At 62.5% G+C, this 57,671-nt stretch carries 50 protein-coding genes and 3 pseudogenes (1 of these 53 running past the window's edge); 27 read left to right on the top strand and 26 right to left on the bottom strand.

Annotation, left to right across the window (positions count from 1 at the left end):
* From HV823_RS16695 to HV823_RS16660, 8 genes are all read left to right on the top strand, one after another.
* Positions 1–209 carry the end of a hypothetical protein gene (locus HV823_RS16695; protein ID WP_176950862.1) on the top strand. It extends 676 nt beyond the left edge of the window, so the window shows 209 of its 885 coding nt (coding positions 677–885); the start codon falls outside the window, past its left edge; the stop codon is at positions 207–209.
* 20 nt (positions 210–229) lie between these two features.
* Positions 230–712 carry a PPC domain-containing DNA-binding protein gene (locus HV823_RS16690; protein ID WP_176950861.1) on the top strand — a complete coding sequence of 161 codons (483 nt, stop codon included), beginning with the start codon at positions 230–232 and terminating at the stop codon, positions 710–712.
* 10 nt (positions 713–722) lie between these two features.
* The gene (locus HV823_RS16685) at positions 723–1,700 is read left to right on the top strand and encodes a 2-hydroxyacid dehydrogenase (RefSeq protein WP_176950860.1); all 978 of its coding nucleotides are present in this window, start codon (positions 723–725) and stop codon (positions 1,698–1,700) included.
* Positions 1,701–2,059: 359 nt separating this feature from the next.
* Complete coding sequence (locus tag HV823_RS16680; protein ID WP_176950859.1) at positions 2,060–2,617, top strand: biliverdin-producing heme oxygenase; 558 nt, start codon at positions 2,060–2,062, stop codon at positions 2,615–2,617.
* Positions 2,604–5,156 carry an HWE histidine kinase domain-containing protein gene (locus HV823_RS16675; RefSeq protein WP_176950858.1) on the top strand — a complete coding sequence of 851 codons (2,553 nt, stop codon included), beginning with the start codon at positions 2,604–2,606 and terminating at the stop codon, positions 5,154–5,156. Before HV823_RS16680 ends, HV823_RS16675 begins: the two co-directional genes overlap by 14 nt.
* Positions 5,157–5,433: 277 nt before the next feature.
* Positions 5,434–6,417, top strand: coding sequence for a hydroxyacid dehydrogenase (locus HV823_RS16670; protein ID WP_176950857.1), 984 nt, complete (start codon positions 5,434–5,436; stop codon positions 6,415–6,417).
* A 5-nt stretch (positions 6,418–6,422) separates the two neighbouring features.
* Complete coding sequence (locus HV823_RS16665; RefSeq protein ID WP_176950856.1) at positions 6,423–7,121, top strand: RraA family protein; 699 nt, start codon at positions 6,423–6,425, stop codon at positions 7,119–7,121.
* A 166-nt stretch (positions 7,122–7,287) separates the two neighbouring features.
* Positions 7,288–8,565, top strand: a complete 1,278-nt coding sequence (locus HV823_RS16660) for a citrate:proton symporter (RefSeq protein WP_176950855.1) — start codon at positions 7,288–7,290, stop codon at positions 8,563–8,565.
* Positions 8,566–8,640: 75 nt separating this feature from the next.
* On the opposite strand, the gene HV823_RS16655 is transcribed toward HV823_RS16660, so the two are convergent.
* The 16 genes from HV823_RS16655 to HV823_RS16580 form a co-directional block, all read right to left on the bottom strand.
* Entirely contained in the window at positions 8,641–9,564 is a 924-nt protein-coding gene (locus HV823_RS16655; protein ID WP_210270830.1) for a LysR family transcriptional regulator, read from the bottom strand.
* Positions 9,565–9,658: 94 nt separating this feature from the next.
* Positions 9,659–10,246 carry an SCO family protein gene (locus HV823_RS16650; protein ID WP_343051873.1) on the bottom strand — a complete coding sequence of 196 codons (588 nt, stop codon included), beginning with the start codon at positions 10,244–10,246 and terminating at the stop codon, positions 9,659–9,661.
* Positions 10,243–10,749, bottom strand: a complete 507-nt coding sequence (locus HV823_RS16645; RefSeq protein WP_176950854.1) for a copper chaperone PCu(A)C — start codon at positions 10,747–10,749, stop codon at positions 10,243–10,245. Before HV823_RS16645 ends, HV823_RS16650 begins: the two co-directional genes overlap by 4 nt.
* Before the next feature lie 29 nt (positions 10,750–10,778).
* Positions 10,779–12,203 carry a PepSY-associated TM helix domain-containing protein gene (locus HV823_RS16640; RefSeq protein ID WP_176950853.1) on the bottom strand — a complete coding sequence of 475 codons (1,425 nt, stop codon included), beginning with the start codon at positions 12,201–12,203 and terminating at the stop codon, positions 10,779–10,781.
* 328 nt (positions 12,204–12,531) lie between these two features.
* The gene (locus tag HV823_RS16635; RefSeq protein ID WP_246301505.1) at positions 12,532–13,095 is read right to left on the bottom strand and encodes a hypothetical protein; all 564 of its coding nucleotides are present in this window, start codon (positions 13,093–13,095) and stop codon (positions 12,532–12,534) included.
* Between the two features lie 38 nt (positions 13,096–13,133).
* Positions 13,134–15,485 carry a beta-glucosidase family protein gene (locus tag HV823_RS16630; RefSeq protein WP_176950852.1) on the bottom strand — a complete coding sequence of 784 codons (2,352 nt, stop codon included), beginning with the start codon at positions 15,483–15,485 and terminating at the stop codon, positions 13,134–13,136.
* 41 nt (positions 15,486–15,526) lie between these two features.
* The gene (locus HV823_RS16625; protein ID WP_246301504.1) at positions 15,527–16,009 is read right to left on the bottom strand and encodes a MarR family winged helix-turn-helix transcriptional regulator; all 483 of its coding nucleotides are present in this window, start codon (positions 16,007–16,009) and stop codon (positions 15,527–15,529) included.
* 52 nt (positions 16,010–16,061) lie between these two features.
* On the bottom strand, positions 16,062–16,658 hold the full coding sequence (locus HV823_RS16620; RefSeq protein ID WP_176950851.1) for a cysteine hydrolase family protein: 597 nt from the start codon (positions 16,656–16,658) through the stop codon (positions 16,062–16,064).
* Positions 16,659–16,662: 4 nt separating this feature from the next.
* The gene (locus HV823_RS16615; protein ID WP_176950850.1) at positions 16,663–17,712 is read right to left on the bottom strand and encodes an ATP-binding cassette domain-containing protein; all 1,050 of its coding nucleotides are present in this window, start codon (positions 17,710–17,712) and stop codon (positions 16,663–16,665) included.
* Positions 17,699–18,478 carry an ABC transporter permease gene (locus tag HV823_RS16610; protein WP_176950849.1) on the bottom strand — a complete coding sequence of 260 codons (780 nt, stop codon included), beginning with the start codon at positions 18,476–18,478 and terminating at the stop codon, positions 17,699–17,701. The genes HV823_RS16615 and HV823_RS16610 overlap by 14 nt, the downstream gene beginning before the upstream one ends.
* A 10-nt stretch (positions 18,479–18,488) precedes the next feature.
* Positions 18,489–19,403 (bottom strand): ABC transporter permease, encoded by a 915-nt coding sequence (locus HV823_RS16605; protein ID WP_176950848.1) that lies wholly within the window; start codon positions 19,401–19,403, stop codon positions 18,489–18,491.
* Positions 19,393–20,469 (bottom strand): ABC transporter substrate-binding protein, encoded by a 1,077-nt coding sequence (locus tag HV823_RS16600; RefSeq protein ID WP_176950847.1) that lies wholly within the window; start codon positions 20,467–20,469, stop codon positions 19,393–19,395. Before HV823_RS16600 ends, HV823_RS16605 begins: the two co-directional genes overlap by 11 nt.
* Before the next feature lie 371 nt (positions 20,470–20,840).
* On the bottom strand, positions 20,841–23,084 hold the full coding sequence (locus HV823_RS16595) for an MGH1-like glycoside hydrolase domain-containing protein (RefSeq protein WP_176950846.1): 2,244 nt from the start codon (positions 23,082–23,084) through the stop codon (positions 20,841–20,843).
* A gap of 6 nt (positions 23,085–23,090) precedes the next feature.
* The gene (locus HV823_RS16590) at positions 23,091–25,715 is read right to left on the bottom strand and encodes a carbohydrate-binding protein (RefSeq protein WP_246301525.1); all 2,625 of its coding nucleotides are present in this window, start codon (positions 25,713–25,715) and stop codon (positions 23,091–23,093) included.
* Positions 25,716–25,792: 77 nt separating this feature from the next.
* Positions 25,793–29,329 carry a molybdopterin cofactor-binding domain-containing protein gene (locus HV823_RS16585; protein ID WP_176950844.1) on the bottom strand — a complete coding sequence of 1,179 codons (3,537 nt, stop codon included), beginning with the start codon at positions 29,327–29,329 and terminating at the stop codon, positions 25,793–25,795.
* Positions 29,326–29,826: a (2Fe-2S)-binding protein gene (locus tag HV823_RS16580; RefSeq protein ID WP_176951015.1), complete on the bottom strand. Its 501-nt coding sequence runs from the start codon at positions 29,824–29,826 to the stop codon at positions 29,326–29,328. Before HV823_RS16580 ends, HV823_RS16585 begins: the two co-directional genes overlap by 4 nt.
* Positions 29,827–30,252: 426 nt before the next feature.
* Here HV823_RS16580 and HV823_RS16575 point away from each other — a divergent pair, with 426 nt between their 5' ends.
* The 8 genes from HV823_RS16575 (at position 30,253) to HV823_RS16540 (ending at position 37,804) form a co-directional block, all read left to right on the top strand.
* Positions 30,253–31,389: an FAD-dependent monooxygenase gene (locus tag HV823_RS16575; protein ID WP_176950843.1), complete on the top strand. Its 1,137-nt coding sequence runs from the start codon at positions 30,253–30,255 to the stop codon at positions 31,387–31,389.
* Entirely contained in the window at positions 31,386–32,186 is an 801-nt protein-coding gene (locus tag HV823_RS16570) for an alpha/beta fold hydrolase (RefSeq protein ID WP_176950842.1), read from the top strand. Before HV823_RS16575 ends, HV823_RS16570 begins: the two co-directional genes overlap by 4 nt.
* 71 nt (positions 32,187–32,257) lie before the next feature.
* The gene (locus HV823_RS16565; RefSeq protein WP_343051872.1) at positions 32,258–33,010 is read left to right on the top strand and encodes a maleate cis-trans isomerase family protein; all 753 of its coding nucleotides are present in this window, start codon (positions 32,258–32,260) and stop codon (positions 33,008–33,010) included.
* 10 nt (positions 33,011–33,020) lie between these two features.
* Entirely contained in the window at positions 33,021–33,656 is a 636-nt protein-coding gene (locus HV823_RS16560) for an N-carbamoylsarcosine amidohydrolase (RefSeq protein WP_176950841.1), read from the top strand.
* 57 nt (positions 33,657–33,713) lie between these two features.
* A complete protein-coding gene (locus tag HV823_RS16555; protein ID WP_176950840.1) occupies positions 33,714–34,742 on the top strand; it encodes a 2,5-dihydroxypyridine 5,6-dioxygenase NicX family protein in 1,029 nt (342 codons plus the stop codon).
* A 125-nt stretch (positions 34,743–34,867) separates the two neighbouring features.
* On the top strand, positions 34,868–36,181 hold the full coding sequence (locus tag HV823_RS16550) for an MFS transporter (protein ID WP_176950839.1): 1,314 nt from the start codon (positions 34,868–34,870) through the stop codon (positions 36,179–36,181).
* 219 nt (positions 36,182–36,400) lie between these two features.
* A complete protein-coding gene (locus HV823_RS16545; RefSeq protein WP_176950838.1) occupies positions 36,401–36,880 on the top strand; it encodes a MarR family winged helix-turn-helix transcriptional regulator in 480 nt (159 codons plus the stop codon).
* A gap of 24 nt (positions 36,881–36,904) precedes the next feature.
* Positions 36,905–37,804, top strand: coding sequence for a ribokinase (locus tag HV823_RS16540; RefSeq protein ID WP_176950837.1), 900 nt, complete (start codon positions 36,905–36,907; stop codon positions 37,802–37,804).
* A gap of 47 nt (positions 37,805–37,851) precedes the next feature.
* On the opposite strand, the gene HV823_RS16535 is transcribed toward HV823_RS16540, so the two are convergent.
* The gene (locus tag HV823_RS16535; RefSeq protein ID WP_176950836.1) at positions 37,852–38,751 is read right to left on the bottom strand and encodes a LysR family transcriptional regulator; all 900 of its coding nucleotides are present in this window, start codon (positions 38,749–38,751) and stop codon (positions 37,852–37,854) included.
* Between the two features lie 119 nt (positions 38,752–38,870).
* Here HV823_RS16535 and HV823_RS16530 point away from each other — a divergent pair, with 119 nt between their 5' ends.
* The 4 genes and pseudogenes from HV823_RS16530 to HV823_RS16515 all read left to right on the top strand — a co-directional run bounded on the left by HV823_RS16530 (position 38,871) and on the right by HV823_RS16515 (position 42,785).
* Entirely contained in the window at positions 38,871–39,803 is a 933-nt protein-coding gene (locus HV823_RS16530) for a ring-cleaving dioxygenase (protein ID WP_176951013.1), read from the top strand.
* 111 nt (positions 39,804–39,914) lie between these two features.
* Positions 39,915–40,601: a hydrolase gene (locus tag HV823_RS16525; RefSeq protein WP_176950835.1), complete on the top strand. Its 687-nt coding sequence runs from the start codon at positions 39,915–39,917 to the stop codon at positions 40,599–40,601.
* 493 nt (positions 40,602–41,094) lie between these two features.
* Positions 41,095–41,840: pseudogene (locus tag HV823_RS16520) on the top strand (ATP-binding cassette domain-containing protein).
* Positions 41,837–42,785: pseudogene (locus HV823_RS16515) on the top strand (2-hydroxyacid dehydrogenase). Before HV823_RS16520 ends, HV823_RS16515 begins: the two co-directional pseudogenes overlap by 4 nt.
* Positions 42,786–42,853: 68 nt before the next feature.
* Here HV823_RS16515 and HV823_RS16510 read toward each other — a convergent pair.
* Positions 42,854–43,087, bottom strand: a pseudogene (locus HV823_RS16510) (GntR family transcriptional regulator); the annotation flags it as partial.
* 130 nt (positions 43,088–43,217) lie between these two features.
* The gene (locus tag HV823_RS16505) at positions 43,218–44,723 is read right to left on the bottom strand and encodes a glycosyl transferase family protein (protein ID WP_176950834.1); all 1,506 of its coding nucleotides are present in this window, start codon (positions 44,721–44,723) and stop codon (positions 43,218–43,220) included.
* A gap of 234 nt (positions 44,724–44,957) precedes the next feature.
* On the opposite strand from HV823_RS16505, the gene HV823_RS16500 reads away from it, so the two are divergent.
* The 5 genes from HV823_RS16500 (at position 44,958) to HV823_RS16480 (ending at position 50,741) form a co-directional block, all read left to right on the top strand.
* Positions 44,958–47,021, top strand: coding sequence for a TonB-dependent receptor domain-containing protein (locus HV823_RS16500; protein WP_176951011.1), 2,064 nt, complete (start codon positions 44,958–44,960; stop codon positions 47,019–47,021).
* A gap of 43 nt (positions 47,022–47,064) precedes the next feature.
* Positions 47,065–47,991 carry a siderophore ABC transporter substrate-binding protein gene (locus HV823_RS16495; RefSeq protein ID WP_176950833.1) on the top strand — a complete coding sequence of 309 codons (927 nt, stop codon included), beginning with the start codon at positions 47,065–47,067 and terminating at the stop codon, positions 47,989–47,991.
* Positions 47,992–48,071: 80 nt separating this feature from the next.
* Complete coding sequence (locus HV823_RS16490) at positions 48,072–49,025, top strand: ABC transporter permease (protein ID WP_176950832.1); 954 nt, start codon at positions 48,072–48,074, stop codon at positions 49,023–49,025.
* Positions 49,015–49,986 carry an iron chelate uptake ABC transporter family permease subunit gene (locus tag HV823_RS16485; protein WP_425487670.1) on the top strand — a complete coding sequence of 324 codons (972 nt, stop codon included), beginning with the start codon at positions 49,015–49,017 and terminating at the stop codon, positions 49,984–49,986. The genes HV823_RS16490 and HV823_RS16485 overlap by 11 nt, the downstream gene beginning before the upstream one ends.
* The gene (locus HV823_RS16480; protein ID WP_176950831.1) at positions 49,983–50,741 is read left to right on the top strand and encodes an iron ABC transporter ATP-binding protein; all 759 of its coding nucleotides are present in this window, start codon (positions 49,983–49,985) and stop codon (positions 50,739–50,741) included. The genes HV823_RS16485 and HV823_RS16480 overlap by 4 nt, the downstream gene beginning before the upstream one ends.
* Before the next feature lie 34 nt (positions 50,742–50,775).
* Here HV823_RS16480 and HV823_RS16475 read toward each other — a convergent pair whose 3' ends face one another.
* The 7 genes from HV823_RS16475 to HV823_RS16445 form a co-directional block, all read right to left on the bottom strand.
* Positions 50,776–51,105: a DUF2218 domain-containing protein gene (locus HV823_RS16475; protein ID WP_343051871.1), complete on the bottom strand. Its 330-nt coding sequence runs from the start codon at positions 51,103–51,105 to the stop codon at positions 50,776–50,778.
* Positions 51,102–51,665, bottom strand: a complete 564-nt coding sequence (locus HV823_RS16470; protein ID WP_176950830.1) for a PadR family transcriptional regulator — start codon at positions 51,663–51,665, stop codon at positions 51,102–51,104. The genes HV823_RS16475 and HV823_RS16470 overlap by 4 nt, the downstream gene beginning before the upstream one ends.
* 217 nt (positions 51,666–51,882) lie before the next feature.
* On the bottom strand, positions 51,883–52,593 hold the full coding sequence (locus HV823_RS16465) for a fumarylacetoacetate hydrolase family protein (protein WP_176950829.1): 711 nt from the start codon (positions 52,591–52,593) through the stop codon (positions 51,883–51,885).
* Entirely contained in the window at positions 52,593–53,345 is a 753-nt protein-coding gene (locus HV823_RS16460; RefSeq protein WP_176950828.1) for an ABC transporter permease, read from the bottom strand. The genes HV823_RS16465 and HV823_RS16460 overlap by 1 nt, the downstream gene beginning before the upstream one ends.
* A gap of 6 nt (positions 53,346–53,351) precedes the next feature.
* Entirely contained in the window at positions 53,352–54,149 is a 798-nt protein-coding gene (locus HV823_RS16455; RefSeq protein WP_176950827.1) for an ABC transporter ATP-binding protein, read from the bottom strand.
* A 1-nt stretch (position 54,150) separates the two neighbouring features.
* Complete coding sequence (locus tag HV823_RS16450) at positions 54,151–54,993, bottom strand: ABC transporter permease (RefSeq protein WP_176950826.1); 843 nt, start codon at positions 54,991–54,993, stop codon at positions 54,151–54,153.
* Entirely contained in the window at positions 54,994–55,983 is a 990-nt protein-coding gene (locus HV823_RS16445) for an ABC transporter substrate-binding protein (RefSeq protein WP_176950825.1), read from the bottom strand.
* Between the two features lie 245 nt (positions 55,984–56,228).
* Between HV823_RS16445 and HV823_RS16440 the strand changes: the two genes are divergently transcribed.
* Entirely contained in the window at positions 56,229–56,903 is a 675-nt protein-coding gene (locus HV823_RS16440) for a FadR/GntR family transcriptional regulator (protein WP_176950824.1), read from the top strand.
* A gap of 41 nt (positions 56,904–56,944) precedes the next feature.
* The coding region (locus tag HV823_RS16435; protein ID WP_176950823.1) for an NADP-dependent isocitrate dehydrogenase at positions 56,945–57,671 on the top strand (727 nt) is incomplete at its 3' end.

Genomic DNA, 57,671 nt, shown 5'->3' with positions numbered 1-57,671 from the left:
TCCTCGGCCGCTCGCCCGAAAAGATCTTCGACATCGCCTGGGCCTTCAACCCCGCCGTCACGCTCATCCCGAGCACGCGGTACTGGTTGACCACCGAAAACCCGACCTACGACGCGCGCACCATGCACGAACTGCCGCTGCTGCTGAAGCGCGATCCCTACAGGCTGCTCTCCCTGCAGGAAGTCGAAGCGATCGTCGCGGCAATCTGATCACCCGAAGGGAACGATACATGACATCGGCACATTTTTCTTCCGCCGCCGGCCAGGGCGGGCGCGTCGTCGCCGCACGGATCCATCCCAACCGCGACGTCCTGCAGTCGATCGAGGAAGTCTGCATCGCGCATGGCATAAGCTGCGGACAGATCACCACGACCATCGGCAGCCTGAAGCGCGTCGCGCTGCACTATGTCAGCCGCGTCGAGCCTGACCCGAAGCTCGGCTATACCACGCAACTCATCATGGAGGGGCCGTTCAGCCTGCTGACGGGGCAAGGGCTGGTATCCCCCGGCGAGGCTCCGGGGCGCCTCAACATCCACTATCATGCCGTCATCAGCGGTGAAGGCGACGTCATCTATGGCGGCCATATCGAGCCTGGCACGATCACGCTCACCACGCTCGACCTGTTCGTGACGGAGGTTCACGGCGTCGACATCGTTCGCGGTCGCGATCCGGAGACGGGCGTCATCGTCACCACCATACAGGCGGCTGCTTGAGGAGGCATCCATGAAGGTTTTCATTACGCAACCCCTGGAGAAAGAGGCCGTCGCGCTCCTGGAGAACGCTGGCATCGAGGTCGCCTGCAGCGGCGTCAGCCGGCCGTTGACACGCAAGGAGTTCCTGGACGGGATCAGCGACGCGGACGGCGTCATCTTCGTCTGGCATACAGAAATTCTGGACAAGGAAGCGTTCGACCACGCGCCGAAGCTGAAGATTGCCGCCCGGCGTGGTGTCGGCTACGACAATATCGATATCGCCGAGGCGGAGCGGCGCGGTGTCGAGGTCACCGTGACCCCGGTTCACACGCACACGATCGCCGACCTCACCTTCGGTCTGATGATCAACGCTGCGCGCAAGCTTCACCATGCCGATGCGTTCGTCCGCTCCGGACAGTGGACGGAAGCTGGCACATGGGTCGCGCAGCGCTTCATGGGCTTTGACGTCTCCTACAAGACGATCGGCATCATCGGCTTCGGCAAGATCGGCAAGCACATGGCCAAGCGTGCCCGCGGCTTCGACATGGAAGTGCTCTACAACGACGTCATGCGCCAGCCAGACGCGGAGAAGGAACTGGGCGCCACCTTCGTGACGCTCGATGAACTCTACGCGCGCGCCGATTTCATCTCGATCAACTGCGCGCTGACGGATCAGACGCGCCGCATGATCGGACGCGAGGCGATCGCCAAGATGAAGGATACGGCGGTGATCGTCCTTTCCGCCCGCGGTGGCATCGTGGACGAAGAGGCGCTCTACGAAGCCCTGTCGACGGGGAAGCTGGGTGCAGCGGGACTGGACGTCTTCGAGGAAGAGCCGGTGTCTCCCGACAACCAATTGCTGAAGCTGGAGAATACCGCCTTTTCTCCCCATCTCGGTACGAGCGTCATGGAGACCCGCATACGCATGGCGACCACGGCCGCCGAGGATGTCATTCGCATTCTCAACGGGCAGCAGCCCCTTTATTCACTGCTTCGAAAGGCAAGCTGACCTTGCGGCTGCAAACACGATGAGCCGCGCGCCGTTGCAACGGGAGTGGTCAGGTCGATCTGGCCAAGAACACTCCTGCATCGAACGTGGCCCATCTGTCGCCTGCTGAACGCCGTTCCCTCTCACCCCGCGGGAAGGCGCCCGTTCGAGCGCCTCCCGCTTCGCGTCGTTGACGCCGAGGCGATCCTTCGGGCGCCGCCTAAATTTCCCGAACGCGCCCTTGTCCGGTTGAGGGCAACGCCGTACCTCTTCTTCAGATTCTGTTCGCTCGCACGGACTTGCCCCTTTTCGCGCTATTTTGGGATGTGGCGGGATGGGAACGGTCGCGACCGGCCGCGGCAATTGAAGAGGGAGGCTGCATGGCGCACAGCGGAAGACGCTTTGATCTGAGAAGCCGCACGCGCCAGGGGCACGAGCGCCTGGATGCGGCTGTCGGCGTACTTGCCACCCTTGCCGACTATCGCCGCTATGTCGCGTGTCTCGGCGCATTCCGGGCAGCCATGGACAGAGCTTTGCAGGATATCGCCTGGCCGGAAGGGTGGAACTGGCGGCCGACACGGATCGTAGACCAACTCGCGCAGGATGCGAAGGATCTGGGCCTGCCTGCGACACGCGATCGAAAGGCGGATGTCGAGCTGACCAATCTCAGCGCCTTGCTCGGCGCTCTCTACGTCCTCGAAGGCTCCACACTTGGTGCGCAGGTGCTGCGCCAACGGGCGGCCGCGCTCGGATTGGATGGAGACTTCGGCGCCCGTCATCTGGACCATATGTCGAATGACATAGCGCAGTGGCGGTCTTTTCTCCTACTCTTGGACGGTGCCCGCGATTTTGACATCGAACGTGCCGCCGCGTCCGCCAACGACGTCTTCGCCCTTGCGCTACGATGCTTTGAAAGTGAGCTTCTTGTCGAACACTGAAACCGTCAACCTCGACACCTGCGATCGCGAGCCGATTCATATTCCGGGGAGCATCCAGCCGCACGGTTGCCTCCTTGCCTGCGATATCCAACTGACGACGATCGGGCGCACGTCGGCGAACGCCTGCGAGGTGCTGGGTCACCAGGGAGAGTTACTGGGCCGCAAGATCAGCGATGTTCTGGGGCGCACGCTTGTGCATGACCTGCGAAACGCGCTTGCATCGGCTAACGCGGCCACGCGACCGGCACTCCTCATGGACGTATCGGTGGGGAAGGGCGTGTTCGATATCGCCATTCACCAGTACAAGTCGTCCGTGATCGTCGAGTTCGAGCCGGCTCCTGCTGTTGGGCAGCCGCTGCATATCGCGCGCGAGATGATCGGTCGTATCAGCGATATCACCGACGTCGATCAACTGGTGAAGCGGGCCTGCCGGATCGTCGCCGGCGCCACCGGCTATGACCGGGTGATGATCTACCGCTTCGAGCAGGATGGCTCTGGCAAGGTTGTCAGCGAAACGAAACGATCCGATCTCGAGAGCTTTCTCGGCCAGTATTTTCCGGCCAGCGACATACCCCAGCAAGCGCGCACGCTCTATCTCAAGAACACCATCCGGGTGATTTCCGATGCCGGCGGGGCGCGGGTTCCGGTCGAGCCGGTGCTCGATGCTTCGGGGGAGCCGCTGGACCTCAGTTTCGCCCACCTGCGCAGCGTCTCGCCGATCCACTGCGAATACCTGCGGAACATGGGCGTTGCCGCCTCCATGTCGATCTCCGTCATTCTCGACGGGCGCCTCTGGGGTCTGATTGCCTGCCATCACTACTCGCCGCGCGCCCTTCCAATGGCGCAACGCGTGGCGATGGAAGTGTTTGGCGAATTCTTTTCCCTTCATCTGAAGTCGCTGAAGGAGCGACGCCGCGTGGCGGCCGTCGCCGGCACCCGCGAGGCGCTCGACCGGTTTCTGATCCTCTCATCCCATCACGAGGATGTCGGCGAGCTCCTTCGCCAGAGCCTGCGCGAGTTCTCACGACTGCTGCCGAACGACGGTATCGGCATTATGTTCGACGGGAAATGGACGGCCGTGGGCACGACACCGCCGCAGGAAGGGATACCCGTTCTTCTCGACTTCATTCGCAGCGTCAGCGAGGGGCGCATCTGGGCAACCCACGCCCTGTCGCAGAAGGTGCCGGAGGCAGCAGCCTACAGCGACCGTGTTTCGGGGCTGCTTGCCATTCCGCTCTCCCAGACGGGCTCGGATTGCCTGCTGTTCTTCCGCAAGGAACTGATGCAGACGCTGGAGTGGGCCGGCAATCCGGAAAAGACCTACGAGACAGGCCCGCTTGGCGATCGTCTGACGCCGCGCAAGAGCTTTGCGATCTGGAAGGAAACGGTCAAGGCCCAGTCGCAATGCTGGAGTGAGGCGGATCGCGAGATCGCCGAAATCGCACGCATCGCGATCGTAGAAGTCGTTCTGCGGCACAACGAGTTGATGGCCGGCGAGCGCCGCAAGTCCGAGGTTCGCCAGCGCATGCTGAACCAGGAGCTGAACCATCGGGTGAAGAACATCCTGGCCGTCATCAAGTCGCTGGTGACCAGTCCACAAACGGAAAAAAACTCGCTGGAAGACTATGTGGCGACACTTCAGGGGCGCATCGAGGCGCTGTCCATCGCCCACGATCAGGTCGCGCGCGGCGACGGGGGCGGCATACTCGCCGATCTTCTGGAGGCCGAGCTTCAGCCCTACCGGACGACCCCTTCGACGGTCACTCTCGACGGCCCGTCGATTTGGCTCGACAGCCGCGCCTTCTCCGTGCTCGCCCTGGTTTTTCACGAACTGGCAACCAATGCCGCCAAGTACGGCGCGCTTTCGCTGCCGGGGGGACAACTGGAGATCTCCTGGACCATGGACGAAAGCAGCGGCTGCGAGATCCAATGGCGCGAGCGAAACGGTCCGCTGGTCACGGTCCCGTCGCGCAGCGGTTTCGGCAGCGCGCTTATCGAGCGCAGCGTACCCTACGATCTCAGCGGCGAGAGCGCGATCCGGTTCGTGCCGTCCGGCGTCGAGGCAACGTTCCGCATTCCGCCGCCGCACGTGAAGGCAGCGATGACAAAAGCGAAGAATTCCAAGCAGACTTCGGAGCCGGCAACGGCGACGCAGGGTGTGCTCAGGATTGCCGATCCGGCGGTCCTGATCGTCGAGGATCAGATGCTTATCGCGCTGGACCTGGAAACCATGCTGTCGGACGAAGGTCTTTCCAAGGTTGCGACAACCAGTTCCGTACGGCAGGCCCTGGCACAGATCGAAGCGGCTCCGCCAGATCTCGCCATTCTCGACATCAATCTCGGCACGACCAATTCCTTCGCAGTCGCCGACGAACTTCACAAAAGGGGAACGCCCTACGTGTTCGCAACGGGCTACGGCGAGGGTGCGGATTTGCCTGTCACCCATGCCGGAGTTCCGATCGTCCGCAAACCCTATACCCGTGGTGCGATCGTTGCGGCGCTCACCGCCGTCTTGAACGGACAGCGTTCAGGTGACTAGGCAGGGGATGCGGACGCTGGCGATCCATTGATCCGGTGTCCGCGTTCTCGCCGTGGCTCGGATCAATATATTCCCATCGGATATATTATGATGAAAAGTATGAAATTGATTTCATGTAAATCAGATCTACAAACAGGAAAGCCGCGTGGAGGACCCGGTCAATTTCCGTCAGAGCCTGTCGAGACAGAGCCGGATGCTCCATGCCCTGAAATGATCGAGGACGTTTAGGAGCGGTATTCCACTCCGATGCCGTCGTCGGCGATCTGGAGCACGCCTCTTGTCATATACGATCTTCATCACCGCGCCGTCCCTGCATCCCGATGGCGTCGCAATTCTGGAAGATGCCGGCTGCCGCCTGATTTATCTTGAAAAGGGAGGCGATGAGGCCGCCGTCGATCGCATCATGGGCGAGAACCCGGTCGACGCGGTAATTTCGCGCACCGTCAACCTTTCCGGCAAGGCGATCGCCAATTGCCAGACGCTGAAGGTCGTGTCCAAGCACGGCGTCGGGGTCAGCAATATCGACGTTGCAGCCGCGACCGCCCGGAATATTCCCGTCTTCGTCACGCCGGGCGCGAACGCCCAGTCTGTCGCAGAAATGGCGCTTGGCCTGCTTCTGGCCAGCGCACGCCGGATCGCCTGGATGGATCAGGAGATCAAATCGGGCCGTTGGTCGCGCGCGCAGGACGGCGTGGAGCTTCAGTGGCGCACGCTCGGCCTCGTCGGCTTCGGTCAGATCGGGCAACGCCTGGCGCGGGCTTGCCTGGCGCTCGGGATGAAAGTTGTCGCCTACGATCCGGGCTTCGGCCCGAATTCGCCGATCGACGGCGTACCGATGATGTCGTCGCTCGACGAACTGCTTCCGCTGAGTGACGTGCTGAGCCTGCACATACCCTTGACCGCGCAGACCCGCGGCCTGATCGGCCGCGACGCATTTGCCAAACTTCCCGACGATGCGATCCTCATCAATACGGCCCGGGGCGAGGTCGTTGACGAGGCTGCACTCATCGATGCCCTGCGGGAGGGAAAGCTCTATGCGGCCGGCCTCGATACGACCGCAGAGGAGCCCATTTCGCCCGGCAATCCGCTGCTGGCGTTTTCGAACGTGGTCCTGACACCGCATGTCGGCGGGTCGACGCCGGCGGCGCTGGCCGCGATGGCGCGGGGGGCTGCGGACAACGTGCTCGGGTTTCTTTCGGGCGCGCGGCCGCCACAGTCGGCCTGTGTGAACCCGGAAACCATGCAATCCATCAAAGAGTGAAACCAGTGAGTGGTGAAAAGCAGAATGAAGTCGTCTGGCCGGCAGGGTATCGGATCAATCCGCGCCATGACGACCTGCCGGCGGATCTTCTCGAAGCCTTCGGCAAAATCCCGGTCGCGGTCGCCGGCGACTGCATGGGCCGTTCGATCGGCACCATGGGCCTCAAGTCCTATCACGGCAACAAGATCATGTGCGGGCAGGCCGTCACCGTCCGCGTGCGGCCGGGGGACAACCTCATGGTCCACAAGGCCCTGATGATGGCGCAGGCCGGGGATGTGATCGTTATCGACGGCGGTGGCGATCTGACCCAGGCGGTGATCGGTGGCCTCATTCGCACGACGGCGCAAACCAAGAAACTCGGTGGCTTCGTCATCGACGGGGCGATCCGCGACCTCGCCGAATGGGCGGAGGGTGACATGCCGGTCTTCGCCCGTGGGCACACCCATCGCGGTCCCAGCAAGGAAGGCCCCGGGGAAATCAACGTGGCGGTGGCCGTGGGCGGCCTTGTCGTGCATCCCGGCGATCTGATCCTCGGCGATCTCGACGGCGTCATCGCCATTCGTGCACCGGATGCCGCTGCCCTTCTGCCAAAAACGCTCGCTCACCTCGAGCGGGAGGCGAAGATCCGGGAAACCAACCTCAAGGGCACCGCTGATCCGGAGCGCTTCGATGCGATCCTGAGGGCCAAGGGACTTCCGGTCTGACTCAGGTCAACCGTCGATCCGGTAAGCCGGCCGGCAGGGAGCGCATCGGCGATCGCGCTTCCCCGAATGCCGTCGGTCTCGCCACCTGCAAAGTCGCCAGCATCAAACCAGATTCGAAACGTTATTCCTCGTGGGTGTCACAACCTATGGGAGGAGGAATATTGTAGTGCTTGTCGCTCTCAGCTTCGCGATGTTCGCGTGCTTCATCTATCTGTTGATCAGCGGTCGCATGTCGGCCACGACGGTGCTGATCCTCGTGCCCACAGTGTTCGCGCTGATCGGCGGTTTCGCTCCCGACATGGGCGACATGGTCGTGAAGGGCATAAAGACCATCGCACCAACCGGTGTCCTTCTGATCTTCGCGATGATGTATTTCATGGTGATGACCGATGCCGGCATGTTCGATCCGATCGTCAAGCGTATCGTCGGCGCGGTCGGCGGGGATCCGGTCAAGATCTTCATCGGAACGGTCGCGCTCGGCTATATCGTCGCGCTCGACGGCGACGGCGCGACGGTCTACATGATCACGCTGTCGGCATTCATGCCGCTCTACCGCAGGCTCGGACTGTCGCTTCCGATGGTGGCCTGTCTTCTCCTGCAGTGCACGGGCATCGGCAATCTCCTTCCTTGGGGCGGCCCGACCGCCCGAGCTGCCGCGGCCATGAAGGTGGAGATGAGCGAAGTGTTCACGCCTCTCATCCTGCCTCTTCTTGCCTGTGTCGCCTGGGCTTTCTTCATGGCCTGGATCTTCGGCATGCGCGAACGCAAAAGAATAGGCGTCGTCACGATCGATACCACCCAATTGATCGAGCCCCGCGCCGATGCGGGCTGGAAGCTCTATTTCAACTGGGCGCTGACGACCCTCCTGATGGCTTCGTTGGTCCTCGAGATCCTGCCGCTATCCTATCTCTTCATGATCGGCGCGGCGATCGCCATGCTCGTCAACTTCCCGCAGTACAAGATCCAGCAGGATGTGCTCGCCAAGCATGCACCGGCAATTCTCTCGGTCGCGACCATGCTGTTCTCCGCCAGCGTCTTCATCGGCATCCTCAATGAAACGGGCATGGCGAGCGCATTGGCGCAGTCGATCGTCGACGTCATTCCCGATCAGGTCGGTCCCTACATGGCGGTGATCACGGCACTGCTCAGCATTCCCGTGACCTGGCTCGTATCCAACGACGTCTTCTATTTCGGCATGCTGCCGATCCTGGCGGAGGCGGCCGGACATTACGGAATCACCGGGGCGGAAATGGCACGTGCCTCGCTGGTGGGACAGCCCGTGCACATCCTCAGCCCGCTTGTCGCATCCACCTACCTTCTCGTCAGCCGGCTTGACCTCAACTACGGCGAAACGCAGAAATTCACCATCCGCTGGTCGGTGGGCGCCTCATTCGTCATGCTCGCCGTCGCCCTTCTTATTGGTATCATCCCGCTTTACCGCTAGCAGATGCGACAATCGCTGCCCGGCGGAGGCTTTAGCCGCCGTCGGGCAACGAACCTTTCATCAGCGACCCGCCGATCAACGCGCTTCCCCCGCGCCGGCAAAGTCCGCCTTCCTCGCCTCCGCGATCTCGACCAGCAGTCTTGCGGCGGGCGTGAAATAGGCCGAGCGTAGCCTGATAATGCCGAATTCACGAAGCATGGTGGTCTCTTCCAGTGGGATCTCCTTCAATTGAGCGCCCGCGGCACCCGCTCCTAGATTGCGGCGTGAAATGAAGCTCAGAAGCTTCGTTTCCGCGATCAGCCGGGGAAGAAGCGAAATCGAACTGGTCTCCATCTGGACCTGCGGCCCGTCGAAGCCGAGCGACCGGAACCTCTCCTGCAACCACTGGCGTGTCGCGACGGCCGGTCTGGACAGAACCCATTTGTGTGCCGCAAGGCTTTCCATCGTAATGGGGCTGTCGAAGATCGGATGGTCGCGGCTTGCAACTGCCACTGCGGCATCCGTCGCGAGCGAAAACGATTCGAACCGATCCGTATCACCTGTCGCCTCGGTCAGCGGGCCGAACACGAGGTCGAGATTCTTCTCGATGAGTGCCTGCACCAGAACGTCGTTCATGCCGACCGTGAGGTCGAGCGTCACGGCAGGAGCCTGCCGGATCAGTTCGGCAGTCAGTAGGGGCAGCATGTATTCCGCCGCCGTCGCTGCGCTCCCGATCCGGATGTGGCCGGCGATGCCGACGCCAAGATCGGCGATTTCACGCCGGATCTCCGCCGCATGGCCGATCAGGCTGCGCATCCTGGCGAGAAAGACGATCCCCGCTTCGGTGAGGACCAGCCGTCTGCCTTCGTGACGGAACAGTTCGGTGCGTAGATCGTCCTCCAGCCGCCTTATGCACTTCGTCAGCGCAGGCTGGGTGCGGCCCAGTTTCTCAGCGGCCAAGGCAAGGTTGCCGGCATCGGCAATAGCCACGAAATAGGTCGCATCCCTCAGATCGATCATCGCAATCTTGCCCATGCCGTCGGGAAATAGCCCCGACCTTCAGCGCGCATATGACGCGAACTTGCCACTTGGCTCAACACCGGAAAGGTGCATCTCAAAGCAGCGTATCGCGGATTTTCTCCAGCGCCTGATCCTGATCCGCACCGTAGGGAAGAAGCCCCTTCAGTCGCCCGTCGGCGCCGATCAGCAGGAGCGACATGGTGTGGCTCATGTGGTAGTCACCGTTCGCGCCCGGCAGCTTCGCTGCGTGCACCCTCCAGCCGTCGATAACCTTCCGCATCTCTGCCGGCGTGCCGGTCACGCCCGTGATCCGGTCAGTGAAAGCAGTCACGTATCCGTGCATCACCTCAGGCGTGTCGCGTTCGGGATCGACGGAGAAGAAGTAGGTCTTCAGCGGCATCCCCTCTTCGCCAAGCTCCTTCAGATAGCCGGCGACTTCGAAGAGCGTCGTCGGGCAGACCTCGGGGCAATGCGTGTAGCCGAAATACACGAGCGACGGGCTGCCCTTGAACAGCGACTGATCGACCGGGTTGCCCCGGTCGTCGACGAGCGAGAAGGACGCATCGAAGCGCCCGGTGCGCGGGCTGTCGATGCCCACCCACGCCATCACGCCGATGAGGATCGCGACGAAGAGTGCCGATATGCCAGCGAATGCGATGGCGGCCGGATTGCGCGTCATCATTTACCGTCTTCCGCATGCGCTGCGTGATCGTCGTGCTTCATGTCCGGCGCCCCTCCTGCAGCCGGGCCGACGACGAATTCGACCTCGACCGTGCCTGCCTTCTCGAAGGTGAGGGTGGCCTTGATCATCTCGCCTTCCTCGAAGGGCTGGGAGACATTCATGAACATGAGGTGGTAGCCGCCCGGCTTCAGTTCGACGGTCGCGTTCGCAGGCACGGCAATGCCGTCCTTCAGTTCGCGCATCACCATGATGCCGCCATCCATCTTCATTTCGTGGAGCTGAACGCTGGCGGCCCGGTCCGCCTTCGCATTCAGAAGGCGGTCGGCCGATCCGTTGCTGGTGATCTTGAGATAGCCGCCTCCAACCTTTGCGCCCGGCAGCATGGCGCGCGCATAGGGATGGCCGATCTTGAGGTTGCCGACTTCGAAGCCGTGCGCATGTGCAGCCCCGGCAAGAAGGACGGTGAAGAGGATTGCAAGCAGTCTGAACAGGTTCTGTATCATGATCGTTCCAAGTCAGTTCGTTGCGAAGATTAGCTCAGGGTACGCTTTAGCGGCTTCACATGCCGGAAGAGCAGCATGTCGAGCGCAAGCACGGTGACGAGGACAATTCCGGTGAGCGGGAAGAGCAGCGAGACGGCGACCATGACGATCGCGCCGCCTTTCCAGATCGACATCTTTTCCGGCACCACGGGAGCGACAAGTCGGCCCGCGCCGGACGGCCGGCGCTTCCACCACATGACGATGCCGCTGACGGATAGAAAGATGACGGAAAGGCAGAACACGGTATTGAGCGCGACGTTCCAGCCGCCGCCGAGATCGCCTTCGTGGAAGGCGACGCCGATAGCCATGGCCTTGCCGGCGGCGCCATAGTCTGCGAACTTGATGTCGGCGAGGACCTTGCCGCTATATCGATCGATATGCACGGTTCGGTCGGACAGCGGATCGGCACTGTCGTTGCTCATCGTGTCCCGGGCAATCGTCCAGACGCCCGTCTCCCCATTGGGGAAGGAGAGCTGAAAGCGTCCGTCGAAGCCAAGCGAGCGGGCTTGCGCGACGATGGCGTCGAGATCGCCCGGCTGGTTTTCAGACATCGCCGCGTGCCCATTGTGCGCCGCGTGGGGATCGGAGGCCGGCATCGGCGTCTGCTCCAGAGCCCACGGCACATCCTTCACGCCGCCATGGTTCATGCTGGCATGGGTAACGTCGGACATCGGGACGTTGTCCCACTTCTCCGCCGGGAAGGTGCTCCAGGCCTGGGTAAGCTTCTCGCCCCAGATGCCGGACCAAGAAAGGCCGGAGATCAGAAACACCAGGAGAAGGGCTGCAGCATAGATACCGACGGTCTGGTGGAGCGATTTCCAGACTTGCCGGCCCCGCCCCGACAGCTGCGGCCGCAAGGAACTCTTGAGAGGACGACCATCGCGAGGCCACCATAGATAGACGCCCGTGACGATGAGGACGATGCCGAAGCCTGCCGCGATCTCGATCAGACGATCCCCGATGGTGCCGATCAGCAGCGTGCCGTGGATGACGTTCGCCAGATCGTAGAGTGCATCGCGACGCTCCCATGTCCCAAGCACCGTGCCACGATACGGATCAACGGCGACCATGGTCGATTGGCCATCCTTGTTGACGCGGAAGACGGCGGGCTGTTCGTCCGTCCGGGGAACGATGTACTGGACCAGCGCGCTGCCGGGAACGGCTGCGGCCGCAGCGTTGGCCTGTGCGGATACCGCAACGGTCTGCGTGGTCGGGGATACCGAATAGAGTTTCTCACCATCGCGGCCGACGAGCACAGAAGACCAGAGCATGATCAATCCGGTCACGGCCAGCATGACCAGGAAGGGCGCGACGTACAGTCCGGCATAGAAATGCCAGCGCCAGGCCGTCGCATAGAATGCCCTTGCGAGGGATTTATCGCGGGTCGGTGATGAAGTGTCGGCGGTCAATGTCATGGTTGTCCCCTTTGACAACTGAAGAGGGTTTTGAGTTCGCAACGAGCGCGCATGCAAGCGCGGCCGGAAGCACCGAAGGCTGCCGATCTCATGCGGTCATGGAATTCGATAGAGCGAGCGGTTTCCGCCGGTCGGGCGGGCCGGTTGAAGAACTACCGACTTTGACAGCGCCGCAACGGCGCTTCCCACCTTGCGGATAGGAGAGAGACATGCGCGCACCGGCGCGATTTTTCTGAGCATGGAATGTCGTCCGGCAACGCGCCGGGACGATCCGCTCCAAGCGGAATAACCGGCGCAGGCTGAAAATTCCGCTGAGGACAGCGGCGGTTCAGGCGATCAGGCCGGATGGAGGTCCACGTGGCGAGGTATTCGGAGGAAACAGCTGGCGGTAGAAGGCTTCCCGACGCGTCGGCGTGACGCGATCGATCTGCTGCCGGATCAGTTGCCCGGAAACATCCGCAGGTGCAGGCAGCAGGACCGACGCGCTCAGGCGGCACGCTTCGCAGCCAGATCCCGCGTCATGATTATCGTGCTTCACCTTCCCATCCTCGGAGGGGAGGCAGAGGACCTGCAGGGAGCCGTCCGGGAGCGTGTACTGGGCGAGCTCGTTCAGCGGGATCGAAGGCCCGCCAACGACCGGCGGCTTGTGGGCAAAAGCGACGAACAGCAAAGCGAGCGCGCAGATAATGCGCACCATGCATTGTCCGGCAAAGTCCCGTTGCTTGATCATCGATTCCCCGGTGCCACGTCCGACACGGCGCGCACCATATCCTCCCGGCGGCGCCAGCTCAATGCGACAATCTTGCCGCACCTGTGGAAGCCCGCTCCCTTCCGGTGAACGCTGCTGGCGCATTTCAGACGTCGGCATTGCTGCAAGCGACATCCGGGCCATGCTGCAGCCCGGCGCGTCAGTCTGGCCGCGCCATCCGGTCAGCCGTAATTCCCGTTGTTGAGGTCGGAAAGCAACTTTACGACATCGTCCCTGGAGATGCTGTCGCCGATGAACCAGCTGAGGGTCTCGTGGAAACCGAGGAAGGAGCCGCGGACCTTTTCCGTTATGATCCTCGCTTCATCATCGGAAACGGCAAGCTTCTCCGCGATAAATGCTCGCACGGTCTCGGCCGCGGCCGCATCGGCCAAGATCGCCGAGGTTGGAGAATGCTCGGTAAAGGCGGGCAGGCGGAGCGGCTCGCTTCGGCAAGGGACGACATGAGACAGCCGAATGTCGCGCGATGACGCCGCCGCCTCAATGACAAACGCTTCCGCCTGCAGTACCCAGCTTCCGCGCGACGTGTCGAAATATTGGAAATCGCGGGGCCCGAGGGAAAAGGTCACCGATCTGGCTTCCCCGGGCTGAAGAGCGATCTTCGCAAACGCCTTGAGTTCTCGTATGGGCCGTTTCAGGCCGGGTGCAACGGGCCGCACATAGATCTGCACGATCTCCTTTCCAGGCACCGTGCCGGTATTGCGGATGGTCAGCGTGACGTTGCAGCTGCTGCCGGGCGAGATCTCGCTGGCGTCGATCGCCAGATCCTCGTAGCCGAAAGTGGTAAAGCTCAGGCCATGGCCGAAAGGGAAAGCCGGCGCGATGCTCTTGAGATCGTAGTAGCGATAGCCGACGAACATCCCCTCGCTATAGAGGTGACGGCCGTGCTCGCCCGGATAGCTGTGCCAGCCGGGGATATCTTCGATCCTGGCTGGCATCGTCGCCGAAAGCTTGCCGCAGGGATTCTGTTCCCCGAATAGAATGCGCGCAATGGCTTCGCCGCCACCCTGGCCGGGGTAGAAGCAGGCGAGTGCGGCAGGCACCGTCTCCAGCCACGGCATCTCGACGGCATCGGGCATGGTGAGCACGACGACGAGCTTGTCTGCGACACCCGCCAGCGCTGCTATCACGGCGTTCTGCGCGGGGACGATATCCAACGTATCGCGGTCGTTACCCTCGCCGTTGCGCCCCTTTTCGTTTTCGGCAAAGACGACGACTGCGTCAGCCTCCCCCGCGCGTTCGCAAATCCCGGCAATATGCGCCTCGATTTCCGTTGCTGTGCCGTGGGGCGTGGGCAGGTGTTCGAGGACAAACCGCCCGGCCGCCCGCGCGTCGATCTGCGACAGTGGAATATCGACCAGATAGGGATTGGTGGTTGCCGATCCCGATCCCTGGATCTGGGGCTTCAGTGCGCCGTCACCGACGACGAGGAGGCGCCCTATCGTAGCCGGGTCAAGCGGCAGCACCGCGTTCTCGTTCTTCAGAAGAACCATCGACTCCGCTGCAATGTCACGCGCAAGCGCATGATGCCGGTCCAGATCCGCACCGGGCACGGTGGGCTTTGCGGCGAGGCATTTGCGCACGAAATCGAGCATCCGCCCGCAGGCGGCGTCGACAGCCTGCCGGTCGATCTCACCGGTTTTCAGGGCGGCCAGCAATTGCGCCTTGCGGGGTTTGCTTTCCGGCATGTCCAGCTCGGTTCCCGCTGCCAGTGACGCCGGCCGGTCCTTGACAGCATGCCAGTCGGAAACGACAAGCCCGTCATACCCCCAATTCTGACGCAACACGTGCGTCAGAAGCCAATGATTTTCCGCCGCTTGCACGCCGTTGACGGGATTGTAGGCGCTCATCACGGTCCACGGCGCGCTCTTCGCGATCGCCCGCTCGAACCCGGCGAGATAGATTTCGCGCAGCGCCCGCTCGCTGACGTCCGAACTGGTGTTGGTGCGGTCGATTTCGGAATTGTTACAGGCGAAATGCTTCAGCGAAGCGCCGATACCATTGTCCTGCAGACCGCTGATCAGGGCCGCGGCGAGATCGCCATTGATGACCGGATCCTCGGAGTAGTATTCGTAGGCGCGACCGGCCAGCGGCGTCCGCCGGGTGTTGATCCCCGGACCGAGGAGAAGCTGGACACCCATCTGATGGCACTCCGCGGCCAGGGCCTGTCCCATCCGGTAGGTCAGATCGTAATCCCAAGAGCAGCCGATCAGGTTGCCGTTTGGAAAGCAGGTCGCCGGAAGGGTGGTGCCGAACATTCCCGTGTCGTCGTCGGCATCCTGGTTCACGACCGCGAGAAACTGCTGCAAGCCGTCTTCGTCGTCGTCACCTGCGTCTATCTGCGTGGTGGAATAGCGCACGCCATAGGTTCCATCGGTCATGATTATCGACGGAATGTTCAGGCGCGCGATAGCGGCAGTCTTCCAAAGCCCCCGTCCACTGAGAAGATCGACCTTCTCCTCGTCGGTCATGGCCGCAATGACATCCGCGACAGCGACGTTGGCATCCTGGAACATCACGATTTCCTGCAATTTCTGTCTGTCTGTCGGCGCGGCGTTCAGCTGATCTTTCGGAGCAATTCCATCAACATCATCTGCTCGGCCGTGCTCAGGGGCCCGAGCGTTTCCCGCGATATCTCCAGCGCAACAGAAAGGTTGCGTTGAACGATGGCGACGCCTTCCTGCGTCAGCGTGAGCACCAGCCGTCGCGCGTCGCTCGGGTCGGGGGCGGTATTGATGAGATTGCGCTTTACCAGCCTGTCCACCACACCTTTGATCGTCGCCATGTCCATGGCCGTTTCCCGTCCGAGGCTCCCCTGGGAACAGGGCTGCATTTCCTTGAGCTTGACCAGAGCCGCCCATTGCGTGGTCGTCAGTTTCTCCGCCATGTGTCCGGCGAAGATCGAGACGTGCCGCTGGTTGGCCTGGCGAAGGAAAAAGCCTATCTGTTCGCCGAGCGCATACTGGTCGGCTCCCGCCGGTCCGGTGCCGTTCTTGGTTGGCTTGCCGGACAAGTGCTGCTCGTTCGAGCTTATGTCCATCCAAAGGCTCCTCAATGGTTGGGCGGTCTTCTTTGCCGCGGCCAACGCTTAGCTACCGTTTCCACCGCTCAAGGACGGCGGCGGTGGTCATGAGTTCGATTTGCTCAGGCAGTCGTGGCGCCAGATGTTGCAACACGGCGTCATGGGCCTTGGGGTCGGCACTTCCAAGCGCATCCGTTGCGAGCACGACCCGATATCCGAGATCGACTGCTGCCAGCATGCTTGCGTAGACGCAAACATCCGTCTCGACACCTGACATAATAACCGTGTCCACCTGTTCGGCAGCAAGCCTCTCTGCGAAGCCGGGGACTGCGAAAACCGAGTAGGTCGACTTCTCCACGATCCAACCCCTGGCAGCGACTGCCGAAAGCGGCTCGACCAGATCGAGCATCGCCGGATCGAGCATGTCTCCCGTCATCATCTGCCAGCGGTCGTAGTAGGTCTTCCAGCTACCGGAAGCCTGCTGCGCATTGGGAGGCACGACGAACCGCGCATAGACGGTCCTGTCAGGTCGCGCCTCGCAAAGACGGACGACGTTCGGCAGAATGGAGCCAAGCGAGGGCGTGTGCCAAGGCGTGTCCTCCGCAAAGAGCCGCTGCATGTCGATCGTGACATGCAACGCATTGTCCCAAACCCCCGGCCCAGGCATCTTGTCAGTTCGCCACTGCGATCGTGTGCTCCGGCGACCAACTCAGGCTGACGGTTTCGCCTTCCCGAAGGACACGGCCATCGCGATTTTGCGCAAACAGCTTCAACGGCAGCCCATCCGGGGTCTCCAGGATGTAGGAGAGAACGGGGCCGGCATAGATGACCGTCGTAATGCGCGCCGAGAGCTTGTTCGGCTGCGTGTCTGCCGTAACCAGCGACATCTTTTCGGGGCGGATCGCCAGCGTGACGTCCGCACCGTTGCCCGGCAGTGCGCTGTCGCTGCGCACGACCGTGCCGTTGGAGAGCCGGACCGCGCCGTTCTCGACCTTTCCGGAAAGAAAGTTGGAATCGCCGAGAAACTCGGCTGCAAATCGCGTCAACGGCTTTTCGTAGACAGTCTCCGGATCGCCGATCTGCACGATCCGGCCACGATCGAGGATTGCGACCTTGTCGGAAAGCGTCAGTGCTTCTTCCTGGTCATGGGTGACGAAGATGGTCGTCAGGCCGCTTTCGCGCTGGATCCGCAGCAACTCCACCTGCATCTCCTGTCGAAGCCGGCGATCGAGTGCGGAAAGCGGCTCGTCGAGAAGCAGCACGCTCGGCTTGATCACGATCGCCCGCGCCAGGGCAACACGCTGCTGCTGGCCGCCGGAGAGTTGCTTGGGCAGGCGATCGCCGAAGCCCGAAAGGCGCACCATTTCCAGGGCACGATCCACCTCCTTGCGGGCCGCCTCTCCCTTGATGCCGCGGCGCTCCAGGCCGAAGGCGACGTTCTGCGCGATCGTCATGTGCGGGAACAAGGCGTAGGACTGGAACATCATGCCGATGTTACGGCCCCAGACCGGCACGTTCGTCACATCGCTATTGCCGATCATGACGACACCCTCGTCGGGCTTGATGAAGCCGGCGATGATGCGAAGGAGCGTCGTCTTGCCCGAGCCGGAGGGGCCGAGAAGGCTGGTGAAAGACCCTTCCTGAAATTCGGTGCTAATGTCTGTGAGGACCGGGATCGGGCCGTAGGTCTTGGCGACTGACTTGACTTTAACGTTTGTCACGGGTGTCTCCGGGTTTGGCGAAGCGCGCAAAGATCAGGATGACGGCCATCGAACCGAGCAGCAGCAAGGTCGAGATCGCGTTGATTTCAGGCGTGAAGCCCTTGCGGATTGCCGAATAGATCTGCACCGGCAGGGTTGTGTAGCCGGGCGTTGCGAGAAAGTAGGAAATGACGAACTGGTCCAGGGAGACCGCGAAGGCGAAGAGCGCGGCGCCAAGGATGCTCGGGTAGAGCAGCGGCAGCGTGACCGAGAAGAAGGCGTGCACAGGCGTGGAACCCAGGCTCATGGCCGCTTCCTCAAGGTCGGCACGCACCGTCTTGAAACCCGTACCCACCACGAGAACCACATACGGAATGGCAAGCGCGACGTGGCCGATCAGTAGGGCGTGCATGCCGCGCCCGATGCCGCTCCAATAGAAGAAGATCAGCATCGCCGTGCCCGTGATGAGCCACGGAATGGCGATCGGCGGCAGAAGCAGGAGTTGCAGAAGGCTTTTTCCGCGGAAAGTCCGGCGCGACAGCGCGACGGAGGCCATCGTGCCAAGCGTGGTGGCGATCACCGCTGTGATCAGCGCGATGATGATGCTGTTCGCTCCGGCCTTCAGCAGGGGTTGGTTCGAAAGCAACGCTTCGTACCAGCGCGTGGAGAAGGTGAAGGGCAGTTCGTAAAGCGGCGACTCGTTGAACCCCATCGCCATCATCACGGCGATCGGCGTGTACAGGAACAGGAGTATCGCGATCAGGTAAAAGCGTCCGAGTTGTCTCATGGTGCGTTCCTCAACCTGCCGTCCTGCCGCGCAGCACGCCGGAGAATGTAGCGAAGATTGCAAGAACGACGGCAAGCAGCGTGAACGACAGCGAAGCGCCGAGCGGCCAGTTGAAGGCTTGCGTGAACTGGTCCTCGATGACTGTTCCCATCGTGACGCCGACGCGTCCCCCGAGAATGCGTGGCTCCATGAAGGAGCCAATAACCGGGATGAAGATCAGCACGGCGCCGGAAATCAGGCCGGGCGCGGCCATCGGAATGAGGATCTTGTAGAGGATCGTCCACCAGCGCGCGCCGAGGCTGGCGGCAGCTTCGATGATCGCGTCATCAATCGTTACGAGCGCGATGTAACAGGTGAGGATCATGTAGGGCAGATAGCCGTGGACCAGCCCGAGCACGACGGCGTAGCGCGTGTAGAGGATGCTGATCGATCCGGCATCGGGGACGACCATGTGCAGGATATTGTCGAGAAAGCCGTTTTCCCGAAGCACCATCGTCCAGGAGAAGACGCGGACCAGGCCGTTGGTCCAGAACGGCAGCAGGATCAGCACCAGAAGCGTCTCGCGCGTCTTGCCGACCGTTGCGCGCACCAGGGCCACGGCTGCGAGAAAGCCCAGAATGGCGCAGAACAGCGTCGTCCAGAAACCCATCATCAGCGAGTTGAAACCGATCCGCAGAAGATACGGCTGATCGATGAAGGCCCGGTACTGCTTCAGCGTGAATTCGACCGGCGTCTTGCCCATCGGGGTGGCCGACATGAAACTGAAGGCCAGCATGGTAAGCAGCGGAAGAAATATGGCGATCGTGAGCCAACCGTATGTCGGCAGCAACAGCGCCGTCGTCGAGACCCAGGCGGGGAGGGGGCGCTTGACGCGCGGATCGACTGATCCGCGCGTCTGCGCCAGCGCGAGCTGGTCATTCTGCATAGAAGGCTTTCACTTCCTGCCAGACATTGTTGAAGGCTTCGCGGCGATCGTCGGGCAGTGCCGACATGATGCTCATCGTCTTCAGGTATTCCGGGTTGTGCACCTGGCGGCTCAGGTCGTCGGCCGGCAAGCTGTTGAGCGCAGCGGAGTTCGAGGATGCCGGGGCGCCGACCTTGGTTGCCCATTCGACATAGAAGGCCGGGTCGATCAGCCAGTTGGCGAAGGCAAGCGCCCCCTCCGGGTTCGGTGCGGTAGCGGGGATGCCGAGACCGTCGACCCAACCCACCGCGCCCTCTTTCGGAACGACGAATTCGACAGGCAGTTTCGAATTGCGCTTCGACCGGACCGAGCCGCCCGACCAGAAGACCGACAGGTCGAACTCGTTGGCTGCGAACGACTTGTTCCACTGGTCCTCTGTCGACCATAGAAGCTTGACGTTCGGCTTGATCGACTTGAGGGCCTCGGTGACCGCAGCCAGGTCCTGCGGATCGTTCATGTCCTGGCCGGTCATCAGCGCGCCGATGCCGACATTGATGATGGCGTCGTCGTCCATTGCCACGCGGCCCTTGTAGGTCGCATCGGCAAGCGCCTTATAGCTCTCGGGCTTCGGCTTGCCCTCCCGGATCGCGAGCGAGGTCATGCCCCAGACCCACGGAACCGCAAAACCTACGCCATCCTTGGAGAAGTTCGGGTTGCCGCGCAGGGTCTCATCGACGGTCGCCGCGTTCGGAACCTTCGAGAAGTCGATCGGCTGCAGCAGGTCTTCGGCAACGGCCTGGGCGCAGCGTGCGGCGTTGAGCACGACCAGATCGTAGGCGCCGGGATTGGTGCGCAGCTTGGTGAGCATCTCGGATTCGGAGCTGTAGTAGTCATGCACCACGCTGATGCCGGTCTTTTCGGTGAACTGCTTCAGCGACCAGGCTTCGTCGGTGCCGTAACCCTGCCAGTTAAGCACCGTGATCTGGCCCGCAGCAAAAACCTTGCGCGGCAGGAGTGAGAAGCTTGCGCCGGCGGCCAGTGTGGCCGTCATGAGCTTCAGCGTGTTGCGTCTGGAAAATTCAGTCATTGCTGCACCCCTCTGGTGGACCTGCTGTTGTTAACAATCGCGGCGACAGCCACCGACTGCGGTTGTTCACCACACCATCCGAAGTTGGCGGACAGCGTGAAAAGAGTTGCCGAATTTAATTTGCATACAAATTAAATGTTCAGGGAGCACCGGAAGAGCCGGAAGGCGAGAGAGCGCACAGCAATCCAGTGCCCCTGCATAGGCAGAAGCCCAATTCACCGATGGCGCGCATTATCCCACTTGTTACACCGAGGCACCATCTGCTCTCGGCGAAAACTCTTGCTCAAACCCTCTGAACGTCGGCTGTACGTTTGTTATTTTTATTTGTGTACAAATTAATAAGACAGAATTTCCTTCTGTCAAGTTCTTCCTCAGGAAGGCGCGGCGTGGGCGGTCGAAAAATGAACTTCAAGCGTCCGAGCAGCACCTGCAGGCCCAACCTCGATCTGCAGATCGCAGCCCACGAGGCTCCAGCGCGCCTCCGCTCCGTCCATGCGGACAGCCACGACAGACATAGCTTCGACATCGACGATGCGGATGCTGCCCGCCGCATCAGTCGCATCGATGACGCAACTGAAGCCCCTCGGCCAGAACGCGATGTTTGACAACCGAGCCTGGAGGTCCGTCGCGAGCTTAGGCTTGCCGTCAAGTTCCAAGGTGAGAAGCGAGTTCTCGACCCGAATGTCGAGCTTTCCCATTGGGGACAGCATCGGTCCGATGCTTGTGTCGCGACCGGGATTGCGGATCTCCCATCCGTTCCAGGGATCGAAATCGACCACCTCGCCGACCGCCATCAGCGGCAGCAGGGCCGACCAAATGTAGAAGGGATCCGTATCGCCCTGGTCCATCGCCTCGCCGGTCGTGGCGTTGTAGTTCTCGGCGGCGATCCGGTCCTGACGCCAGGATTTCATGAAGAGCGCGTGGCTCATCTCAGCAAGCTTCGTCGCTTCGGCGTGGAAACCGTAGCGCCGCAGGCCCAGCCAGACCATGTAGTTGACGTTCGGCCAGATGCGCCCGCGCCAGTAGACGTTGTCGGCGAAGGCAGGATCGTCGCGCGTGACGTTCGGCAGGCCGAATGTCCCCGCAAACGTGCGTTCGTCCGCAAGGTGCTGAAGGAGGAAGGCGGCCTGCTCGTCGCTGGCCGCGCCGCAGAACAGCGGATAGAAGGTCGTCGGCGAAAACGAGCGGACAAAGCCACCGCTGCGCTGGCGATTGGCAAAGATCTTGCGGCTGTCGTCCCACAATTCCTCGCGGATCAGCCGACGGCTGTTTTCCGCAATCGCGGCAAACTCGATCGCGTCCTCGGCATGACCGAGAATTTCCGCCATCCGCGCCAGTATTTCCGCGTCAAGCGCGGCCGCGCAGTTCAGGCCGAGATCGAAGGTTGAAAGCGTACGTGTCGCCGGATCGTAAATCGCCTCGTCGTGCGTCGGCGAATTGTCCATGCCCGTTTCGTTGCGGGCACCGAAGGCAGTGCCCTTGTAGAGCGCCTCGCCGACGTCGGATGTACCGCAGGAGAGAAGCCCACGCCTTTCGGGGTCGCGGCTCTTCCGCCACCAGCGCTGATTGCGGGCGAGGGCAACATAGTTGGCCTCCAGAAGGGAACGCTCGCCGGTGCGCTGATAGAGCTGCCAGACGGCAAGCCCACCGTGCGGCGGCTGGCTGCGGTCGACCCAGGCATCGTTCGACGTCACGATGCAGGCAATGTTACCCTGCGGCGTCGCTCCCGCCAGCGCCGCAGCCAGGTTCTCGCGCGCCAGATCGGCGTCGAACGTTCCTGCCAGTTGCGCCGCAAAAATCTGATCGTTGTACCAGACGGCGAACTTGCCGAGGTTCCAGATCCGTGTGACCGCCGTGTAGGGGCGGGCGTTGGTCGCATCCCAGATCGTGTTCCAGGCAACGACATCGCGAATGGCGTCAAGCGATCCGGCATAGAGGCCGGCATGATCATCCGCGCGGCCGACGGCGGTCTTTCGCGCCAGTTCGGCCCGTGCTTTTTCGATGGCCAGTTCGGCACTGTCCGCGACGGCCGCCGCATATGCACCGTGGCGCATCATTTCCAGGTTGAAGCGAAGGGCGAGGACGGGAGCGTCGTTGCTTCGGCTGCCGAGATAGAAATACCCATTCGTTTCGAAATCGGTCCGCAGGGCATCGAGATCGTCATGCCCCGTCACCTGGACGGGAGCGTCGGCGCTCACCACCGCGACGTAGCGCGTCCCAACCTTGACCAGGGCCACGCCATCTTCGACACGATACTGCACGCTTTCGCCGCCTTCGGACGAAATCGCCAGAGCGATCCAGAACCGGAGCCCCCATTCGCCGCTGGCCTTGCCATGCCACTCGCCTCTTATGGCGAAGGGATCGGTCTTGTCCCAGGAAAACGCAAGCGTGGTTCCCGCGTGATCGGTTTCCAACTCTATGAGCGAACCGTCGATGGCGTGTCGACCCAACCTCACGGCGTCACGGCGCGGTTCGATCGCCGAGGTCGTTCGCGTCCGCGTCGAATAGAGGATGGGCGTCAGCCGTACGCCAAGCGGCAGGAACACCATCTCGGCGGGCCGGTCGGACCAGGTGTTCCAGGCGCGCTCGATCGGGATTGTCGCATGTTTCAGCATGGTCGCTCAGCTTTCCTGGTCAATTAGAACGAGGCGGGGAGGAGCGGTCAGCCCACTCCGGTCCTGCATATCGCCCTGATAGGGTGTGTTGCGGTAATAGCGGTTGGCCGCCGTATTGGACACGGCAATTTCCAGGCGGTGGATACCCTTGGCGAGCCGCCCCAGCGCGAAACGGTAGGGTCGCCAGCCACGGCGCCCGCACAGGCGCCCGTCAATCCGCACCGAAACCGCCGTATGTGCTTCCGGCACTTCGAGCAGCCACTCGCCGTCCGTCTCGATCGCAATCTCCCGGAAATAAATGCCGGTTCCCGAGAAGGAAGCAAAGCCCTGCTCCTCCCACCCGGCATCGACGGAAAGCGAAACGGATGCAGCGCCTTCCTCGACGGCGAAGTTCCAGACTCCGTCCAGAACCGTCGAGATGCCGTCAGCCGATGGCGGGGACGATATTGCCGAAGCGGCGCTCTTGCCTCCGGCTGCGCCGGGCAGAAAGCGAAGGCATCGCAGTTCGCGCGCCTCCAGCGGGACCGAGAGCTTGTCGCAATCCGCAAGCGCGGCAATACTCCCGTCCGCCGGCGACCACATCTCGCACCGCATCGCTGTACCGAGCACAATGTCGCAACCGCCGGGGTCGTCGCCGTCGTTGAACAGCACCACCCGCCAACCGCCGTCTGGTTCGGCCCCGATCCATGTCCACGGCTTGCGCGGCATGGTCATGATGATTTTCAGGCCGCGATTCGGCAGGTCGGAGACGAGTTGTGCGAGCTCCTGAAGGGTCGGAGCGTCCACAGAATGTGTCGTTGGCAAAACGGTGCTGGAACCGTCCGTCGCTTCGCAACATGTGCGCGGCCGATCGCCCGAGGACCAAACACGCCCGCCATCCCTGCGGAAGCGGTCGAGATTTTGCAGCACGGCGTTGGATTGCAGGACCGTTACCGAAGGCAGGACGACCGCATCGAATGCGAGGCCCGCAGCCTGGATTCGCCCGTTGCTCACCTTGCCCGCCGCAAGATCGCTTTCGCTGACGAACATGAAATCGCAACCGAGCTCCAGTAACCCTTCGCACCACGCGCCGACGTGGCTGGCATGGCTGTGGCGCGGCCCCTCTGCCCACGCCGTGTGCAGCGGATAGAAAATGGCGACGGGCGCAAGCGGCTTTGCCGGCTCCATGAAGGCCGAGAGCCGCGCCGACTCTTCTGCGAACAGTCCATGATAGGGCCACCAGGGCTCGAAGTTGATGCCTGGCGCAAAATCGAAGCGCGGATTGGTGAACGGTGTGGGATCATCGTCGCGGCCGTCTGTCTGGTAGACGCCGTGCCAGACATGCTGGCGCATGCCGAGGCAATGAAGGCGGATGACGTGGGCGCGCAAGGTCTCGAGCGTCAGTTCCCATTGTCCGGCCGCTCGCACCGGGGTGCGCAACGCGCTGGCATAGGTTTCGACTGCGCACCGGCTTCGGCCGTTGGCGCGGGCAACGGAATCGCCGAGCTTCGGAGCAAGCTGCGGAATGAAATTGTTGGCGTCGACGGCGGTCTCGTCGCGGAATGCATCGATACCGAAGAAATCGACGGCGGGTGCGACGCGCGGATCAATGCTGGTGAAGCCGCCATTGAGCGACCAGGAGCTGACGTGCGGCAGGATCTCATGCCCCGTAAGAGCGATCCCGGTCCGCTCGCACCAATCGCGCAGCGTACCGAAGAATGCCTCGTTCAATCTGCTGGAATAGGCAGAGAAGAATTGCGCGCGCACTCTCGCCGTGTCCGCCCCGATGCCATGCACCAGCGCCGCAAGGGCTTTCGCAAAGGAAAGCCCGGTCTCCGCTTCCACGGCTGACGGCAGTTCCTTTGAGAAGAGCAGGCTGTTTCCGACATGTCCCGAGATCTGGTCCCACCGATAGAAGCCGGCGGCAGGCTGGTCGTAGAAGACGAAGCCCAGCGTATCCGGCACGAATGCCCGCAATGGCTGTATCAATGGGTCGAGGCCGACTTCGATAAACCGCCTGGCGGCCTCGGGAAGGAGATAGTTGATCAGCCGGGAGGTCGCGGAGCGGGCGCTGACGAAGACAGTGAGCGCTTGGCCGTCCGGAACCACGCCCTCAAAGGCAAAGCGGCAGCCGGCAGCATCGCTGCTGACGATATGCGTCTGCCGCGTCACGTCGACGATTTGATCAAGGTTATGCGGGACGGCCTTAGCGCTCAGTATCGCCGCCTCGATCTTCCACTCGCACCATTCGACCCGACCCTCCTCATACTGCCAGGCAAGAATGTCGGGGCCCATGCCGTCAACGAACGGCGGGCGTATGCCGCTGATCGCACTCTCACGATCGCTGCCGGCGGACCAGAACAGGTGGCGTTCCCGCAGATGATCGTGCTCCGCGACGGTTCTTCCGCCCGCATGGCCGCTGATCCAGTTGTAGTCGTCGTAGATGCCGGCCTTGAGATCGAGCTCTGCAGCGATTGCAATCGCGCACTGGTAGGCAGCGATGAAGGCAGGAGACAGGTAGTCCGAAACCGGCATCGCCAATCGTGCCTGGATAAGGACGGTACCAAAACCCTGCGCCTTGAAGTCTGCAAGTTGCGCCCTGCAGGTCGCCTCGTCCGGCACCGAATGCCAGAACCAGTAGGCCGATGGCATGAACGCGTGGGGGGGCTTGCGGAAAATGTCCTCCCCCGGCCGCTCTACCTGCGATTGTTGCTGCACGACAAACCTCTTCAATGCGGTGCGGCGTTAACACGCTGCATGGCTGCTGCAAAGTCGTCCCACGCCGGCTTGTCCGGGGCAAAACGTGCACGGACATAGGCGGCCAGGTCTTCCAGTTGCCGTTGGTCAAATGTTTGCCGGAAGGACGGCATCGACATGACTTCCGGGGCCTCGCGACCCGTCGTCTGTGCCAGGATGGCAGGAGCCTCGACGCCGGTCAGCAGGGCCTGCAGAAGGTTGTCCGGCGTGTTTGCATGGAGATTGGAATTGAGCGCCAGCGACGACAGGATCTTGTCGTCGCCGTGGCAGGAAGCGCAGGCCCCGTTGAAGATGCGCTCGCCCCGCGGCGAGATCCGCGCCGCCTCGGTCTTGGCGGCATTGCTGGCTGCAAGGGCCGCCTCGCGCTGCGCCTCGGCCTTGTCCGGGGCGGCGTCTGCGTTCAGGCTGGCAAGGTAGTTGGCAATTGCGCGTATGTCGCTGTCGGGAAGCGGCTGCATGGCCTTGACGACGTCGGCCATCGGCCCTGCGGCGCTGCCGTGCTGGTTCGAGTGACCCTTTCGCAGGTAGTCGAAGAAGGCGTCCTCGGTCCAGCCGACAGGCCCCTTGGCGACGGCATTCAGCGCCGGTGCTTCCCAGCCATCAGCGAAGCCGCCGGAAAGATGCGCTGCGCCTCTTTTTTCCGCACCGAGAGCATTACGGTCGGTGTGGCAGGCCGAGCAATGGCCCAGCGTTTCCACCAGATAGGCGCCGCGGTTCCATTGGCTGTCGCGGCTCGCATCGTATTTGAACGGTTCGGCCTTGTGGAACATGGCGTTCCATCCGGCCATCATCGGCCGGAAACTGTAGGGGAACTTCAACCTGGTTTCCGGCGCGCGTTGGGCGACCGGCTGCTGGGTTGTCAGATACGCATAGAGCGCCTGCAGGTCGGCGTCGTCTGCGCCGGCGAAGGACGTATAGGGATGGGCGGGGTAGAGGTGGTGTCCGTCGCGGCTGACACCTTCACGCATGGCGCGTTCGAAGGCTGTGTAGGACCAGCCGCCAATTCCATTCTCCACATCGGGGGTGATGTTGGTGGCATACACGGCGCCGAAGGGCGTGTCGAAACGGCGCCCCCCGGCAAATGGCGTCCCGTCGTTTCCGACATGACAGACGTTGCAGGCGCCGGCTGCGGATGCAAGGCGGCCGCGCTCGATCGTCGCCGCACTGTAGACGTCGCTGCCCGGACGCTCGATGCTCGGAATGGCCGGGCGCCAGGGCGATGCCATCGTCGCCAGCCCGGACAAAGCCGCGACGCTGCCTGCCACCGAAAGGCCGAGGTTGCGCCACCACCGTTTCCGGGAAGCCGTTTGCGTGCGGATCGGCTCGTCGCCGTTCAGCCCCGCGAGAATTTTCTCCGGCGTAAAGGGAAGCTCCCGAAAGCGGATGCCTGTCGCGTCGTACACGGCGTTGGCGATAGCGGCCGCGCTGGGGACCGAGGCGGATTCGCCCACGCCGAGCGGTGGCTCGTCCTGCCGCGGGATCATCAGCACGTCGATATCCGGCACCTCCGGGAAGGTGATCAGCGAATAGCCGCCCCATTCCTTCGAGGTCACGGCGGTCGAGGAGAAATCGACCTTTTCCTTCAGCACGCGGCTTGTCGACTGGATGATGTTGCCGTGGATCTGGTGTCGGACACCGTCGGGGTTGATCATCAGGCCGGAATCCTGGCCGCAGATGACTTTGGTCACCGCGACTTCGCCGGTTTTCTTGTTGACCGCGACGTCGGCCACCCAGGCCGCCCAGGCCGCCGCGGTGCCCGGAAACTTGCCGTGCACGTAGACGGCATAGGCGAAACCGCGCCCGTAAAGCAGGTCGCCTTCACCGCCCAGAGTGCCGTGCGTCGTATGCGGAACCCACTTCGACCGCTCGGCGACCGCACGCACGAGATCGACCGCGCGCGGATCGTGCAGATAGCGCAGCCGGTACTCGATGGGATCGACGCCGGCCGCGGCTGCAAGCTCATCGACGTAGCATTCGTGCGCGAACGTATTCGGCATCGCAGAGACGCCGCGAAACCACGAGGCGCGCGCGATCGGCGGCATGTCGTGGACGGTCACCCTCAGATTGCCATAGGCGTAGGGCGGAATTGCCGTTCGGTCGCCCATCTGCAAGACCTCGGCCACAGGCGGCACCTTGCCTGTCAGAATGAGCGGCAGCGTGGGCGCGAGGTTAGACGGATAGCGCGTCTGGAAATCGTAGGCCGCGGGGCCGCCTTCCAGATCCAGACCTCCGCGAACGTCCATCACCTGAGCCGCACCTTTCGGCTCCCAGGCATGCTCCTGCTCGCGGGTCAACTGGACGCGCACCGGCGCGCCGACGGCGCGTGAAAGAAGGGCCGCATCGGCGGTCACGTCGTCGGCGCAGTTGCGTCCATAGCAACCGGCCGCCTCCAGCCGTTCCACCACAATGAGGTCTTCGGGGATATCGAGCAGGAGAGCCAGATCGCGGCGCATGGGAAACGGGTTCTGCGTACCGGACCACACCGTGAGCTGGCCGTCGCGATAGTCCGCCACGGCGCAGGACGGGCCGATCGAGGCATGCATCTGGTAGGGCCACACATAGGTGCGGTCCATTGGCTGCGGGCTGGCTGCCAGTGCCAGATCGACATTGCCCCTGTCGGCAAGCTTGCGTGGCGTCGCCGGATTGGCGCGAAGGGCGTTCTCTGGCGAATTCAGGTCCGGCTGATGGGGAGCAGGGCGCCAGTCAACCTTCAGGCTCCTCGCGGCTTCGGCCGCATTCTCCTCGCGCGTGGCCACGACACCGACGAAATCCCCGATCGCCACCACTGCGACGAGGCCGTCGATATGCGCGACAGATGCCTCGTCTACCGCAATCAGGCTGTTTCCGACGTGGTCGCCGTGATCGAAACCTGCGTAAGGCGGGCGGACAACGCGGCCATGCAGCATGCCCGGTATGCGAACGTCGTGCACGTAGGTCCATTTGCCGGTCGCCTTGGCGGGAATATCGACACGCGGGCGCGATGAGCCGACCAGTCGATAGGACGAAACCGGCTTGACGGAAGCCTCCGGGTCGATCTCCAGCCGTATGTTCTCGCCGGCGACCAGATCGCCGATCGGAATGTTCCAGTTCTCGCCCTCGCTCCCCCGGATCACCCCCTCGTCGAGAATGATCCTGTCCCTTGGCGCGTCGAGGTGCGCAGCCGCCTTGTCGATGAGATAGGCCCTGGCCGTCGCGCTCGCCTGCCGCAGCGGGATCGCGGCGACCTGGATGGTTTCGCTCGCGATCGTGGCACCCTGGTCCGGGCCAGTCCGGGTATCGCCGAGGATCATCTCGACATGGCTGAACGGAACGTCCAGCTCTTCGGCCACGATCTGCGCGAGCGAAGTGCGTATTCCGGTACCCAGGTCGACGTGGCCGTTGAAGGCACGGACGACACCCGCCTGGTCAATCGAAAGATAGATGCGGCCGTCGGCCCCGGCAGAGTACACGCAGAGCAGCCCGGCTGCCTCCGGCGTAGCGGATCCGTGCTGTTCTTCATCCCGGATCATGCCTGCTTCTCCGCTTCTGGCGTCGCTATGGCTTGACGCTCGGACTGCGCATAGCGCACTGCCCGCCGTGCCGCCGCCAATATTTCCATATGTGTTCCGCAGCGGCAGAGGTGGTGCCGCAGAGCTTCGCGAATATCGGCCTCGCCGGCGTTCACCTTCGCCGCGACAAGGGCCGCAGTCGCAATGATCATTCCGTTCAGGCAATAGCCGCATTGCGCGGCCGCTTCCTCAATGAAGGCACGCTGCACGGGATGGAGTTCCTCGCCTGACGCCAACCCTTCCAGCGTCACGACCTGGCGATCTCCGATCGCGGAGAGCGGTATGGTGCAGGAACGCACTGCGCGGCCATCGACCAGGATCGCACAGGCCCCGCACTCACCGAGCCCGCATCCGTATTTCGGCCCGTTCAGGGCCAGATCGTTCCGCAGGATATAGAGAAGGGGCGTCTTTGGATCGGCCTCGATGCTGCGGGCCTCGCCGTTGACGTTGATTTGCATGGGGATTGCGACCACCGGATCATCCCCGATCGCAGCAGGAGGGCGTCCGGTTGCCCGACTGCGCAGGCGCTGCCCGGCGCAAGATGGCGATAGCGGCCATGATCACTCCCATTCCCGCGACGGGCAACGGCCGCCGACGTCAGATTTCGATTTGCACTCCGATGCGACGCGCGATCGTTCGCCACGCATTCCCCGGGTGCTGCCCCTTATATTTATAACGAGCGTATACGCTATATATTGACGAAAGGCAATGGCGAATAATGGTGATAAAACAACAGAAAACAGCGTATCGAGTTGAATCATATGCCCGATCCTCCGCCTACTCCTCTATTTTGCTCTTGTCATTTACAGTGTACACGCTTATTGTCGCTGCAATAGCAAAAGCCAAAAAGGCGGCATTCGGTTCGTCGCCGCGAGGGGGTCATCTTGACGGAAAGAAAAGAGAAAATCGCGATCATCGGGGCCGGCCTCGGCGGAGCTGTCGCCGGAGCGCTGCTTCAGCATTCCGGGTTCGATGTCGATGTCTACGAGCAGGCACCCAGCTTTTCGCGGCTTGGAGCGGGCATCCATATGGGTCCGAACGTGCTCAAGATTTTCGAGAGGTTCGGCGTAGACAAGCAGGTCGTCGCAATCAGCAGCACGCCGAGCCACTGGTTCAGCCGCGACGGCCTGACGGGTGACTATCTGTCCCGCATTCCCCTCGATGGCTACGGCGCGACTTATTGCACGGTCCACCGAGGCGACCTGCAGGCGCTGCAGTGCGATCAGCTGAAGCCGGGGACGCTGCACTTCGGCAAGAAGCTGGTTCGCCTCGATGACAACGGCACCGATGTCATGCTGGAGTTCGAGGATGGAACGTCGGTGCGCGCGGACATCGTCATCGGTGCCGACGGCATCAATTCCAAGGTGCGCGAGGCATTGCTCGGCTTCGAGAAGCCGAACTACAGCGGCTGGGTCGGCCATCGCGCCCTGATCTCCGCCGAGAAGCTGAAGAAGTTCGACCTGGAATTCGAGGACTGCGTGAAATGGTGGGGCCCGGACCGTCACATGATGGTCTACTACACCACCGGCCGGCGCGACGAATACTACTATGTCACCGGCGTTCCCCATCCCGCCTGGGAGTTCGACTCGGCGTTCGTCGAAAGCAGCCGCGAGGAAATGGCGTCCGAGTTCGAGGGCTATCACCCCATTATTCAGGCCCTCATCGAGTCCACCGACGAGGTAACGAAGTGGCCGCTCTTCAATCGCAATCCTCTGCCGCTCTGGAGCCGCGGCCGTCTGGTCATGCTGGGTGACGCCTGCCACCCGATGAAGCCGCACATGGCGCAAGGCGCTGCCATGGCGATCGAGGATGCCGCCATGCTGACGCGCTGCCTGGAGGAGACCGGGATCAGCGGCTACGCCACCGCCTTCAAGCTCTACGAGGTCAACCGTCGCGACCGCGCCACGCGCGTGCAGACGGTTTCCAACGCCAATACGTTCCTGCTGCACCAGGAAGATCCGTCGTGGGTCTATGGCTATGACGTCTATGCGCAGCCGCTGAAGAGCGAGAGCGCAGCATGAGCGGGCAATTCTTATACGGCGCGAACATCTTCGCCAACGGCATCCGCCAGCACTATCTTCGCTATGGTGGCAAGGGGGCTCCAGTCGTGCTTGTACCGGGCATCACGAGCCCGGCCATTACCTGGGGCTTCGTCGCGGAGCGACTGGCAGTACATCACGATGTCTACGTCCTGGATGTTCGCGGCCGGGGACTTTCCTCGACCGGGCCCGATCTCGACTACGGCCTGGATTCGATGGCGTCCGACGTCGTCCACCTTGCAAAGGCACTTGCGCTTGATGCTCCTGCGCTGATCGGACACTCGATGGGCGCCCGTATCGCGATCCGCGCGTCGAACATGAAGCCTGCGGCGTTTTCTCGTCTCGTTCTCGTCGATCCCCCCGTATCCGGTCCCGGACGGCGCCCCTATCCGAGCAAGTTGCCGTGGTACGTCGATTCCATCCGGCTTTCCCTGAAGGGCATCGACGCCGAAGGCATGAAGGCATTTTGCCCGACGTGGACGGACGAGCAACTGAAGCTGCGCGCCGAGTGGCTGCATACCTGCTACGAGCCGGCGATCGGCACCGCTTTCGAGGACTTCCACAAGGACGACATCTTCCCCGACCTGCCGAAGCTTTCCGTTCCGGCGATGCTGATGGTGGCGGGACGCGGCGGCGTCATAGAGCAGGCGGATGTCGACGAAGCGCTGTCGCTCAACCCCGCAATCGAGATCGCTCGCGTCGAGAACGCCGGCCACATGATCCCCTGGGATGATTTCGACGGCTTCTTTGCCGCTCTCGGAGACTTTCTCTCCCGCTGATGATGACGGCTGCGGCGTATTTTGAACGCCGCTTCGTTCGTATGCGAGCCCGATACCAGAGGACAAATTCCGTGCAGAAAATCTACAGAATCGGCCAGATCGTTCCCAGTTCCAACACCACCATGGAAACCGAAATCCCGGCGATGCTGACGGCGCGTCAGTCCATCCGCCCGGAGCGCTTCACCTTTCATTCGAGCCGCATGCGCATGAAGAAGGTCGTGAAGGAAGAGCTGGCGGCCATGGACGCCGAATCCGACCGTTGCGCCGTCGAACTCTCCGATGCCCGCGTCGACGTGCTGGGCTATGCCTGCCTGGTCGCCATCATGGCGATGGGGCTCGGCTACCATCGCCAATCCGAGGCGCGGCTGAGGGGGCGCACGCAGGAAAACGACACGAACATTCCGGTCGTTACCAGTGCCGGCGCTCTGGTCGAAGGCCTGAAGGTCATGAACGCCAAAAAGATCGCCGTCGTCGCCCCCTACATGAAGCCGCTGACCGAACTCGTCGTGAACTACATTCGCGAAGAGGGCTTCGAGGTCATGGATTGGCGAGCCCTGGAAATCCCGGACAATCTCGACGTCGCCCGCCATGACCCGGAGAACCTTCCGGCAATCGTCCAGACGCTCGACCTCTCCGAGGTGGACGTCATCGTGCTGTCGGCGTGCGTGCAGATGCCTTCGCTGCCGGTGATCGCCAAGGTCGAGGCGATGACGGGCAAGCCGGTCGTGACCGCAGCAGTCGCGACGACATACTGCATGCTGAAGTCGCTTGGCCTCGAGGCGGTCGCGCCAGGTGCCGGCGCGTTGCTCTCCGGCGCATACTGAGGAGCCCGCCATGCAGAGCGCCGAAGCCAACTACAAGGGTGTCTGGGGAAACCGCATCGGCTTCGGCCAGCGTCCGGCACTTCTCGTCATCGATTTTCTCAAGGGCTACACGATCGAGGATTCCCCCCTCTATGCGCCCGGCGTGGTCGACGCAGTCGCCCGCACGCCTCACCTGATCGAGGCGGCCCGCCGCGCCGGCGTGCCGGTGATTCATACGCGGATACTCTACCTGGCGGAAAATTGCGCCGACGGCGGCATCTGGGTGCAGAAGGCGCCGGTGATGAAGGCCATGGTCGAGGGCAATGAACTCGCCGAATTCTGCGACGAGGTGGTGCCGGCCGCCGGCGAACTGGTGATCGTCAAGCAGTACGCCAGCGCGTTCTTCGGCACCAGCCTCGCCCCGCATCTTCACGCCCAGGGCATCGATACGGTCGTGCTCGCCGGTTGCTCCACGAGCGGCTGCATCCGGGCCAGCGCAGTGGACGCCGTCCAGCATGGTTTCCGCACGATCGTCGTCGGCGACTGCGTCGGCGACCGTCATCCCGATCCGCACAACGCCAATCTCTTCGACATCGACAGCAAATACGGCGACGTCGTCTCCCGCGAGGATGCGATCACAGCCTTCGGCGGCGCGAGCTGTCCGTAGCCTTCGACACAGCGTTACGAACGAAAACAAGAACAGCCAACCAGAGGACCGACAAAGATGGACAGAAGTGTATTCACGGAACTGTGCCTTGAGCAATTGAAGCAGAGCGGCGTTCATGAGGGTGAAAAGGTCGTCGTGCTCTCGCAGGGAGACGAGCGGCTCGACTACGCCGATGCGTTTTTGGCAGCCGGCCAGCGTCTGGGCGCGCGGATGTATCATCTGCGGCTGCCTGCTCCGCTTCCCGGCGACGGAAGCTGGGCCGTCGGCCAGACCGGGCTTGCCGGAAACCCCGAAGCTGTCGAGGCCCTGAAGAAGGCGGACATGGTGGTCGACCTGATCTTCCTGCTGTTCAGCCCTGAACAGATGGCTATCCAGGCCGCCGGTGCGCGTGTCCTGACGGCGGTCGAACCGGCGCCGCTGCTCGGCCGGCTCATGCCGACGAAGCAGCTTCGCGAACGCGTCGAAGTCGGCGTGGAATACATGAAGAAGGCCAAGACCCTTCGGATCACCAGCAAGGCGGGGACCGACGTTCTCTACAAGATGGGCGTGTACCCGACGGTGGGCGAATACGGCTGCACCGACGAGGCGGGCCGCTGGGACCATTGGCCGGCGGCATTCGTGTTCTCGGGCGCTGCCGACGACGGCGTCGACGGCCAGATCGTGCTGGCACCGGGCGACGTCCTTCTGCCCCTCAACATCTATGTCCGCGAGCCGGTAATCTACACGATCGAGAAGGGCTTCATCCAGGATATCCGCGGCGGCCTCGAGGCCGACCTGATCAAGTCCTACATGAAGACCTTCAACGATCCGCGTGGCCTGGGGATGTCACACGTCGGCTGGGGGCTGGACCACCGCGCCAACTGGCACGGGCTTTGCGATTTCGGCGGCGGCATGGGCATGGAACTGCGCTCCTTCTACGGAAACGTCATGTTCTCCACCGGCCCGAACAACGAGCTGGGCGGCCCGAACGACACCGCATGCCATCTGGACATTCCGATGCGCGGTTGCAGCCTTTTCCTCGACGACGAGCCGATGGTGCTCGACGGCGACATCGCCGTGAAGGAAATGCAGCACAACTTCGGCTGACCCGAGTTCAGCCGAACAACTTCCTGGCCGCCGATAACGGCGGCCAGCAACGTGACGATAGATCACGGCACGCGCACAGCGAGGCGCGACAAGAAATCTGGTATCAATCGATATGAGGGGTCTCCATGCAATCACCAGTTTCAGTTGAACAAGCAATCCGAACGGCCGGTGTCGGCAGGTTCCAGCGTCGCCTGTTTGTCATTTTCGGCCTCGTCTGGGCCGCGGACGCGATGCAGGTCCTGGCAATCGGCTTCACTGCGCCATCGATTGCTGCAAGTTTCGGCATTACCGTTCCGCAAGCTTTGCAGACCGGCACGATGTTCTTTCTCGGAATGCTCATCGGCGCCTTCGTATTCGGGCGCCTGGCCGATCGTATCGGTCGCCGGCCGGTTCTTTTTGCCGCCATTATCCTGGATGCCGTGTTTGGCGTCGCCTCGGCCTTCGCACCCGACCTGCAGTGGCTCTATGTCGCGCGCTTTCTGACAGGCGTTGGCGTCGGCGGCACACTGCCGGTCGACTACGCCATGATGGCCGAATTCCTGCCCTCCGACCGTCGCGGACGCTGGCTCGTGCTGCTCGAAGGCTTCTGGGCCGTCGGCACGGTAGCACTTGCTATGTTGGCCCTCGCTGCAGGCAGCCAAGGCGGTGAAGCATGGAGAACGATCTTCTTTGTCACCGGGCTTCCGGCCCTCGTCGGTGTGGTGCTGCGGTTCTATGTCCCGGAATCGCCGCTTTACCTCAGCCGAAAAGGAAAATCGGCGGAGGCCCGTCAGGTCCTCCAGCGGGTCGCGAATGCCAACGGCAATGCCACGGAAATTCCACCCCTGATGCCGCAGAAGCCCGAAAGCAAATCACTCGCCGCCCTTCTATCGCCTGAACTCCGTCGCCGTAGCGTCTTCTTGATGCTGGCCTGGTTGCTGATTTCGGTCTCCTACTACGGCGTGTTCGTCTACCTGCCGGTCAAGCTCGCGAGTGACGGGTTCGGCTTCCTTCGTGGCCAGCTCTTTCTCGTGATCCTGGCAATCGCCCAGTTGCCCGGCTACGCGCTGGCTGCCTATGGCGTCGAACGGTGGGGCCGCAAGCCGACACTGATCGGCTTCCTTCTGCTGAGCGCCATCGGCACATTGGCATACGGGCTGGGCCAAACCGTGGAAGTGGTGGTGAGCGCGTCGCTCCTCATGAGTTTTGCGCTGCTTGGAACCTGGGGTGCGATTTATGCCTTCACACCAGAGGTTTATCCGACGGGGCTGCGCGCCAGCGGCATGGGCACCGCAGGCTCGGTTGCACGCTTCGGCGGACTGCTAGCGCCCTCGATCGTCGCACCGATCATGAGCAATAGCTTCGGGCTGGCGCTGGCCATCATCTCGGGACTTTTGCTGCTGGGAGCGCTGAGCGTTTGGTTGATCGATGTTGAGACGAAGAGCCAGGCACTCGAATGATCCGTTGATTCAGTCGCGTCCGCTGGTTCAGCCGCGGTGGTGCCCAAGCGCCATCGCGGCTACCCTGGCTGAGGAGCCGCGTCGCCATCCGTTGTACGGTCCGCTGCGCGTTTTTTTGAAGCTCGCCAGCCTCGGGCCGATTTTATTGCGGCGTTTCGGCGTCTAGAAGAAACGATTGCGACATTGCCGGATCGGCAGACGAAGGCGTTAGGTAGAGACATGGACGAACATGACGGGCAGGATCGCTATCGCGTAACCGAACAGGTGGGCCACCTGTTGCGGAAGGCCTACCAGCGGCATCTCGCCATCTTCCAGGAAAATGCGACCGATCCCAGCCTGACATCGGTACAGTTCGTGACGCTTTGCGCCCTGCACGACCTGGGGCCGGTTTCCCAGGCCGAACTCGTCAAGGCGACGGCAGTCGATCAGGCGACCATCCGCGGCATCGTCGACCGGCTCAAGGCGCGCGGTCTGATCGACATTTCGCGCGATGCAAATGATGGCCGGAAAGTCATCATGTCGCTGCTGCCGGCAGGCGAGAGCGTCCTTGAGGAGATGTATCCGCGCGCAAAGACGATCACTGAAAAGACCATGTGCAGGCTGAACGTCGCCGAACAGGTGGCATTGCTGTACCTCCTGCGAAGGATCGGCGAGGACGATGCGGCAGCCGAGCGTGAAGACAACAGCAACGCCCCGTGATTTGAAGAAGGCAGGCAGGCAGAAATGATAACGGTTTTCGGCTCGATCAACATGGATCTCGTCGCCATCGCAAGCAAGATGCCGCGGCCAGGAGAAACGGTGGCCGGCCTGCAGTCCTCCGCATCGCCCGGCGGCAAGGGCGCCAATCAGGCGCTGGCGGCTCGTCGCGCCGGCGCGGGCGTGCGCATGGCCGGAGCAATTGGCCATGACCCGTTCGGCGCCGAAGCTCTGGCCCTGCTGAAGGACGCGTCCGTCGATCTGTCACTCGTTCGAGCGGTCAAGCAGTCCACCGGAACCGCCCATGTGGTTGTGGACGCCGGTGGTGAGAATGCGATCGTTGTCGTGCCTGGAGCCAACGGTCAGGTCGAAGAGGACGACGCACGGTCAGTGCTCGAGGGAATGAATGCAGGCGACATGCTCGTACTGCAGATGGAAATTCCGCCGTGTGCTGTCGAGGCCGCTCTCGTGGCGGCGCGGGCAAAAGGTGTCGTCTCCATCTTCAATGTCGCGCCGATGACGTCCGATGCCATTCGTCTTTACACCGGAGCCGATATCGTTGTCGCAAACGAGACCGAGTTCGAAGCGCTGGCCGGCACACCGGTTCAGTCGGACGAACAAAGGCTGGATGCAATGAAGACGCTTCATTCCCAGTCTGGCCGCTCGCTTGTCGTGACGCTTGGCGCCGACGGAGCGGTGGCAATTCATGCGGGAGAAGTATACCGCGCCGAGGGCTTGCAGATCACACCCGTTGATACCGTGGGTGCCGGCGATACTTTTTGCGGATATCTAGCGGCTGCTCTCGACGCCGGCCTTGATTTCGCATCCGCATTGCGGCGCGCAGTCGTGGCTGGCTCTCTTGCATGCACGAAATCTGGAGCCCAGCCGGCCATTCCCCTGATGGCAGACGTGCAAGCCCGACTTTAATCCCAAGGCGGGGGAAGCGTTCGCGCAGCCGGCGCCGCGGGAGGCTCTTATTCCAGCGAAACCATGAAGGCCGGAATCTGGCTCTCGAAAAACTTCGAGAATGCGGCAATGCGCGGCGGCAGCGCCTGGTAGGGCGGATAGTAGAGCGTCAGCCACAGATCGGGCGGCGACCATGACGGCAGCACATGCACCAGCCGTCCGGTCCGCAGGTGCTCGGCGACGTGAAACTTCGGCAGCAGCGCCACGCCTGTACCATCGGCCGCCATGTCGGCAAGGATGTCGCCGCTGTTGGCGCTGAAGGCGCGGCCGGCGGAAATCGTCACGCTGGCATTGCCGTCCGAAAGGTTCCAGGTCTCGCGCCGGCTCTCGCCGCTATAGGCAAGGCATTCGTCCGGCGTCAACTCGTTCGGGTGCTGAAGCGCGGCAAAGCGGCTTCCGGGCGCGGCGACGAGGATGCGCACGACGGGGCTTATCTTTCTCCAGATCGTGAATTTGTCGGAAGGCGCCGAGGATATACGAATGGCGAGATCGTAGTCGTCCTCGACGATGTTGACGAAACCGTCCGCCAGCGAGATCTCGAAGTTGATCTTCGGGTAGCGCTCCCGGAAGCCTGAGAGGATCGGCGGCAGGATGGTGGTGCCGAACCATGTCGGCGCGCTGATCCGCAAGCGTCCCTGGTCGGCCTTGTTGGCGTTCACCACCTCTTTGCGCGCGTTTTCCAAGGCTTGCAGCGCCGGCTGGATCTGCGCGGCGAAGACTGCACCGTCCGTCGTCAGCGAGACCTGACGGGTCGTGCGCACGAACAGCTGGACGCCGAGATCGTCCTCCAGTGCTGCGATCGCCCGCGTGACCGCAGCCGGCGTCATGTCGAGCTCCCGGGCCACCTGGGCGAAATTTCGCTTTTCAGCCGCCAGCAGGAAGGTTCGCAGCGCCTTGTAGTCGTTCATCTTATTATTCCAAAAATCGCAATTCAATCGCAATTATTATTGCAATTCACGCCAAGGTCAAATCGGACGAATATGCCTCCATCGAAAGACGGCGAACAACGATGCAGAAAGGCAAGACCATGATCACCGAAATCAAGGGCCTCCATCACGTAACCTCCCTGGCTGCGGACGCAGCGAGAAACAACACCTTCTTCACCGACACGCTCGGCCTGCGCCGGGTGAAGAAGACGGTGAACTTCGACGAACCGAGCGTCTATCACCTCTACTACGGCGATGAAAACGGTTCGGCCGGCACCGTCATGACCTACTTCCCCTTCCCGGACATCATGCGCGGTCGCGCAGGCGTCGGAGAAGTCGGCGAAACCCAGTTCTCCATCCCTTCGGGATCTCTGCCCTTCTGGAAGGAGCGGCTCGTCGCCCAGGGCGTAAAGGGCCTCCAGGAAGACACGACCTTCGGTGCTCCAAGGCTCCGCTTCGACGGGCCGGACGGCGAGGGCCTGGCCCTGATCGAAACGGCCGGCGACCTCCGCAAGCCCTGGACCGGCGCGGGCATTGAGGACGCAGCGGCGATCCGCGGCTTCTCCGGTGCAAGGCTGCGGCTGCATGAGGCCGACGCCACCGCCGAACTGCTGGGCTTCATGGGTTACCAGAAGGCTGAGAGCGAAGGCAACGTGACGCGCTTCATCATCCCGGGCGGCAATGGTGCCGATACCGTCGACCTCGAGGCGCTGTCGCAGACCTCCTATGCACGGCAGGGCGCAGGCTCGGTGCACCACATCGCCTTTGCTGTCGACGATCGCGCAGCCCAGCTCGCGGTCCGCAAGGCGCTGATGGACACGGGCTACCAGGTGACGCCGGTGATTGACCGCGACTATTTCTGGGCGATCTATTTCCGGACGCCGGGCGGCGTCCTGTTCGAAATCGCCACCAACGAGCCCGGCTTCAACCGGGACGAGGATACGGCTCACCTCGGCGAGGCGCTAAAGCTGCCGAGCCGCTACGAGCCCTTCCGCGAGAGGATCGAAGCCGGTCTGGCACCGCTGGCCGCCTGATCGCGCTCTTCCGCGATCCCTCGATGGCTGCCGAAGACTTCGGCAGCCATCCAATACCCACCCATTGAAATCCGCCGCATGTGCGGCATGCTGCTCTAGAGGAGAACCCAAATGTCCAAGCTCGAAGTCCTGACCCCCGCAAACAGCCAGCTCATCTTCATCGACCAGCAGCCGCAAATGGCGTTCGGCGTACAGTCAATCGACCGCCAGGCACTGAAGAGCAATGTCGTCGGGCTTGGGAAGGCCGCGAAGATCTTCAACATCCCCACGACCATCACGACGGTCGAGACCGAATCCTTCTCCGGCCATACCTATCCGGAACTGCTGGCCGTCTTCCCGGAGAACGACATTCTCGAGCGCACCTCGATGAACTCCTGGGACGACCAGAATGTGCGCGACGCCCTTGCCCGCAATGCCGCCAACGGCCGCAAGAAGGTGATCGTGTCCGGTCTGTGGACCGAAGTGTGCAACACCACCTTCGCGCTCTCCTGCCTGAACGATACCGACTACGAGATCTACATGGTGGCGGATGCCTCCGGCGGCACCTCTGTCGACGCGCACAAGTACGCCATGGACCGCATGGTTCAGGCCGGCGTCATCCCGGTCACCTGGCAGCAGGTCCTGCTCGAATGGCAGCGCGACTGGGCCCGCCGTGAAACCTACGACGCGGTCACTTCGCTCGTGAAGGAGCATTCGGGCGCCTACGGCATGGGCATCGACTACGCCTACACCATGGTCCACAAGGCTGCCGAGCGCGTCAGCCACGGAAAGCGGGTCGGTCCGAACCCCGCGAAGTAAGCCCAACAGCCATCATAGTCACGACATCTACGACCGGCAGGATGCTATCCTGCCGGTCGTACGCGTTTGGCATTTCTTCCGGAGGGAAAATGACCTGAAGGCGATCGCCGTACCGACGCTCGTGCTTCATGGCGCCGACATCCTCGCCTTCAGCGAGCGGTTACGCCCTTGTTGAAATCGGCCGCGGCATCACTGCCGCGTTCGTTCCGGCCCGGCCGAGCGATCTTGAGCAACGCGGAGGCCGCATAGCTGCATTGCACAAAAAATGTTTTCCATCTGGTCAAAAAACAATCATAGTGCCTGCAGCTGATGCACATGGCGGTTTTCCTCCCAGTGCCGCCGCAGCAGCTGTTCCCCTCTGGAGGTTTTTGACCTTCACACTTTATGGGCCTCGGTTTTCCGATGGCCCATTTTTTTTTGGCATCTTTCGTGACCTGGTCGGAGAAGGGAGTGCCGCACCTGACGTCGGTGGAAGACGTCAACCTGCCATCCGGTGCCGGCCAATCGGCAGCATTATCGGCCGACCCGAGGTCGGATCTATGATGATGCGGCTTTCCAGGCCGAACACGTCGCGCACCATTTGTTCGTTCAGTATGTCTTCGGGCTTTCGGCAGGTGTGCAGGCGTCCACCCGCCATTGCGACGAGATAGTCGGCATAGCGCGCCGCCCCCCGGCCCGCGCGAGTGTCGCGCCGATCAATGCCGACGGAATGAGAAGCGAGCCGTTGCTCCCGACGAGACGGGAGGCAATCGGCCCGGACATACTGCTGAAAGCAAGATGGAAGGAGCGGGTGGCCGAACTCCTGGTGAACGACGGACGGAAGCCGGAAATGGCCGGCCGCTATCCGCGTCGGTTCTCCGGCGGCCAGAGGCAGCGCATCGCGATCGCCCGCGCGCTTGCCGTGGGGCCGAAACTGATCGTCTGCGACGAGGCAGTCTCCACCCTCGACGCCTCGATACAGGCGCAGGTGATCGAGTTCGTTGACGGGCTGCGGCGCGAGTCGGCCTGTCCTATCTTTTCATCGCCCACGATTTGCCGGTAATACGGGGCTTCGCCAATCGCGTCATCGTCATGAAGGCAGGCGAGATTGTGGAGGAGGGCACCGTGCGCCAGATCGTCGAGGCTCTTGAAAAGTCCTATGCCCGTCCGCTCCTCGCGGCCAGCCTCGATTCGGATCCCGAGATCCGGGCCGCCCGGCGCGCCGCACGCAACCTTGAAGAAGGATTCGTTTCCGCATGAAGCCCGACGTACTGGTCGCCTATCCCCTCCATCCCCGCCAGATGGCGATGCTGGAGGACAGCCTATACTGTTCATCGCCTCGATCTTCTGACCGGCGACGCGAGGGACGCCCTGCTGGCCGAAGTCGGCCCCCAATGCACCGCCATGGTCGTGAACGGGCACGTAGCGATCGACGACGCCTTTCTGGCAAAGCTGCCGGCGCTGAAGCTCGCCGCCTGCTCTTCGGCCGGCTACGACCAGATGGACGTCGGCGCCATGACGCGGCGCGGCATCACCTTGACCAATACGTCCGATGTGCTTCTCGACGACGTCGCCGACATGGCATTGCTCCTGATGCTCGCCGCGCGACGCCGGCTGGTGGCAGGAGACCGCTATGTCCGCTCCGGCGACTGGGGCCGCCTCGGCATGATGCCACTCACCACCTCGACGGCGGGCAAGAAGGCAGGCATCGTCGGCCTCGGACGGATCGGGCTTGCGATCGCCAAACGCTGCGAAGCCGTAGGTTTGACGGTCGGCTACTACGGCCGGTCAAAAAAGGCCGGGATCGACTATTCCTACTTCGACGATCCCGTGAAGCTGGCCGAATGGGCGGACATCCTGCTCGTGGCAACGCCCGGCGGCCCGGAGACGGAGGGACTCATCTCCGCCGCCGTGCTCGACGCGCTCGGACCTTCCGGCAGCTTCATCAATATCTCTCGCGGGACCGTCGTGGACGAACCGGCGTTGATCCGGGCCCTGCAGGAAGGGCGGATCGCTTCGGCCGGGCTCGACGTCTATCTGGACGAGCCCAATCCCGATCCGGCTCTCGCCGCACTCGACAATGTGGTGCTCTATCCCCATCACGCCAGCGGCACGGAGGAAACGCGGGATCGGATGGCGCAACTCGTCATCGACAATCTGGAAGCGTTTTTCGCCGGCAGGCCGCTGCTGACGCCGGTCAACTGACGAGCGGCGCGTCGCCGGGGTCAGGCGAAGCAGTGGGGAAAATCGCTGCGCAGTTCCTCGACCTTGGCGATGGTGCGGCTCAAAGGCCCTTCCTGCTTGAGCAACTGCATAGCTTCGCGAATGGGAGCCTGGTTGACTTCGTAGGTCGCCGTCAATTCCGTCCGTGACAGCGTTGTGTCCGGCGGCAGCTGGATGGTGATGATGCGTTTGCGCAGATCGTCATGGACGCGCTGGACCGTGCTGCCGGCGGCGGGAAAGCCGGGGGCATGCCGGGAGACAGCGCGGCCCGCAATCGTCGCCAGGCACTGGAGAGGGGCGGCCGGTGGGAGAGGCGGCGTGGGAAAAGTTGCGACGCGACGCAGAGCGCCTGGGCATCCCTCTGCCTCAACGGGTCTAGTCTGGCAGCTGTGCTGCGGAAGCGCAGGCTCACCGTCATCCCGCCAGCTTGGCCTTTTGCGTGACGTTGAAACTCGATCCGCGCTCCACGGAGCGGACCGCGCGCCTCTTCCAGAGTTCCGTCGCGTATGTCACCGCCGCATCGAAATCGGCGGCATCGCCATCTTTCAGCGCCATCAGCGCCACGGCCGCTGTCGTCACGATGACCGTCTCCGCCGCCTCGTCGCGCGCCGCCCCGCGCCATACTGCGTGCCAGTATTCTCTGGCATTCATCCCGGTCGGCATGAGACGGGCGGGGGTCGGGCGCATCGGCACGAACGTGTCGACTGCCTCTCCGTCGACCAGCCGATGGATGACCGTGGGGCGGAAGGGTGCAAACTGCGCAATGTCGCGGGTGTTGCCGACGATGGCCAGGTTCGGAATGCCCAGCAGCTTGGCCGTGTCGCGCTGGATGTCCTGGCTGGACGCGCGCGACACCCCGAGCACGACGGCAGGCGCCGAAAGCGGGTTCAGCAAATGCGTCATCGCGTTGATGGGCAAGCGCATCTCGAGCAGCGGATAAAGCCCGATAAGACGCTGTAGTTGCGGGGCGAAGGCGGCCAACGGCATGTAGGCAATGCCCGCAGCGTCCAGCGCGCGCTCTGCATCCCCCATCGATGAGCACACCGGTATTCCGGTCAACTGGGCGGCGAGCTCAAGCTTGCCGGCCTCCGAACCAGCCCCGAAATGGCCATGCAGGAGCACGCGATAGCCGGCCGAAGCCACGAGCCTCGCCGCCTGGATGAACCAGGGCGCCGTCCTGACCTTGGGAGAAATGTAGGCCGGCCAGTCGAGGTCCGCCCGGCTTGCGGTGGCTTCTTGCGCACCGATCTGCAGCCGTGCCGCACGAATGAAGCCCGCCAGTTCCATAGCCGTTGCGCCCCTGAACTGCAGCGTCGACAGCAGCGCCCCGATCTGGAGAAGGTCGGCCTCGCCCCGCAGGATGATCCCCAGCGCATCCTCGGCTTCGTCGATCGCCAGCGGCCGGCTTTGGCCCTGTCCGGCGCAGGTGGTGGCGATGTATTTTGCCAGGCGCCGTTGCGGATTGGCGTTGTGGCCAATTCCGGCCAGTTTGGTCGCAATCGAAATCGGTGTCGGTGCGCCCTCAAGGACGTCGTTGGGTTGAACCGCAAGCGGCGGCGCTTCGATCAGCGCCGGTCGATCCCAGCCGACGGAGGGATCACTCCCCGCGGGTTTCGAAACGACCGCCGCCGGGGCAAAAAGACTGTCGACCTCGGTCGCAAGCGCGCGAAGCCGCAAGCGCACGCTTTCTGCGAGCGGCGTCGGCCGCAGACCCTTTCCCGTCCGCAGGAACAGAGGGTCGCCGTAGATTTCGCGCAATTGCCCCAGCATGCGGCTGACCGCCGGGCTCTGGAGGCCCATGCTGGCTGCGGCCCTTGCCACGCTGCCCTCCCGCATGAGCGCATCGAACACCATAAGCAACCGCAGGTCGGCGGGGCGGACCGACCGGTTAGGCCCTGACATTTCCCGGACTTTGCTCATCGTGGTCCCCGACTTCGTGCGATGCGAATTGCGATTTTTCGAATTTATAATGGTTCTAAAACAACCGCGTTGCCCGTTCGGTTCCCACTAAGTAACTGGATCAAAAATCTCCAGTTTAAACGTCGCGAATGACGTGAATGTGAAGTCGGGGCACGGTGGGAAATGAGCATTGAGAGGGCAGGGGTTTCGAACGGAGGCCATGCGGCAGTCTTGAAAAGGGTGGCCGGTGCGGCGATGGCCGGGACATTCCTGGCGACGCCGATCGTCGCACGGGCCCAGGACGCAGCCGAGAATGCGGTCACCGAACTCGAGCAGGTCGTGGTAACGGCATCGGGCTTCGAGCAGAACGTCAGGAACGCTCCGGCAAGCATCACCGTGGTCACGCGGGAACAACTGGAAAAGGGACAGTTCCGCGATCTGGCCGACGCCTTGCGGAATGTCCAGGGCGTAACGGTGACGGGAGTCGCCAACGAAAAGGACATCTACATTCGTGGCCTGCCCGGCAACTACACGCTGATCCTGGTGGACGGCAAGCGCCAGAGCACCCGCGACGCACGCACCAACGGCAATTCAGGCTTCGAACAGAGTTTCGTGCCGCCGGTGCAGGCGATCGAGCGAATAGAGGTAGTACGCGGGCCCATGTCCTCGCTCTATGGATCCGACGCTATGGGCGGCGTCATCAACATCATCACCCGGAAGGTCGGCGACAGCTGGTCGGGTTCGGTAAGCACCGACGCGACGATCCAGCAGCATTCCCGCTACGGCAATTCCGGCCAGGCGTCATTCTATCTCAACGGGCCACTGCTGCAGGACACGATCGGCATGCAGTTGTGGGGGCGCGGGCTCAAGCGCGGCGAGGACAACTTCCTGGGCGGCATTGCCGGCAATCGCGAACACGACCTCACCGGCAGGCTGACAATCACGCCCAACGAGGACCACGACATCTATCTCGAGGGCGGCACCGCGACGGTACGGCGCGACCAGTCGGCGGGATACACGCTCGAGGAGCTTGCGAACGGAACCTATAACGACAACTCCCGCGATCACTGGTCGCTGTCGCATACCGGGCGATGGGGCTGGACGACGTCGGAATTCTCGATCCAGCAGGAATGGGCGCGCCGGGAGAACTACACCTATGCGCCGGCCGAAGGGCGATTTGCGATGAACCCGCGTTCGCCCGAGGTACGCAATACCGTCATCGACGGCAAGTTTACGACGCCTTTCGAGCTCTTCGGCACGCACACGCTGGTCACCGGCGGCCAATATTTCGAAGCGCGGCTCACCGACCAGAATCCGGGCCTGCGCGACGGACAGAACCACACCTTCTCGGCAACCCAATGGGCGCTGTTCGCAGAAGACGAATGGCGTATCATCGACGATTTTGCCCTGACCACCGGACTTCGGTCGAATTATCACGAAGAATACGGCAATCACCTTAGCCCGCGCATTTACGGCGTCTGGGACGCAACCAGCGAACTGACGGTCAAGGGCGGCATCTCCACCGGCTTCCGAGCGCCCGACATCCGGCAGATCGCACCGGGATACGCATATACGACCGGCGGCGGAGGCTGCTACTATGGCTCTCCGAGCACATTGCCGCCGGGTACGAATCCATGCGGCGTCATCATTGCCGATCCGTCGCTGAAGGCCGAAACCAGTACCAGCTATGAACTCGGCGCCCTCTGGGACAATGGCGACATCGAACTGGGCGCGACCTATTTCTACACCGACTTCGACGACAAGATCACCAATGCCCGCGTCCTGGACGCGAGCGGCAATCCGGTGCGCTGGAGCGAAGATCCCAACTACGTCCTCTGGTATAACTACAACGTCGACAGCGCGGTGATCCAGGGCGTCGAACTGACGGCCAGCTGGTACGCCACCAGTGATCTCGTCCTGCGGGCGAGCTACACCTACACTCATTCGGAGCAAAAGACGGGCGACTACATGGGCTTCCCGCTGGCGCGCACGCCGGAACATGCAGGCTTCCTGCGCGCGGACTGGACGACGCCGGTCGAAGGGCTCGGCGCCTGGGCTTCGGCAAACTACCACGGCTCCGAGATTGCCGCCGGCGCGCGCATCGGCAGCAACGGAGAGGTTGTCTCCATCAACGGTATCGAGGGCAGAAAATATGGCGCCTACACGACCCTGGATTTCGGCGTCAACTACGCGCTGACCGAGAACGTTACCGTCAGCGGCGCCGTATACAACGTGTTCGACAAGGACATCGAGCAGACCGACTTCAACACGGTGGAAGAAGGGCGTCGCTTCTGGGTCAGCATGGCCACCAAATTTTAATCATTCGACACGAATTCAGAGCCGCAGAACGAAGGGCTGAAACATGATCCGTACCAAACTTGCAAGCCTGCTTGTCACGGCATTCGCCGTCGCGGCGCTGGCAATCCCGGCAAACGCCGACGCCATAGTGGTCAAGCACCGGCAGGGCGAAACGACCCTGGCCGCGATCCCTGCCAAGGTGATCGTGTTCGACATGGCGAGCCTCGACACCCTGGACGCCCTCGGGGTCGAAGTGGCCGGAGTACCGGCCGGCCGGAAGCCTGCGTATCTCAAGGCCTACGAAGGCGAGAAGTATGCCAAGGTGGGGACACTGTTCGAGCCGGACTACGAGGCCGTCAGCGCCGCAGCTCCCGATCTGATCGTCATCGGAGGCCGGTCGGCCGCCAAATACGCCGAACTCTCGCGCATTGCTCCGACGATCGATCTCTCCGTCGATGCGAAGGCTTTCAAGGGGAGTGCGGAGGAAAATGTCCGCACGCTTGGCGCGCTGTTCGGCAAAAGCCCTGAGGCGGAGACCCTGATCGGCAAGCTCGAAAGTTCGGCCTCCGCCCTCAAGGAGAAGGCGCAAGGAGCCGGCAACGGCCTGCTCATCCTGACCACCGGCGGAAAGATGAGCGCCTATGGCCCCGGCTCCCGCTTCGGCGTTCTGCACGACGACTACGGCGTCGTTCCGGCCGCCGCAGATCTGAAGCCTGGCAAGAGCAGCAACCACGGACAGGCGATCTCCTTCGAGTTCATTCTGGAGACGGATCCGGACTGGCTGTTCGTCATCGACCGCGATGCTGCGATCGGGCGGGAGGGAACGGCCGCCGCGGCGTTCCTCGACAACGAGATCGTACGGCAGACCAAGGCCTGGAAGAACGGGCATGTGGTCTACCTCGATGCCGCATCATGGTATGTGGTCGGCGGGGGCATCCAGTCGATGCAGAGGACGGTCGACCAGTTGACCACGGCCTTCGCCGGCGAGTGATCACCAGAGCATCTGGCAGTCCCGGTCGTCCGCTCCAGCGGACGGCCGGAACGCATTTTTCATCCTAGTCGGGTCCTCCATTGAAGTTCGCCTCAGCGTTCCTGATCCTGATCGCCCTTGCCGCCGCAAGCATGTTTGTCGGCGTCAGCGACGTCACGCTCGCGTCGCTTTCGGCAGGGGACGGCAAGACTTGGCTCATCCTCCTCGACAGCCGTATTCCGAGGACGCTCGCGCTGATCTTTGCCGGCGCGGGAATGGCGGTGTCCGGGACCATCATGCAGATGCTGGCGCAGAACCGCTTCGTCGAACCGTCCACGGCGGGCACGGTGGAGTCGGCCGGTCTCGGCATCCTGCTGGTCATGCTTGTGGCACCAGGGCTTCCGGTGTATGCCCGCATGCTTGTCGCGACGTTCTTCGCAATCGCCGGCACCGCGCTCTTCCTTGCGATCCTGCGGCAGATCCCTTTGCGGTCGGCGCTGATGGTACCCTTGGTCGGCATCATGCTCGGCGGGGTCATCAGCGCCGTCACGACGTTTCTCGCCTACCGTTTTGACCTCCTCCAGTCGATGGGGGCATGGACGACAGGGGACTTCTCTGCCGTTCTTCGCGGTCGCTACGAACTGCTCTGGCTGTCCATGAGCCTGACCGTGGCCGCCTATTTCGCCGCCGACCGGTTCACCGTCATGGGCATGGGCGAGGCCTTTTCCAGCAATCTCGGCATCAACTATCGCCGCGTGGTCATGCTCGGCCTTGTCATCGTCGCGATGGTGACCGCCTGTGTCGTCGTATCGGTGGGCATGGTGCCTTTCGTCGGACTGATCGTCCCCAACGTCGTCAGCATGGCGCTCGGTGACCGGCTCCGCCGCTCTCTTCCCTGGGTGGCCATGTTCGGGGCAGGGCTCGTCCTTGCTTGCGACATCATCGGACGAAGCGTCATCGCGCCCTTCGAAATCCCGGTCGGAACGGTGCTCGGCGCCATCGGCAGCGCTTTCTTCCTCTATCTCGTGCTGCGGAGGAACAGCCGTGCGGCATGACGGGCGAAGAGATGCCAGGGCCCTGCGAACGCTCGTATTGACCGGCGGCCTCGCAGCGCTTGCCTGCGTCCTGTTCATGACGCTTGGAGCGAGAGGCAACTGGAGCTTCGTGCTTCCCTTCCGGGCTACCAAGCTGGCGGCCATGCTGCTGGTTGCCTATTCCATTGCGGTATCGACAGTCCTTTTCCAGACGATCACCAACAACAGGATCCTGACGCCCTCGATCATGGGTTTCGATGCGCTCTATGTGCTGATCCAGACCTGCCTCGTCTTCGCGCTCGGCGCCGGCACGGTGTCCGCCCTCGATCCCCGCACCATGTTCGTGTTCGAATGCGCGGTCATGGTCCTGTTTTCATGCCTGCTCTATCGGTGGCTGTTTTCGGGCGGCCTGCGCAGCCTCCACCTTCTCATGCTGGTCGGCGTGATATTCGGAGTGCTCTTTCGCAGCGTTTCAGGTTTTCTGCAGCGCGTGATCGACCCCAACGAATTCATCGTTCTGCAGGATCGCCTGTTCGCAAGCTTCAACGGCATCGACCCGAGCCTGCTCGGCATCTCGGCAGTTCTCGTCGCTGCAGCCAGCCTCTTTGCGCTGCGCATCTTCCACACGTTCGACGTCATGGTGCTGGGCCGCGATACGGCCATTGGTCTCGGGATCGACCATCGCCGCACGACGACGGTCATCCTCGTCATCGTCGCTGTTCTCGTTTCCGTTTCCACGGCACTGGTGGGGCCGGTCACCTTCTTCGGCCTGCTCGTCGCAAGCCTCGCCTACCAGATACTGCCGACGAGCCGTCATCGCCTCATCCTTCCGGTCGCCGTCTTCATTGGCACAGCGACGCTCGTCGGCGGCCAGCTCGTGCTCGAACGGATCTTCGCCTTCGACACGGCGCTCGGCATCATCATCGAGTTTGCGGGCGGACTCGTCTTCCTCATTCTTGTTGTCAGGGGAGCTCTTCGATGATCCGCATCGAACAGGCAATCAAGCGCTACGGCCAGACATGCGTCGTCGACGGCGTCACTCTCACGCTGCCGGCCGGCGGGGTCACTTCGATCGTCGGCCCGAACGGAGCAGGAAAATCCACGCTGCTTGCCATGATCTCCCGCCTGCTCGGCATGGACGGCGGAGCGATCTCGGTGGGTGGGCTGGATGTAACGAAGACGCCCGGCGATGTCCTGGCGCGGCGCCTGTCCATTCTGCGCCAGGACAACAGCCTGACCGCGCGACTGACCGTCCGCGATCTCGTTGCCTTTGGTCGCTATCCTCATTCGAAAGGACGGATGACGGATGACGACGCGCGCCGGATCGAGGAGGCGCTTGCCTATCTCGACCTGAAGCCGCTGGCCGACCGCTTCCTGGACGAACTCTCGGGAGGACTGCGCCAGCGCGCGTTCGTGGCCATGGTCCTGTGCCAGGACACCGAATACATGATGTTCGACGAACCGCTCAACAATCTCGACATCAAGCACGCGGTGACGATGATGCGGCTATTGCGTCGCGCCGCCGACGAGCTCGGCAAGACGGTCGTCGTCGTCCTGCACGACATCAATTTCGCCTCCTGCCATTCGGACCGGATCGTGGCCATGCAGGACGGCCGCGTGCTTTGCCAGGGCACGCCCCAGGAGATCGTCAGGCCCGACGTTCTGGAGGCGATCTACGGAACCTCCTTCGTCGTGCAGGAGATCGGCGGTAAGAGGATCGCCACCTATTTTGAATGACGGCCGATCTTCGGCCGCCAATGGGACGTCGCCATCACTCGCCGGCGCGCCAGGTGACGCCAAGCTCCTCACGGAAGGCGAAACGGACGAGATGACGGACAACCACGTCCTGTAGCTGCGCCATCTGCTCCTGATCCGGCGAGGCGAGCGAAATCCGCAGCACGGTATCGTCAGCACTCAGGCGGCAATCACCGACGCCAAAGGAAATGTGCCCCGATCGGCTGTCGAATTCGACCGGGCGCTTGTGCGCGAAATGTTTGCATAGCTGCTGCAAGTACCGGCTGGCATGCTCTGTGGCGATATCCGTGACGGTGCTGACGCCGGAATTACCGAAAGTGTCGTTGCCGGAAGTCATGTCCGTCATCGGCTGCGCTCCACGATCTGTGCGGCCTGGTCGAGCGCCGCGGCTATTTTCTCGGCCGCCGCGTCGTCGAGCGGGCCGCTTTTCAGCCGCAGACGCAGGGAAAGCTTGAGGTTCTCCATGGCCCGCAGCACCGGCAGCGGAATGTCCCGCCTGCCGCCTTCACCCTCCGCCTTTCCGCGGGAGAGGAGTTCGTCGAGAAGAGACTGGTTGGCTGCAAGGAATGCTTCGCCTTCCGGGGTGACGCTATAGCGCTTTCGCCCGCCATCGGCCTGCTCGATCCGGGCATAGCCCATGTCATCCAGCCAGGCGAGCGTCGGATAGACCACGCCAGGGCTGGGGGAATAGGCGCCGGCGAACCTTTCCTCGATCGATTTGATCAGTTCGTAGCCGTGGCTTGGCGTCTTCGCGATCATCGCGAGCATCAGCAGGCGAAGATCGCCGTAGTCGAAGAGACGGCCGCCGTGACGGCCTCCGCGCCCGCGGCGATGATGTTCGTGGCTGCCCGATCGTTCGTCGGACGGTGAAAAGAAGCGGTGAAAGAAGTGAGAGTGATTTTTCATGATCCCGATATAGATCAAGATATATCGGAATTCAAGATATATCGGGAATGAAAAATGACTTTCGTTTCACCGGGGCGAAATGCGGAACGCCCGCAACGCAGAGCGCATCCGGCATTCCAGCGACCGTGCCGAGCCGAGTGCTTCATCGCGAAGACCGCGATCACAAATCGAAAGACCGAAGGGGAGGCCGGCGCGCAATCGCGCGCCGGCCGGGACCTCAGGCGACCACGAAGCTGACTTCATCGACACCATCGACGTGCGCGACCATCTCGTCCCCCTTGACGATGGCGCCGACACCGGCGGGCGTTCCCGCAAAGATGAGATCGCCGGCCTTAAGCGTGAACAATCGGGAGAGGTAGGCGATCATTTCCGGCACCTTCCAGATCATCTGGTTCAGGTCGCCATTCTGGCGGATCTCGCCGTTGACCTTGAGCCAGATTGCTCCATTGCTCGGATGACCGACCTGCTCGACCGGATGCAGCGGGCCGCAAGGAGCGGAAGCCTCGAACGCCTTGCCGGTCTCCCACGGGCGACCGAGCTTCTTGGCCTCGCCCTGCAGATCCCGCCGGGTCATATCCAGGCCGACGGCGTAGCCGTAGACGCAGTCGAGCGCCTTATCGAGCGGGATGTTGTCGCCGCCGCTCTTCAAGGCCACGACCAGTTCGACCTCATGATGCACGTCCTTGGTCTCGGACGGGTAGGGGAAGTCGCTGCCGGCCAGCACCAGCGTGTCCGGATTCTTCTGGAAGAAGAAGGGGGGCTCCTTGTTCGGGTCGTGCCCCATCTCGATGGCGTGATCCGCGAAATTCCGGCCGACGCAGTAGATGCGATGCACCGGAAAGAGCGCCTGACTGCCAGCAACCGGCAGGGTTGGAACGGGCGCCGGCTTGAAGACGTAAGCGGCGTTGATGGAGGTCATGTCGTTCATTATCGCGCTCCTGCGTAATATTCGATGCGTTTTTCGAAGTGCTCCACGGCCGCGGACAGAAGCATGGCTGCCGCGAAGAGGATGATTGTCAGAGCCCAGAACCGCTCCATGTCGAAGCTGCGGGAATAGAGCTCGAAGAGTTCGCCGTAGCCGATGACGGATACGAGGATCTGGCCGATGACGACGCCCTTCACCCCGCGGATGAGGCCGATGCGGATGCCGGCAAGGATTTCCGGCAGTGCCGAAAGAAGGATGATCTTGGTGAAGATCGTGAAACGGGACGCCCCATAGCTGCGGCCCATCTCGATCAGCGAAGGCGGCACCTGCATGACGCCGGCGCGGGCGTCGAGCACGATGATCCAGACGGCAAACAGGAAGACCGTAACGAACACCGTCGTCTCGCCGAGGCCGAAGAGGATCATCAGGATCGGAACCAAAGCCGAAAGCGGCGCGCTGACGAACATGTTGACCCACAGGCCGAAGATGTTGTCGACGACCTTGATCCGCCCCATGGCTACCCCGAGCGGGACGCCGATTGCGATCGCCAGCGCCATTCCGAGAACAAAGGAGCGGAGCGTGATCAGCGTGGCTGCCTGCCAGGATCCCGTCTGGACCAGCCCCACGCCGGCGGCGATCACCGACGTCATCGGCGGGATCAGGAAGATGATGTCCATCCTGCCGACGATTTCCCACACCAGCATCCAGAAGATCAGCGAGGTCATCATCGGAATTCTAATGCCGGAGAGTGTCATGGCGCCTTACTCCGCATATTGCCTGAGGCCCTGCCAGATCTCCTCGACCACATCCAGATAGCCCTTGTCGCGGCGGATGACATCCGGCGCGGCAGAGCGGTCGATAGCGGGTTCGATGATTTGGGAGACGCGGCCGGGACGCGGTGACAAGAGCACGATCCGGTCTGAGACGTAGACGGCCTCCTCGATCGAGTGCGTCACAAACAGGAAGGTCTTGCGCTCCTTGTCGACGAGCCGCAGCAGGTCTTCCTGGAACTTGCGCCGGTTCTGCTCGTCGACGGCAGAGAACGGTTCGTCGAGAAGCAGCACGTCGGCATTCACGGAGAAGGCGCGGGCGATGCCGACGCGCTGGCGCATGCCGCCCGAAAGCTCATGCGGATACTTCTCCTCGAAGCCGGACAGGCCGACCTCGTTGATGTAGTGCCGGGCGATCCGATGCCGCTCGGCCTGCGACACGCCCTTTAGCTCGAGGCCGAAGGCGACGTTGCGCAACACGGTGGCCCAGGGCATCAGGGCGAAATCCTGGAACACGAAGGCGCGCTCCGGACCGGGGCCGGTCACGACCCTGCCGTTGATGCGGATCTGGCCCGACGTCGCGGGCACGAGGCCGGCGATGATCTTGAGAAGCGTGGTCTTGCCACAACCCGAGGGGCCGAGCAGCGTCGTCAGCTTGCCGCGCTCGAAATCGAGATTGATGCCGCGGAGGGCCTCGATATCGCCGTAGCGCTTGCAGATCTCGCGTACCTCGACGATGGCATCCGACGTGGCGTCGTCGGCCGTCCGCAGGGGGATGGGATTGGCCATGTCACTTTCTCCTCTTTTCGGGACGCAGGAAGCGCAGCTCGACATATTGCAGAGCGGCGAGCGTCAGCGTCGACACGGCAATGATGGAAGCTACGGCCGCGTACATGTGGGCATAGTTGGCGACCGAGCGGTGATAGGTGATGAGATCGCCGATGCCCGTGGGCGTGATCAGAAGTTCGGCGAGCATCACGCCGATGAAGCCGGCTGCGATACCGAGCCGAAGGCCGGCAAACAGCACAGGCGTGGCATCGGGAATGATGATCTTGAATATCTGCTGCAGGCGCGTTCCCTGGAAGGAGCGGCACATGTCGACCAGCGACGGATTGACGTGACGCACGGCCTTGTAGGAATTGAGCACGATCACCGGCAGCGCCAGCATGATCACGGCCAGCGTCTTGGCTACGAGCCCGATGCCGTAGACGAATGTCACCAGCGGCACGAGGGCTGCCATCGGTGCAGCCTGCAGGACGATGAAGACCGGCGCCAGCAGCCATTCCGCCTTGTCCGAAAGCCCCATGACGATGCCGAGGCCGATGCCGAGTACGGCGGAGACGGCGACCCCAAGGATCAGCGGCTGGAAGGTGATGAGGTAGGCAGGCAGCAGCGTGCCGTCGAGCGCCATCTCGATCAGAGCCGACAGCGTTTCCAGGAACGTCGGAAAGGCGAAGCTGATCGGAACGCGGCCTGCAATCTCCCATGCGGTGAACAATATGGCGAGCGACACCACGACCCAGAAGGATTTCCGGCGCCGGGCGAATTCGGTAAGCGTTTCGACGATGCTGGAGGAGCCGCTGCCGGCCCCTCCCGTCGCGCTCACCTTGTGGGGCGAAGCGGTCATGTGCATCTACTTGGTTCCGGTTTTCGCAAGCACCGCGTCGAGCGCGGAGAGATCCCAGAAGTCCTCGACCTTCAGTTCCTCCGCCTTGCCCTGCAGGGCGCCCGAGATGGTGTAGAAGTCGAAGTCATCGCGCGCGGCATCCTCGCCGCCGCCGTTCAACGGCAGCGTCGCAGCGGCTTCCGTGAAATAGGGCTCGATGTCGGCAATCATTTCCGGCGTCGCATCGGGCAAGAGCTTGTACTTGTCACGCAGCGCAATTGCCGCCTTCGGGTCCGCCGCGACCTCGCGCCACGTGTTGATGATGCTCTCCACCAGGATCTCGACGTCCTTGCGGTTCTTCTCCAGGTATTCGGTGTTGGCAAAGAGCGCCTCGTCCGTGGCGCTGACCTCGCCCAGCGGCAGGAAGATGAACTTGCCGGGGGCCTCCTTCTCAAGGACGCGCTTGCCGGACGAGTCGACGATCGTCGCCTTGACGTTGCCCTGCAACAGTGCCCCGGTGCGAACTTCCGCACCCGGCACGTAGGAGATGTTGGAGTAGGTGATGCCGTTCTTGTCGGCCATCAGCTTCATAATGGCCTCGGTCCCTGAGCCGCGGGAGTGAACCGCGATTTCCTGGCCGTCCAGATCCTTCCACTCCTTGTAGCTCTCGGAATTGACGACCGGATAGAACTGCAGCTTGGAGAGCTGCAGGAAGATGCGGATCGGCGCCTTGACCTTCTGCAGAAGCGCGTATGGCCCGCCGACGCCGATGTCGGCCTGGCCGCTGACGACGGCCTGAGCAGCGATGTCCTCGCTTTTCAGGAAGGTCACCTGAACGTCGACGCCCTTCTCCTTGGCACGCTCGAAGGCGGCCAGCAGATGCAGGGATTCCACGGTCGCGATGTCGCCGAAGGCGACGCGCATGGGATCGGCGAGTGCCCACCCCGGTATTGCGGCAGAAAGGCAGAAGACGGCCGCGGCCGCCGATGCCCTCATTCGTCTGGCAAGCATGTTCATTCTCTTTCCTCCCAACAATCAGGCTCCTCAACCCAATATGCAACCAATTCTTCATTAATCTGGCATTGTGTCAACCGACAACCGTTGCTGCACGGCAACATGACAACACACTTCCATCGCCACCCGTAGAATAAAATATTGATATTTAACGATTATTTCCTCCATACCGTCGACGTAGCCGATTGCGTTGACAGCGGTCGGAATGTCCAATATAAGCAAAACCAATCTGACATTGGTTTAGAAAAATGATCGAAGCTAGCGATGCAGTGGTTCTGACGCGATTGCGCGATTTCTTGTCGACGACAGAGCTTGCCGATGGCGGCCGGCTTCCGCCGGAGCGCGAGTTGGCGCAGTCGCTGGATGTGGGCAGGGCAGCCCTGCGCAAGGCGCTGGCGACGCTGCAGGCCGAAGGGACGGTCTGGCGTCATGTCGGCAAGGGCACTTTCACGGGGGAGCGCCCGATCGATACGGTGGCCGACATCAATGCAATGGTACAGCGGACCAATCCCCTTGAAGTCATGGCCGCTCGCATCGCGTTTGAACCCGAGGTCGCCCGCTATGCCGCACTGCATGCGACGGCCAGCCAGGTCGCCGAAATGCGAAGCTGCGTCCTGAAGGCGCAGCAGGCTCCGACCTGGCGACAATACGAGCAATGGGACAACAAGCTGCACCGAACGATCGGCGAGGCTTCGCAGAATTCGCTGTTGCTCGGCCTGCTCGACACGCTGAATGCTGTCCGCCGGGCGGTCAATTGGGGCCGGCTGCGCGACACGCCGGTGCGTCCGCCGGCCGACCACCACAGTTTCGAGGAACATGCCCGCATCGTGGAGGCGATCGCGGATCGTGACGGCGCGGGAGCCGTCGACGCCATGCGCCGGCATCTCCGCAGCGTAGAAACCCATATGCGGAATCGAATCTGACGGTCGTCAAAACTACCAGGTCATTCATTGAGGAGTTTGGAATGAAGAGAATCAAGGTCGCAAATCCGGTCGTCGAGCTCGACGGCGACGAGATGACCCGCATCATCTGGCAGTTCATCAAGGAAAAGCTGATCCACCCCTACCTCGACATCGACCTGAAGTATTACGACCTCAGCATAGAGAACCGGGATGCGACGGACGATCAGATAACCGTCGACGCTGCGCATGCGATCAAGCAGTACGGCGTCGGCGTCAAGTGCGCGACAATCACGGCCGACGAGGGCCGCGTCGAGGAGTTCAAGCTGAAGAAGATGTGGAAGTCGCCGAACGGCACGATCCGCAACATCCTCGGCGGCGTCATCTTCCGCGAGCCGATCATCTGCAAGAACGTGCCCCGCCTCGTGCCCGGCTGGACCAAGCCGATCATCGTCGGCCGCCACGCCTTCGGCGACCAGTACCGCGCCACCGACTTCAAGTTCCCCGGCAAGGGCAAGCTTACGATGAAGTTCGTTGGCGAGGACGGCAAGGAAATCGAATACGACGTCTTCGACGCGCCGTCTGCCGGTGTCGCCATGGGCATGTACAACCTCGATGATTCGATCACCGAATTCGCCCGCGCCTCGTTCAACTACGGCCTGCAGCGCAAGGTGCCGGTCTATCTCTCGACCAAGAACACCATCCTCAAGGTCTATGACGGCCGCTTCAAGGACATCTTCCAGGAGGTCTTCGACGCCGAGTTCGCCGAAAAGTTCAAGGAAGCGAAGATCT

Source organism: Mycoplana rhizolycopersici (assembly GCF_013378445.1).
Lineage (GTDB): Bacteria > Pseudomonadota > Alphaproteobacteria > Rhizobiales > Rhizobiaceae > Mycoplana > Mycoplana rhizolycopersici.
The sequence above is the reverse complement of the archived record's forward strand: the minus strand, read 5'-3'. Positions and strand labels throughout refer to the sequence as shown.

Bases quoted from the DNA above. Each gene is read 5' to 3' on its own strand.
- HV823_RS16690 (WP_176950861.1), top strand. From the start codon at position 230: ATGACATCGGCACATTTTTCTTCCGCCGCCGGCCAGGGCGGGCGCGTC.
- HV823_RS16685 (WP_176950860.1), top strand. From the start codon at position 723: ATGAAGGTTTTCATTACGCAACCCCTGGAGAAAGAGGCCGTCGCGCTC.
- HV823_RS16680 (WP_176950859.1), top strand. From the start codon at position 2,060: ATGGCGCACAGCGGAAGACGCTTTGATCTGAGAAGCCGCACGCGCCAG.
- HV823_RS16655 (WP_210270830.1), bottom strand. From the start codon at position 9,564: ATGATCGATCTGAGGGATGCGACCTATTTCGTGGCTATTGCCGATGCC.
- HV823_RS16650 (WP_343051873.1), bottom strand. From the start codon at position 10,246: ATGATGACGCGCAATCCGGCCGCCATCGCATTCGCTGGCATATCGGCA.
- HV823_RS16645 (WP_176950854.1), bottom strand. From the start codon at position 10,749: ATGATACAGAACCTGTTCAGACTGCTTGCAATCCTCTTCACCGTCCTT.
- HV823_RS16640 (WP_176950853.1), bottom strand. From the start codon at position 12,203: ATGACATTGACCGCCGACACTTCATCACCGACCCGCGATAAATCCCTC.
- HV823_RS16635 (WP_246301505.1), bottom strand. From the start codon at position 13,095: ATGGCCCGGATGTCGCTTGCAGCAATGCCGACGTCTGAAATGCGCCAG.
- HV823_RS16630 (WP_176950852.1), bottom strand. From the start codon at position 15,485: ATGTTCCAGGATGCCAACGTCGCTGTCGCGGATGTCATTGCGGCCATG.
- HV823_RS16625 (WP_246301504.1), bottom strand. From the start codon at position 16,009: ATGGACATAAGCTCGAACGAGCAGCACTTGTCCGGCAAGCCAACCAAG.
- HV823_RS16620 (WP_176950851.1), bottom strand. From the start codon at position 16,658: ATGCCTGGGCCGGGGGTTTGGGACAATGCGTTGCATGTCACGATCGAC.
- HV823_RS16610 (WP_176950849.1), bottom strand. From the start codon at position 18,478: ATGAGACAACTCGGACGCTTTTACCTGATCGCGATACTCCTGTTCCTG.
- HV823_RS16605 (WP_176950848.1), bottom strand. From the start codon at position 19,403: ATGCAGAATGACCAGCTCGCGCTGGCGCAGACGCGCGGATCAGTCGAT.
- HV823_RS16600 (WP_176950847.1), bottom strand. From the start codon at position 20,469: ATGACTGAATTTTCCAGACGCAACACGCTGAAGCTCATGACGGCCACA.
- HV823_RS16595 (WP_176950846.1), bottom strand. From the start codon at position 23,084: ATGCTGAAACATGCGACAATCCCGATCGAGCGCGCCTGGAACACCTGG.
- HV823_RS16590 (WP_246301525.1), bottom strand. From the start codon at position 25,715: ATGCCATCGGCCTACTGGTTCTGGCATTCGGTGCCGGACGAGGCGACC.
- HV823_RS16585 (WP_176950844.1), bottom strand. From the start codon at position 29,329: ATGATCCGGGATGAAGAACAGCACGGATCCGCTACGCCGGAGGCAGCC.
- HV823_RS16580 (WP_176951015.1), bottom strand. From the start codon at position 29,826: ATGCAAATCAACGTCAACGGCGAGGCCCGCAGCATCGAGGCCGATCCA.
- HV823_RS16570 (WP_176950842.1), top strand. From the start codon at position 31,386: ATGAGCGGGCAATTCTTATACGGCGCGAACATCTTCGCCAACGGCATC.
- HV823_RS16560 (WP_176950841.1), top strand. From the start codon at position 33,021: ATGCAGAGCGCCGAAGCCAACTACAAGGGTGTCTGGGGAAACCGCATC.
- HV823_RS16555 (WP_176950840.1), top strand. From the start codon at position 33,714: ATGGACAGAAGTGTATTCACGGAACTGTGCCTTGAGCAATTGAAGCAG.
- HV823_RS16550 (WP_176950839.1), top strand. From the start codon at position 34,868: ATGCAATCACCAGTTTCAGTTGAACAAGCAATCCGAACGGCCGGTGTC.
- HV823_RS16545 (WP_176950838.1), top strand. From the start codon at position 36,401: ATGGACGAACATGACGGGCAGGATCGCTATCGCGTAACCGAACAGGTG.
- HV823_RS16540 (WP_176950837.1), top strand. From the start codon at position 36,905: ATGATAACGGTTTTCGGCTCGATCAACATGGATCTCGTCGCCATCGCA.
- HV823_RS16535 (WP_176950836.1), bottom strand. From the start codon at position 38,751: ATGAACGACTACAAGGCGCTGCGAACCTTCCTGCTGGCGGCTGAAAAG.
- HV823_RS16530 (WP_176951013.1), top strand. From the start codon at position 38,871: ATGATCACCGAAATCAAGGGCCTCCATCACGTAACCTCCCTGGCTGCG.
- HV823_RS16525 (WP_176950835.1), top strand. From the start codon at position 39,915: ATGTCCAAGCTCGAAGTCCTGACCCCCGCAAACAGCCAGCTCATCTTC.
- HV823_RS16505 (WP_176950834.1), bottom strand. From the start codon at position 44,723: ATGAGCAAAGTCCGGGAAATGTCAGGGCCTAACCGGTCGGTCCGCCCC.
- HV823_RS16500 (WP_176951011.1), top strand. From the start codon at position 44,958: ATGGCCGGGACATTCCTGGCGACGCCGATCGTCGCACGGGCCCAGGAC.
- HV823_RS16495 (WP_176950833.1), top strand. From the start codon at position 47,065: ATGATCCGTACCAAACTTGCAAGCCTGCTTGTCACGGCATTCGCCGTC.
- HV823_RS16480 (WP_176950831.1), top strand. From the start codon at position 49,983: ATGATCCGCATCGAACAGGCAATCAAGCGCTACGGCCAGACATGCGTC.
- HV823_RS16475 (WP_343051871.1), bottom strand. From the start codon at position 51,105: ATGACGGACATGACTTCCGGCAACGACACTTTCGGTAATTCCGGCGTC.
- HV823_RS16470 (WP_176950830.1), bottom strand. From the start codon at position 51,665: ATGAAAAATCACTCTCACTTCTTTCACCGCTTCTTTTCACCGTCCGAC.
- HV823_RS16465 (WP_176950829.1), bottom strand. From the start codon at position 52,593: ATGAACGACATGACCTCCATCAACGCCGCTTACGTCTTCAAGCCGGCG.
- HV823_RS16460 (WP_176950828.1), bottom strand. From the start codon at position 53,345: ATGACACTCTCCGGCATTAGAATTCCGATGATGACCTCGCTGATCTTC.
- HV823_RS16455 (WP_176950827.1), bottom strand. From the start codon at position 54,149: ATGGCCAATCCCATCCCCCTGCGGACGGCCGACGACGCCACGTCGGAT.
- HV823_RS16450 (WP_176950826.1), bottom strand. From the start codon at position 54,993: ATGCACATGACCGCTTCGCCCCACAAGGTGAGCGCGACGGGAGGGGCC.
- HV823_RS16445 (WP_176950825.1), bottom strand. From the start codon at position 55,983: ATGAACATGCTTGCCAGACGAATGAGGGCATCGGCGGCCGCGGCCGTC.
- HV823_RS16440 (WP_176950824.1), top strand. From the start codon at position 56,229: ATGATCGAAGCTAGCGATGCAGTGGTTCTGACGCGATTGCGCGATTTC.